At 70.2% G+C, this 57671-nt stretch carries 47 protein-coding genes (2 of these 47 cut by a window edge); 27 read left to right on the top strand and 20 right to left on the bottom strand.

Annotation, left to right across the window (positions count from 1 at the left end):
* From QRX50_RS48820 to QRX50_RS48810, 3 genes are all read right to left on the bottom strand, one after another.
* Window positions 1-176, bottom strand: partial view of an ABC transporter permease gene (locus QRX50_RS48820; RefSeq protein WP_285969836.1) — the 5' portion only. The gene continues 868 nt to the left of window position 1, outside the view; 176 of the gene's 1044 nt are visible here — the first part of the coding sequence; the start codon lies at window positions 174-176; its stop codon lies off the left edge, out of view.
* The gene (locus QRX50_RS48815) at window positions 173-1708 is read right to left on the bottom strand and encodes a sugar ABC transporter ATP-binding protein (protein WP_285969835.1); all 1536 of its coding nucleotides are present in this window, start codon (window positions 1706-1708) and stop codon (window positions 173-175) included. Before QRX50_RS48815 ends, QRX50_RS48820 begins: the two co-directional genes overlap by 4 nt.
* A 74-nt stretch (window positions 1709-1782) precedes the next feature.
* The gene (locus tag QRX50_RS48810; RefSeq protein WP_285969834.1) at window positions 1783-2742 is read right to left on the bottom strand and encodes a substrate-binding domain-containing protein; all 960 of its coding nucleotides are present in this window, start codon (window positions 2740-2742) and stop codon (window positions 1783-1785) included.
* Window positions 2743-3153: 411 nt separating this feature from the next.
* Here QRX50_RS48810 and QRX50_RS48805 point away from each other — a divergent pair, with 411 nt between their 5' ends.
* Complete coding sequence (locus tag QRX50_RS48805) at window positions 3154-4281, top strand: CapA family protein (RefSeq protein WP_285969833.1); 1128 nt, start codon at window positions 3154-3156, stop codon at window positions 4279-4281.
* 71 nt (window positions 4282-4352) lie between these two features.
* Here the strand turns inward: QRX50_RS48805 and QRX50_RS48800 are convergent, their stop codons facing one another.
* The 3 genes from QRX50_RS48800 to QRX50_RS48790 all read right to left on the bottom strand — a co-directional run bounded on the left by QRX50_RS48800 (window position 4353) and on the right by QRX50_RS48790 (window position 8377).
* Complete coding sequence (locus tag QRX50_RS48800; protein WP_285969832.1) at window positions 4353-5375, bottom strand: family 2 encapsulin nanocompartment cargo protein polyprenyl transferase; 1023 nt, start codon at window positions 5373-5375, stop codon at window positions 4353-4355.
* 28 nt (window positions 5376-5403) lie between these two features.
* Window positions 5404-6783 (bottom strand): family 2B encapsulin nanocompartment shell protein, encoded by a 1380-nt coding sequence (locus tag QRX50_RS48795; RefSeq protein WP_285969831.1) that lies wholly within the window; start codon window positions 6781-6783, stop codon window positions 5404-5406.
* 181 nt (window positions 6784-6964) lie between these two features.
* Window positions 6965-8377: a family 2B encapsulin nanocompartment shell protein gene (locus QRX50_RS48790; RefSeq protein ID WP_285969830.1), complete on the bottom strand. Its 1413-nt coding sequence runs from the start codon at window positions 8375-8377 to the stop codon at window positions 6965-6967.
* Window positions 8378-8894: 517 nt separating this feature from the next.
* Between QRX50_RS48790 and QRX50_RS48785 the strand changes: the two genes are divergently transcribed.
* From QRX50_RS48785 to QRX50_RS48770, 4 genes are all read left to right on the top strand, one after another.
* The gene (locus tag QRX50_RS48785; protein WP_285969829.1) at window positions 8895-9656 is read left to right on the top strand and encodes a bestrophin-like domain; all 762 of its coding nucleotides are present in this window, start codon (window positions 8895-8897) and stop codon (window positions 9654-9656) included.
* 5 nt (window positions 9657-9661) lie between these two features.
* Window positions 9662-10885, top strand: a complete 1224-nt coding sequence (locus QRX50_RS48780) for a DUF6923 family protein (RefSeq protein WP_285969828.1) — start codon at window positions 9662-9664, stop codon at window positions 10883-10885.
* 91 nt (window positions 10886-10976) lie between these two features.
* Entirely contained in the window at window positions 10977-11807 is an 831-nt protein-coding gene (locus QRX50_RS48775) for an Ig-like domain-containing protein (RefSeq protein WP_285969827.1), read from the top strand.
* The gene (locus QRX50_RS48770) at window positions 11708-12592 is read left to right on the top strand and encodes an esterase-like activity of phytase family protein (RefSeq protein ID WP_285969826.1); all 885 of its coding nucleotides are present in this window, start codon (window positions 11708-11710) and stop codon (window positions 12590-12592) included. Before QRX50_RS48775 ends, QRX50_RS48770 begins: the two co-directional genes overlap by 100 nt.
* Window positions 12593-12668: 76 nt before the next feature.
* Here the strand turns inward: QRX50_RS48770 and QRX50_RS48765 are convergent, their stop codons facing one another.
* The gene (locus QRX50_RS48765) at window positions 12669-13697 is read right to left on the bottom strand and encodes an autoinducer 2 ABC transporter substrate-binding protein (RefSeq protein WP_285969825.1); all 1029 of its coding nucleotides are present in this window, start codon (window positions 13695-13697) and stop codon (window positions 12669-12671) included.
* Window positions 13698-13870: 173 nt separating this feature from the next.
* Between QRX50_RS48765 and QRX50_RS48760 the strand changes: the two genes are divergently transcribed.
* The 4 genes from QRX50_RS48760 (at window position 13871) to QRX50_RS48745 (ending at window position 16868) form a co-directional block, all read left to right on the top strand.
* Entirely contained in the window at window positions 13871-14320 is a 450-nt protein-coding gene (locus QRX50_RS48760; protein ID WP_285969824.1) for a hypothetical protein, read from the top strand.
* Between the two features lie 59 nt (window positions 14321-14379).
* Entirely contained in the window at window positions 14380-14934 is a 555-nt protein-coding gene (locus QRX50_RS48755; RefSeq protein ID WP_285969823.1) for a DUF305 domain-containing protein, read from the top strand.
* A gap of 40 nt (window positions 14935-14974) precedes the next feature.
* On the top strand, window positions 14975-15433 hold the full coding sequence (locus tag QRX50_RS48750; RefSeq protein ID WP_285969822.1) for a DUF4396 domain-containing protein: 459 nt from the start codon (window positions 14975-14977) through the stop codon (window positions 15431-15433).
* Window positions 15434-15632: 199 nt separating this feature from the next.
* Complete coding sequence (locus QRX50_RS48745) at window positions 15633-16868, top strand: glycoside hydrolase family 88 protein (RefSeq protein ID WP_285969821.1); 1236 nt, start codon at window positions 15633-15635, stop codon at window positions 16866-16868.
* A gap of 76 nt (window positions 16869-16944) precedes the next feature.
* Here QRX50_RS48745 and QRX50_RS48740 read toward each other — a convergent pair whose 3' ends face one another.
* From QRX50_RS48740 to QRX50_RS48730, 3 genes are all read right to left on the bottom strand, one after another.
* Window positions 16945-18348, bottom strand: coding sequence for an FAD-binding oxidoreductase (locus QRX50_RS48740; protein WP_285969820.1), 1404 nt, complete (start codon window positions 18346-18348; stop codon window positions 16945-16947).
* A 54-nt stretch (window positions 18349-18402) separates the two neighbouring features.
* Entirely contained in the window at window positions 18403-19599 is a 1197-nt protein-coding gene (locus QRX50_RS48735; protein WP_285969819.1) for a DUF8814 domain-containing protein, read from the bottom strand.
* A gap of 91 nt (window positions 19600-19690) precedes the next feature.
* A complete protein-coding gene (locus tag QRX50_RS48730) occupies window positions 19691-22693 on the bottom strand; it encodes an AfsR/SARP family transcriptional regulator (RefSeq protein WP_285969818.1) in 3003 nt (1000 codons plus the stop codon).
* A gap of 102 nt (window positions 22694-22795) precedes the next feature.
* Between QRX50_RS48730 and QRX50_RS48725 the strand changes: the two genes are divergently transcribed.
* From QRX50_RS48725 to QRX50_RS48715, 3 genes are all read left to right on the top strand, one after another.
* Window positions 22796-23485: a hypothetical protein gene (locus tag QRX50_RS48725; RefSeq protein ID WP_285969817.1), complete on the top strand. Its 690-nt coding sequence runs from the start codon at window positions 22796-22798 to the stop codon at window positions 23483-23485.
* A 31-nt stretch (window positions 23486-23516) separates the two neighbouring features.
* Window positions 23517-25070, top strand: a complete 1554-nt coding sequence (locus tag QRX50_RS48720) for an alkaline phosphatase D family protein (protein ID WP_285969816.1) — start codon at window positions 23517-23519, stop codon at window positions 25068-25070.
* Window positions 25071-25347: 277 nt separating this feature from the next.
* A complete protein-coding gene (locus QRX50_RS48715) occupies window positions 25348-27327 on the top strand; it encodes a S53 family peptidase (protein WP_285969815.1) in 1980 nt (659 codons plus the stop codon).
* Window positions 27328-27447: 120 nt separating this feature from the next.
* Here the strand turns inward: QRX50_RS48715 and QRX50_RS48710 are convergent, their stop codons facing one another.
* Entirely contained in the window at window positions 27448-28671 is a 1224-nt protein-coding gene (locus tag QRX50_RS48710) for an MFS transporter (protein WP_285969814.1), read from the bottom strand.
* Between the two features lie 310 nt (window positions 28672-28981).
* Between QRX50_RS48710 and QRX50_RS48705 the strand changes: the two genes are divergently transcribed.
* From QRX50_RS48705 to QRX50_RS48675, 7 genes are all read left to right on the top strand, one after another.
* Window positions 28982-30355, top strand: coding sequence for a purine-cytosine permease family protein (locus QRX50_RS48705; RefSeq protein ID WP_285969813.1), 1374 nt, complete (start codon window positions 28982-28984; stop codon window positions 30353-30355).
* Window positions 30356-30398: 43 nt separating this feature from the next.
* A complete protein-coding gene (locus tag QRX50_RS48700; RefSeq protein WP_285969812.1) occupies window positions 30399-31079 on the top strand; it encodes an SDR family NAD(P)-dependent oxidoreductase in 681 nt (226 codons plus the stop codon).
* Window positions 31076-32089: an S-adenosylmethionine:tRNA ribosyltransferase-isomerase gene (locus QRX50_RS48695; protein ID WP_285969811.1), complete on the top strand. Its 1014-nt coding sequence runs from the start codon at window positions 31076-31078 to the stop codon at window positions 32087-32089. The genes QRX50_RS48700 and QRX50_RS48695 overlap by 4 nt, the downstream gene beginning before the upstream one ends.
* A gap of 115 nt (window positions 32090-32204) precedes the next feature.
* Window positions 32205-33263: an ABC transporter substrate-binding protein gene (locus QRX50_RS48690; protein WP_285974760.1), complete on the top strand. Its 1059-nt coding sequence runs from the start codon at window positions 32205-32207 to the stop codon at window positions 33261-33263.
* 37 nt (window positions 33264-33300) lie between these two features.
* Window positions 33301-34092: an ABC transporter ATP-binding protein gene (locus QRX50_RS48685; RefSeq protein WP_285969810.1), complete on the top strand. Its 792-nt coding sequence runs from the start codon at window positions 33301-33303 to the stop codon at window positions 34090-34092.
* Complete coding sequence (locus tag QRX50_RS48680; protein ID WP_220246860.1) at window positions 34079-34960, top strand: ABC transporter permease; 882 nt, start codon at window positions 34079-34081, stop codon at window positions 34958-34960. The genes QRX50_RS48685 and QRX50_RS48680 overlap by 14 nt, the downstream gene beginning before the upstream one ends.
* Before the next feature lie 48 nt (window positions 34961-35008).
* Complete coding sequence (locus QRX50_RS48675) at window positions 35009-36007, top strand: YdcF family protein (protein ID WP_285969809.1); 999 nt, start codon at window positions 35009-35011, stop codon at window positions 36005-36007.
* Window positions 36008-36104: 97 nt separating this feature from the next.
* Here the strand turns inward: QRX50_RS48675 and QRX50_RS48670 are convergent, their stop codons facing one another.
* On the bottom strand, window positions 36105-37847 hold the full coding sequence (locus QRX50_RS48670; protein ID WP_285969808.1) for a DEAD/DEAH box helicase: 1743 nt from the start codon (window positions 37845-37847) through the stop codon (window positions 36105-36107).
* Window positions 37848-38082: 235 nt separating this feature from the next.
* Between QRX50_RS48670 and QRX50_RS48665 the strand changes: the two genes are divergently transcribed.
* Genes QRX50_RS48665 through QRX50_RS48655 form a run of 3 tightly spaced genes read left to right on the top strand, consistent with a single transcriptional unit; the run spans window position 38083 to window position 41157 of the window.
* Window positions 38083-39795: an acyl-CoA dehydrogenase family protein gene (locus QRX50_RS48665; protein WP_285969807.1), complete on the top strand. Its 1713-nt coding sequence runs from the start codon at window positions 38083-38085 to the stop codon at window positions 39793-39795.
* Window positions 39796-39850: 55 nt separating this feature from the next.
* A complete protein-coding gene (locus QRX50_RS48660; protein WP_285969806.1) occupies window positions 39851-40639 on the top strand; it encodes a helix-turn-helix domain-containing protein in 789 nt (262 codons plus the stop codon).
* Window positions 40636-41157 (top strand): GNAT family N-acetyltransferase, encoded by a 522-nt coding sequence (locus tag QRX50_RS48655; protein WP_285969805.1) that lies wholly within the window; start codon window positions 40636-40638, stop codon window positions 41155-41157. The genes QRX50_RS48660 and QRX50_RS48655 overlap by 4 nt, the downstream gene beginning before the upstream one ends.
* Window positions 41158-41252: 95 nt before the next feature.
* On the opposite strand, the gene QRX50_RS48650 is transcribed toward QRX50_RS48655, so the two are convergent.
* A complete protein-coding gene (locus QRX50_RS48650) occupies window positions 41253-43664 on the bottom strand; it encodes a Tex family protein (protein WP_285969804.1) in 2412 nt (803 codons plus the stop codon).
* A 223-nt stretch (window positions 43665-43887) separates the two neighbouring features.
* Between QRX50_RS48650 and QRX50_RS48645 the strand changes: the two genes are divergently transcribed.
* Entirely contained in the window at window positions 43888-45333 is a 1446-nt protein-coding gene (locus QRX50_RS48645) for a chitinase (protein WP_434533394.1), read from the top strand.
* 735 nt (window positions 45334-46068) lie between these two features.
* Here QRX50_RS48645 and QRX50_RS48640 read toward each other — a convergent pair.
* The 3 genes from QRX50_RS48640 to QRX50_RS48630 all read right to left on the bottom strand — a co-directional run bounded on the left by QRX50_RS48640 (window position 46069) and on the right by QRX50_RS48630 (window position 50395).
* Complete coding sequence (locus QRX50_RS48640; protein WP_285974759.1) at window positions 46069-47769, bottom strand: GMC oxidoreductase; 1701 nt, start codon at window positions 47767-47769, stop codon at window positions 46069-46071.
* A complete protein-coding gene (locus QRX50_RS48635; RefSeq protein ID WP_285969802.1) occupies window positions 47769-49226 on the bottom strand; it encodes a flavin-containing monooxygenase in 1458 nt (485 codons plus the stop codon). Before QRX50_RS48635 ends, QRX50_RS48640 begins: the two co-directional genes overlap by 1 nt.
* An 80-nt stretch (window positions 49227-49306) precedes the next feature.
* Window positions 49307-50395, bottom strand: a complete 1089-nt coding sequence (locus QRX50_RS48630; RefSeq protein ID WP_285969801.1) for a winged helix DNA-binding domain-containing protein — start codon at window positions 50393-50395, stop codon at window positions 49307-49309.
* 81 nt (window positions 50396-50476) lie between these two features.
* Between QRX50_RS48630 and QRX50_RS48625 the strand changes: the two genes are divergently transcribed.
* Window positions 50477-51535 carry an AraC family transcriptional regulator gene (locus tag QRX50_RS48625; RefSeq protein WP_285969800.1) on the top strand — a complete coding sequence of 353 codons (1059 nt, stop codon included), beginning with the start codon at window positions 50477-50479 and terminating at the stop codon, window positions 51533-51535.
* Here QRX50_RS48625 and QRX50_RS48620 read toward each other — a convergent pair.
* Window positions 51462-52127, bottom strand: a complete 666-nt coding sequence (locus tag QRX50_RS48620; protein ID WP_285969799.1) for a TetR/AcrR family transcriptional regulator — start codon at window positions 52125-52127, stop codon at window positions 51462-51464. The two genes, QRX50_RS48625 and QRX50_RS48620, sit on opposite strands and share 74 nt — an antisense overlap.
* A 197-nt stretch (window positions 52128-52324) precedes the next feature.
* Here QRX50_RS48620 and QRX50_RS48615 point away from each other — a divergent pair, with 197 nt between their 5' ends.
* Complete coding sequence (locus tag QRX50_RS48615) at window positions 52325-52630, top strand: hypothetical protein (RefSeq protein WP_285969798.1); 306 nt, start codon at window positions 52325-52327, stop codon at window positions 52628-52630.
* Window positions 52631-52788: 158 nt separating this feature from the next.
* On the opposite strand, the gene QRX50_RS48610 is transcribed toward QRX50_RS48615, so the two are convergent.
* The 3 genes from QRX50_RS48610 to paaI are packed head-to-tail and all read right to left on the bottom strand — an operon-like array spanning window position 52789 to window position 55048.
* Complete coding sequence (locus QRX50_RS48610) at window positions 52789-53376, bottom strand: TetR/AcrR family transcriptional regulator (RefSeq protein WP_285969797.1); 588 nt, start codon at window positions 53374-53376, stop codon at window positions 52789-52791.
* A complete protein-coding gene (gene paaK, locus QRX50_RS48605; RefSeq protein WP_285969796.1) occupies window positions 53373-54656 on the bottom strand; it encodes a phenylacetate--CoA ligase PaaK in 1284 nt (427 codons plus the stop codon). Before paaK ends, QRX50_RS48610 begins: the two co-directional genes overlap by 4 nt.
* A complete protein-coding gene (gene paaI / locus QRX50_RS48600) occupies window positions 54653-55048 on the bottom strand; it encodes a hydroxyphenylacetyl-CoA thioesterase PaaI (protein ID WP_285974758.1) in 396 nt (131 codons plus the stop codon). Before paaI ends, paaK begins: the two co-directional genes overlap by 4 nt.
* 243 nt (window positions 55049-55291) lie before the next feature.
* Here paaI and paaZ point away from each other — a divergent pair, with 243 nt between their 5' ends.
* Both paaZ and paaA read left to right on the top strand, forming a co-directional pair.
* On the top strand, window positions 55292-57319 hold the full coding sequence (paaZ, locus tag QRX50_RS48595) for a phenylacetic acid degradation bifunctional protein PaaZ (RefSeq protein ID WP_285969795.1): 2028 nt from the start codon (window positions 55292-55294) through the stop codon (window positions 57317-57319).
* On the top strand, window positions 57316-57671 hold the start of the coding sequence (gene paaA / locus QRX50_RS48590) for a 1,2-phenylacetyl-CoA epoxidase subunit PaaA (protein WP_285969794.1). The gene runs 655 nt beyond the window's last position; the window shows 356 of its 1011 coding nt (coding positions 1-356); the start codon lies at window positions 57316-57318; the stop codon falls past the right edge of the window. The genes paaZ and paaA overlap by 4 nt, the downstream gene beginning before the upstream one ends.

The raw sequence follows: 57671 nt of genomic DNA, 5'->3' as shown, positions 1-57671 counted from the left end.
AAGAAGTTGTCGTTGAGGCTCGACAGCACCACGGTGAGCACCACGAGCGTGATGATCAGGCTGCTGTTCTGCACGCCGATGCCGTTGAGCACCTTGCGCGCGGTGGACACCCGGTGCGGGTCGGGCTGTTCGGTCGGCTGCTCCTGCGCGGGGCTGGGCCGGGTCGGGGTGCTCACGCCCCCACCTCCTGGATGTCTTCGGCGGCCGGCTCCGTCGCCGGGATGGCCAGGGTCAGTACGGCTTCTTCGGTCGCTTCGTCGCGGCTCACCTGGCCCGCGACGTGCCCGGCGCGCATCACGACGATGCGGTCGGCCAGCGACAGGACTTCAGGCAGGTCGGACGAGATCACGAGCAGGGCGATGCCTTCGGCGGCGAGACCGTCGATGATGCGGTAGATCTCGGCCTTCGCGCCGACGTCGACGCCGCGGGTGGGCTCGTCGAGGATCAGCAGTTGCGGACGGCGGGCGAGCCAGCGGGCGAGCACGGCCTTCTGCTGGTTGCCGCCCGAGAGCTTGCGCACCTCCTGCTCCATCGACGGCGTGCGCACCCGCAGCTCGCGGATGTACTCCGCCACGAGCTCGCGCTCTTTCGCCCGCCGGATCACGCGGAACCGGCGCAGGCGGGCGAGCACGGCGATGGAGACGTTGTCGCGCACCGAACGCTGCATCAGCAACGCGTCGGTCTTGCGTTCCTCGGGCGCGAACCCGATGCCCGCCTTCACCGCGTCGCCGGGCGTGCGGGCCTTGAACGGTTTCCCGTCGAGCTCGAGGGTTCCCGAGCGCACGGGCAGATCGCCGACGATCGCGCGCGCCAGCTCGGACCGCCCGGCGCCGACGAGCCCGGCCAGGCACACGACCTCACCGGCGCGGACCTCGAACGAGACGTCGGTGACGTCGTCGGTGGTCACGTGGTCCAGCCGCAGCACGACCTCGCCGGTCTCGGCCGTCTCGCGCCGCTCCAGCGCCGAGAGGTCGCGGCCGATCATCATGCGCACCAGCTGGTTCTCGTCGGACTCCGCCGCCTGCTGCACGCCGACGAGCTTGCCGTCGCGCAGCACGGCCACGCGGTCGGCGAGCTGGAAGATCTCCTTCATGCGGTGCGACACGTAGACCACGGCCACGCCGGAGTCGCGCAACCGGCGGATGAGCCGGAACAGCGCGTCGACCTCGTGCTCCGAGAGCGACGAGGTGGGCTCGTCGAAGGCGATCACGCGCGGCGGGGTGGCCGCGGTGAGCACCCGCAGGATCTCGACGAGCTGGCGCTGCGCGGCCGAGAGCTTGCTGCCGAGCGTGGCCGGGTCGAGCACGCCTTCGAAGCCGTATTCGACGAGCGCTTCGTGCGTGCGCTGGTTGAGCGTGCGGCGGCTGAACACGCGGGCGCGCGAGGGCAGCTCGCCCACGAACACGTTCTCCGCCACCGAAACGTGCGGGATGATCTCCGGTTCCTGGTAGATCACGCGCACGCCCGCGGCCATCGCCGCGCGCGGGTTGTCGAACACCACCGGCTCTCCGTCGACCCGCAGCGTGCCGTCGCTGGGCTCGTGGTCGCCCGAGAGCACGCGCAGCAGCGTCGACTTGCCGGCGCCGTTCTCGCCCATGAGCGCGAGCACCTCGCCGGAGTGGAACTCCAGCGTCACGTCGTCGAGCGCGGTGACGCCGGAGAAGCGCTTGCCGATGCCCTCGGCGATGAGCGCCGTGGAACTGGCCATGGTGAGCCTTCCTCAGCCTTTCTCACAGGGAACCCGGGGGTGTCGCGAGTGGACACCCCCGGGCCGCGGTCGGGTCAGGTGCAGTTGACGCCGGCCGACTTGAAGGTGTCCTTGTTCACCATCTGGGTCTTGGCGATGGTCTCCAGCGGGAGGTCCTTGCCGTTCTTGACCTTGTCGACGAGGACCTGGATCGCGGTGCGGCCCACCTCGGCGCCCGAGATGTAGAGCGAGGACTTGTTGCCGGTGTCCTTGCCCGCGGCCCAGTCCTTGCAGTCGAGGTAGGCGCCGAGGCCCACGCCGACGATGTTGTTCGCGGCGACGCCCGAGTTGGCGAGCGCGGTGACGACACCGGTCTCGTTCTCGTCGTTGCAGCCCCACACGACCCAGTGCTTCACCCCGGGGTTGGAGCTGATCACGGCGCCGGCGCGGTTCTGGGCGTCGACGGGGGAGTTGTCGGTGCCCACGTCGATCACGTCGACCTGCGCGCCGGCGTCCTTCTCGAACGCGGCCTTGGCGCCGTTGACGCGGTCGGTGCAGACGGTGAGGTCCTGCTTGAAGGCGCTGATCACCTTGGTGTCGGCGGCGGACCAGCCGGCGGCCTTGAACAGCTTCGCGGCCTCCTGGCCGACCGAGGTGCCCATCTGCGTGCCGTTGAAGCCGACGAACGGGGCGGCCTTGCCGGTGCCGTCCTTGATCACGTCGTCGGAGGAGATGAGCGGGATGCCGGCGGACTTCGCCTTGTCGATGACCTCCGGGCCGATGGCCTGGTCGGGCACCACGATGGCGACGCCGTTGGCCCCCTGCGCGACCGCGGCGTCGAGCTCGGTGATGGCCTTGTTGGCGTCCTGGCCGAGGTTGACGACCTTGAGGTCGACACCCAGCTCCTTCGCCTTCTCCTGGGCGCCCTGCGCCTGCTCCACGAAGTACTGCTGGTCACCCTGCTTCTGCAGGTAGTACAGCGTGATCTTGCCGTTCTTCGGCGCCTGCTGCGCGGGCGCGGCGGTGTCCTTGCCGGAGGAGCATCCGGCCAACACCGCACCGGCAATCAAACAACAACCAACAACGCTCCAGGTGCGTGACCTGTGCGGGTATGTGGACATCGAGTGCTCCCATGAGGGCCGAGGACGACTGTTGCGTGGGCGTGAACTCCGCGTGACTCGTATTACAAGACACTGGATCGGGTGACGTCAACCACAGGATCTGCCGCAGTTAGCGGATGGATACCTACGGAGAGTGATTTTCCTACTGGTGGTTGGCGGGTAATTATCGTATTTTTTCCCGGTTGACCAGGGTTTGTTGCTCCGCGCTGATCGTGCTGCTGTTTCGATTGCTGGTGGGTGTTCTTGTTGACTTGGGTTCGATTACGGTCCGTCATGGCAGGCGTTGCGTCTTGTCCGGTCGACATGCGGCAGGATGTCGACCGCAGCTGGACAAAGGGGGCGAACATGACGCACATCCGCCGCTCGGTCTTCGGGTGGGCCGGTGCCGTGCTTCTGCTGGCGGGGTGCAGCGGGGCTCCGCAGGCCGCGCTGCCCGCTTCTGCTCCTTCGGCCCCTGGGGTGCCTCCTTCGTCCGCGCCCGCGTCGTTCACGGTCGTGGCCACCGGCGACGTGCTGATCCACCCCGCGCTCACCGACCAGGCGGAGGCCGATGGTGGCGGCCAGATCGACTACCGCCAGATCCTCGCCGGCGTGAAGCCGCTCGTGTCCGGCGCCGATCTGGCCATCTGCCACCTCGAGACGCCGCTCGCGCCCGAGGGCGGGCCGTACACGGGGTACCCGTCGTTCAGTGCGCCGCCGCAGATCGCGGACGCCATCAAGGACACCGGCTACGACACCTGCTCCACGGCTTCGAACCACACGCTGGACAAGGGCGCGGCCGGCATCACGCGGACGTTGGACAAGCTGGACGAGGTGGGTCTCAAGCACACGGGCTCGGCTCGTTCCGCGGCTGAGGCCTCGCGGCCGCTGATCCTCGACGTCCACGGCGTGAAGGTGGCGCAGCTGTCGTTCGCCTTCGGTTTCAACGGCATCAAGGTCCCTGCCGGCAAACCCTGGCTGGCCAACGAAATCGACGCCGACGACATCCTCGCGGCGGCCCACGCCGCCCGCGCGGCCGGTGCGGAGGTCGTGATCGCCAGCCTCCACTGGGGGATCGAGTACCAGCACTCGGTGACGGACGACCAGGCTTCGCTGGCCCGTAAGCTGCTGGCCTCACCCGACATCGACCTGATCGTCGGCCACCACGCCCACGTGGTCCAGCCCTTCGCGAAGGTCGAGGGCAAGTGGGTCGCCTACGGCCTCGGCAACGAAATCGCCCGCCACGACGACCCCCGCGGCTCCACCGAAGAAGGCACGGCCGCGCGCTTCACCTTCACCCGGACGGACGGCCACTGGGCGGTGTCCAAGGCGGAGTACGTCCCGACCCTCATCGACCTCGGCCCGCCGATCCGCCTCCGCGACTTGACCACCGCCCCACCCACCGCGCGCGGCACGGAGGCGCTGGCCGACACGGATGAGGTCGTGCTGTCCAAGGGCGCCGGCGACGACGGCCTGACTCGGCCGGGGAAGTAACGCCGAGCGCACCACAGCGCGCCCGTGCCTCGGGAAAGAGGCACGGGCGCGCTGTGGTCAGGTGCGTGGGGTCAGTGGTCCCGGCGGGTGATGTGGTGGGCCAGCAAGGTCAGCTCCGCCGCCGGGCGGGCGGCCGGGGTGGTGGCGGACAGGGATGCCAGAGCCGAAGCCAGTAACCGCTCGGCCTCCGCAGAACTCCATGAACGCCCACCCGCCGACTCGACCAAAGCCGCCGCCCGGGCCAGCTCCCCGGCCGACAGCGGAGCCTCCTGCCGGTACAACCCGGCCAGCTCCCCGGCCGCCGCGGTCTCCGAGGCCAGAGCCGCCACCACCGGCAGCGACTTCTTCCGGTTCTGCAGATCCGAGTACACCGGCTTCCCCGTCACAGCCGGGTCGCCCCAGATGCCGAGGAGGTCGTCGACGTGCTGGAACGCCAGGCCGAGCGAGCGGCCGAACGCGCCGAGCTGCGAGACGTGCGTGCCGCGGCCGCCGACGACCAGCACACCCAGGGTGCAGGCGGCGCCGAGCAAGGCTCCCGTTTTGCCCTCGGCCATGCGGATGCAGGAAGGCCGGTCGACCGACGCCCGTCGTTCGAAGGCCAGGTCCTCGTTCTGGCCGTGCAACAGATCCAGCACCGCCGTGCTCAGGACGCGAGCAGCGGCGGGACCGTCCGTGGCCAGGACGTCGAAGGCCAACGTCAGCAACGCGTCCCCCGCGAGGATGGCGGGGCTGGTGCCGAACACGGTCCACGCGGTCGCCCGGTGGCGGCGGGTCTCGTCGCCGTCCATGACGTCGTCGTGGAGCAGCGAGAAGTTGTGCACCAGCTCCACCGCCACGGCGGCGGCGATCGCGTCGGCCGGATCGCCGCCGGCCGCCTCGGCGGACAGCAGCACCAAAGCCGGCCGCAGAGCCTTGCCGCTGCGTACGGCCGACTCGGCGCCCGAAGCGTCCCACCAGCCGAAGTGGTAGCCGGCGATGCGGCGCATCGAGTCGGGCAGCCGGTCGACCGCCGCGCGCATCGCCGGCTCCCACAGGTCCCGGCTCCACGCCAGCACCTCCGGCACCGTCCGCGCCCGGGCGTCCACTGTGGTCATACATCCCCTCCGAACGGAAAAACGAAGCTCAGCGCCCGATCTCGACGTCGTCGAGCACTCCCAGCGCGTCCGGCACCAGCACCGCGGCCGAGTGGTACGCGCTGACCAGGTACGACGTCACGGCCCGCTCGCTGATGCCCATGAACCGCACGTTCAGCCCCGGCTGGTACTCGTCCGGCAATGCCGCCGGCCGCAACCCGATCACGCCCGCGTCTTCCTCACCGGTACGCATGATGAGGATCGACGTGGTGCCCTGCGGCGAGATCGGGATCTTGTCGCACGGCAGCAGCGGCACCCCGCGCCACGTCGTGACCCGGCGCCCGTCGAGCACCGCGTTGGCCGGGTAAAGGCCCCGCGCCGTGCACTGGCGCCCGAACGCGGCGATCGCCTTGGGGTGCGCCAGGAAGAACCGCGACTTGCGCCGCCGGCACAGCAGCTCGTCGAGGTCGTCGGGAGTCGGCGGGCCGCTGCGCGTGGTCACGCGCTGGCCGAGGTCCGCGTTGTGCAGCAGCCCGAAGTCCGTGCTGTTGACCAGCTCGTGCTCCTGCCGCTCCCGCAACGCCTCCACGGTCAGCCGCAGCTGCTGCTCGATCTGGTTCATCGGCTGGTTGTAGAGATCGGTCACGCGGTTGTGCGTGTGCAGGATCGTCTGCGCCACTGCGAGCTCGTACTCCCGCGGCGCCGGGTCGTAGTCGACGTAGGTCCCCGGCAGCGCGACCTCACCGTCGTGCCCGGCGGACAGGTCGATGCTCGCCTCGCCGGCCTTGTTGTGCTCGCGCCGCGGGCTTGCCAGCACCTCGGCGATGTGCGCGCGCAGGCTTTCGGCGCGGCCGTTGAGCCGCTCGAACGCCTCCGCCGGCAGGGCCAGCACGATGCAGCGCGTGGCCGCGCGAGCGGTGAACTTCCAGTTTCCCGCCGAGCCGCCCAGCAGCTCGGCGCCGAAGTGGTCGCCGGCGGTGAGCGTGCCGAGGTTCGCCTCCTCGCCGTAGGAACCGGGTGTGGTGCGCGAAACCTTGCCGAACGCCAGCAGTACCACCGAGTCGAGCGGCGAACCCGCCGTCACGATGGTGTCGCCCGGCTCGTACTCGCGCTGCTCGAAGCGCTCGGCCAGCGCGGCCAGCGCGTCGGCGTCGGCGAACCCGCGCAGCAGCGGCAGTTCCGCCAGCTCCGCGGGGATCACCTGCACCCGAGCGCCGGTGTTGAAGAAGCTCACCCGGCCGTCGCCGACGGTGTAGGTCAGCCGGCGGTTCACGCGGTACGAACCGGCCGGCACCTCCACCCACGGCAGCTGCGACAGCAGCCACCGCGGGGTGATGCCGCGCATCTGCGGCAGCGACTTGGTGGTGGTAGCCAGGGCCCGGGCCGCGCGCGTGGAAAGGGAAAGTGGCGGCTCTTCGGTCACGGTCATGCGGTTCCTCGTTTGGTGGGCTCAGCTTCTGCAGGCCGCTGGGACGCGGGCCTGGGCACGATCCGCAGCGCGCTCGTGCCCAGGCCCGTCGGCCCGAGCGCCGACGGGGGCAGCGGCGCCGACCCGGGCCGCACGGGGGCGGCCTCGGGCGGGCGCGGCGGGGTGGCGGGCGCGGCCATGCTCAGTCACCGCGCCCGATCTCGGCGTTCTCCAGCACGGCCAGCGCGTCCGGCACCAGCACGGCGGCGGAGTAGTAGGCGCTGACCAGGTACGACATGATCGCCTGCTCACTGATGCCCATGAACCGCACGTTCAGGCCCGGCTGGTACTCGTCGGGCAGCCCGGTCTGGTGCAAACCGACGACACCCTGCGACTGCTCGCCGGTGCGCAGGAGCAGCACGGAGCTGGTGCGCGTCTCGGTGACCGGGATCTTGTTGCACGGCAACACGGGCACGCCGCGCCACGCCGGCACCTGGTGCCCGCCGAGGTCCACCGCGTCGGGGTACACGCCGCGGCGGCTGCACTCGCGGCCGAACGCCGCGATCGTCTTCGGGTGCGCCAGGAAGACCGCGGGGTCCTTCCACACCAGGGAAAGGAGGTCGTCGAAGTCGTCCGGGGTCGGCGGGCCGGTGCGGGTGGACACGCGCTGGGAGTAGTCCGCGTTGTGCAGCAGGCCGAAGTCGCGGTTGTTGACCAGCTCGTTCTCTTGCCGTTCGCGCAGCGCCTCGACGGTGAGCCGCAGCTGCTGCTCGATCTGGTTCATCGGCTGGTTGTAGAGGTCGGCGACGCGGCTGTGCACGCGCAGCACGGTCTGCGCCACGCTCAGCTCGTACTCGCGCGGCGAGCTGTCGTAGTCCACGAACGTGCCGGGCAGCTGCGGTTCACCGTCGTGACCGGACGCGACGTCGATCACGGCCTCGCCGTGGTCGTTGGCCGGGCCGGCCGAGCAGGCGGCGACGGCGTCGAGGTGCTCGCGCAGCGCGTCGGACCGGTCGAGCACGCCCTGGAACTCGCTGCGGGACAGGGAAAGCACGGTGCACGCGGTCACGGCCTTGGCCGTGTACTCCCAGATCCCGTCGGCGTTGGTGAGCACGGTGTCGCCGAAGTAGTCGCCGTCGGCCAGCGTGCCGAGCACGGTCTGGTCGCCGTACGCGCCGGTGCCGACCTTGCTGATCTTGCCGTGTGCCACCAGGAAGATCTGGTCGGCCTGGTGGCCGAACTCCACCAGCGCGTCGCCGGGGGAGAACTCGTGCTGCACGAACCGGCCGGCCAGTTCGGTGAGCACTTCTTCGTCGTCGAAACCGCGCAGCGCCGGCAGTTCGCCCAGCTCCGGCGGGATCACCCGGACCTCGGCGCCGGTGTTGGTGAACGTGAGGCGGCCGTCGCCCACCGCGTAGCTCAGCCGGCGGTTGACGCGGTACGCGCCGCCCGAGACCTCGACCCACGGCAGCACCTTGAGCAGCCACCGGGTGGTGATGCCCTGCATCTGAGGAACGGACTTGGTCGTCGTGGCGAGCGTGCGGGCCGCGGCCCGGCCCAGGCTCAGTTGCGGTTGTTCCTGATTCGCGGAGTCCACGGGGTCCGTGACGGTCACAGCGAAAACCACCTATCGTCGGATTTCGGGCGTGTGAGAAAGTTTCCAGCACAAATTTGAGTTCGTTATCCTGCTGCAATTCATTCGGGTCGGCGCCGCGGAATCAACATAGCAAGCCGACCTCGCCCGACAATCCCACGATCGGGTAACCGGGTCGGTTCACCTGTTTGCCAGAACGGGTAATCGGACATTCCAGTTGCTGTTGTCGGAGCGCCAGTTTTAGACGATCTTGGTCGACGCCGCGTTCGTCACCCTCGGTCGACCGGACTCACCCGGACGGGAAGTTCGGCTGAAGATCGCCGGTGTACCCCAGGTGAACGAGCATATCCAGAGCAGGTGTTCCAACATTCAACTGCTCCGTTCCAGTGATCATCGGGCGCCTTGCAGGGCCACTCGAATGAACCGATCTGCCGCTTCTTGTCGCCCGGTAATCGGATGACTAACTTGAGCGGGCCGACTTCCGGGAATTCGCCGAACAATGGCGGATCCAGTGGTCTGCGCGTGTGAAAGGGTTCGGATGAACGTCTACCTGACCGGGATCTTCTGGGTGGTCGGAGCGGCTGTTGTCGGCGGCGGTATCGGCTATCTGGTGAGGCGGTTCGGCTGGGATGAAGGTCGTCGTGACAACAACGATGCGGCCGGTCAGGTGTTCACCATTGTCGGCGGTCTCCACGCGGTGCTCGTGGCGTTCGTGCTGATCTCGCTCTTCGACGCCGTGGGGACCGCGCGCGACGGCTCCTACACCGAAGCCGACAGCCTCGTGTCCATGACCTGGGCCGCCGAAGCGCTGCCGGGCGACACCGGCCAACGCGTGCAGCAGCTGGCCACCGCGTACGCCACTACCGTGCAGCACCAGGAATGGCCGCGCCTGGCCGACGGCGGCACGATCCCCGACACCGGCTGGACGCAGCTCGATCAGCTGCGCCGCACCATCGCAGGCGCGCAGGCGAGCAGCGACTGGGAGAACGACCGCAAGACCGAGGCCGCCAACGACCTGTGGCAGGTCTACCAGGCCAGACAGGCGCGCCTCACCGACGCCGCCACGAGCGGTGTCGGGTCGGTGGTGTGGTTCGCGTTGATCCTCGGCAGCCTGATTTCCGTGTTGCTGCCCAACCTCTTCGGCGGCACGCGCATGGCGGCGCACCTGGTGATCGTGTCGACGCTGGCCGGCACGATCGCACTGCTGCTCTACGCGATCTTCCAGCTGCAGAACCCGTTCGCCGGCGGTGCGAGCATCCAACCCGACGCGTTCAGCTCGGCACTGGCGCGACTGGGCTGACCGCGGTGCGCATTCCCCGTTTCCTCCCGGTGGCGGCCGCCGCGGCCGCCGTGTCGGCGCTGCTCGTGGCGTCGGGATGGCTCGCACCACCCGGCCGGACGCGCCCGGCCGCGCCGGCGACGTGCCTGGTTCTCCAGGTGGAGAGCCAGAACTCGCACTCGTCGTCGTTCGTCCGGCTCACGGTGCCGACCGGGCAGCGGCAGTCGCTCGGTAATCCCGGGTACACGATCAACGCGATGGCCTACTCCGCCGCGCAAGGTGTGGTCTACGGCGTGGCCGACGGCCCGGCCTCGGGCCACTTCCACGACGGCGCCCACGCGGTGCGGATCGACGCCTCGGGCCACGTGACCGACCTCGGCGGCGTGTTCCGCGCCGGCGCGCGCCACGGCATCTGGAGCTGGGCGACCGGCTCCACGGGCGGCGCGATGGCCGGCAACTCGTGGTACCTGCTGCACGCCAACAGTCTGTACACAGTGGACGTCGACCCGGCCAGTCCCCACTACCTCGACCTGGTCGCGCACCAGCAGCTGCGGCCCATCGTCCTGTCCGCCGGCGTCGACGACTTCGCCTACAACCCGGCGGACGGCTTGCTCTACGGCGTCTCGGTCACGGCCGCGGGCCACGGCTCGGTGGTCACGATCAACCCGCGCGACGGCCGCGTCGCCACCGTGCCGGGCCTCAAGTTCCCGCTCGCCAGGGCGTACGGCTCGGTCGTGTTCGGACCGGACGGTGCGCTCTACGCGACGGCGAACCGCATCGGCCACCGCAGCGTGACCTACCGCCTGCCACGCGACGGCTCCGGTGGGGCACAGGAGATCAGCACCGGACCCGAGCTCTACACCTCCGACGCGGCCGGGTGCCTCGCCGGGGCGAGCGCGCCTCCGCCGCCGCCCCCACCCCCGCCGCCCCCGCCGCCATCTCCGCCACCGAGTCCCACACCGTCGCAGAAGCCGAGGAACCCTTCGCGGACGGGGGAAACCCCGCCACCACCGGCGCTCGCGGAACAGCCGACAGCGGTGAACCAGCCGCGGGACGAGACCTCGCCCGATCCGATCGTCGCCTCGGCTTCGGTCGCGCCGCCGACGAAGTTCCGTCCCGTCGCGACCCCGCAACCGTCGGTGGCCGACGCCGGTCACCGAGAAGAGAAACAACGCAGGTGGAGCGTCGCCGTACTTGTTCTCGTGATCGGTGGTGGAGCGGCGGCAGCGCATGTGAGACGAGGCCGTTAACGCGGACGTCGCCTGGAAGACGGCGGTTGTCCAACTCCGTTAACCAGACTCCTCCTCCGGCGTCGTGTGGCGCCGGAGGAGGAGAAAACGGATGAAGCGCGTGAGAATCGGGGTCGCCGCGGGGATCCTCGCCCTGCCGCTGCTGGCCACCGGCACGGCGTCGGCGCACGGGGGCGGCGGGCACGCCGCGTTCGCCGCCCGCGACGACCACTACGGGACGCGAGCCGGCCGGTCGCTGCAGGTCCACGGCGACGGCGTGCTCGGCAACGACAGCCACGGTGGCGCGAGTGGCGCCATCGTGCGCCACACCGCGCCGGCGCACGGATCACTGACCGTCGACCCCAGCGGGTCGTTCAGCTACACGCCCGCACCGGGCTTCCACGGGCGCGACACCTTCACGTACTCCGTGTCGGACGCGGTGCAGCTCTACCCGACCTCCCTGCCGCCGCTGGCGACCATCGGCGGCGTGAAGCTCACCGGCGGTGCCTACGGTTCCGCGCTCACGCCGGTGCCCGGCTCGCGTGACGAGTTCTACGGCCTCACCGACCGCGGCCCGAACGTCGACGCGCCGGACGGGTCCAAGGTGGAGCCGCTGCCCGCGTTCGACCCGGCCATCGGCAAGTTCCGCCTCAAGGACGGCAAGGCCGTGCTCGAGAAGCGGATCCCGTTGCGCGCCAAGGACGGCTCGCCGTACAACGGGCAGGTCAGCACGGCCGCCGACACCGGCGAGACGATCGTGGGCCTCGACGGGAAGCCGTTGCCGGCCACTCCCAACGGCTACGACTCCGAGGGTCTCGTCGCCGAAGCGACGGCACGTTCTGGGTGTCCGACGAGTACGGTCCCTTCATCACGCACTTCCGCGCCGATGGCCGCGCGGTCGAGCGGCTCTCGCCGTTCGACGGCTCGCTGCCGAAGGAGCTGAAGTACCGCGTGCCCAACAAGGGCATGGAAGGCCTCGCGCTCACGCCGGACGGCAAGACGCTCGTGGGCATCATGCAGTCGGCGCTGCAGCAGCCGGACCTCACGAAGAAGCCCGGCAACGTGACCACGCTGCGGATCGTCACGGTCGACCTGCGCACGTGCGCGACGCACGAGTACCTGTACCTGCTGCAGGACCCGGACGACACGGGCACGGCCGTCAGCGAGATCACCGCGCTCTCGTCGACGAAGTTCCTCGTGGACGAACGCGACGGCAACTTCGAGCCCGGTGCGTTCAAGAAGATCTACGAGATCGACCTGCGCGACGCGACCGACGTCGGGCCGAAGGCGAAGGTGGCCGGTGCCGTCTACGACTCCGCCAAGGGCGGGCTGCTCGTGGGCGACGCGCAGTCGAGCCTCGACGCCTACGTCGGCAAGGACACCACGGAGGAGGCCACCGCGGACCTCGCCGGGGTGGGCATCAAGCCGGTGGCGAAGAAGCTCTACGTCGACCTCGGCGCGCTGGTGACCGGGTTCGACCCGACCGGCGGGTTCTTCGGCCACGACAAGGTGGAGGGCGTCGCGACCACCGACGGCGGCCGCACCCTCGTGGTCAGCAACGACAACGACTTCGGCATCGACGGCCTCTCGAACACCGCGCCGCCGTACGCGCTCCACGCCAAGACGTTGCCCAACGGTCAGCAGGACGACGGGGAGTACCTGAAAATCGACACGACGAAGCTGCCCGCCCGCGTCACCACGGCGACGGTCACGATCGACGTGCGCTGAGTTTCGCCTTCACCGCAAGCACTGTTTGTCGCAAGCACTGCCCGGCCGGGGCTCCGTTTGACCGGGGTCCCGGCCGTCAGTATTTGAACTGGTCCACGTTGTCCTGGGTGATCAGCAGCGGGTCGCCGAGCAGCATGCTCTTCGAGGGCCGGTCGTACTTCACCGCGGGCAGCTCGAGGCTCACGTTGTTGCTGGGGCCGAAGGGCCGGCCGAGCACGAGCTGCTGCGCGGCCCACGCCGTGAGATAGCCCAGTGATTCGACGTTCCACAGCACCGACATCGAGCAGGAACCGTCGAGCAGGTACGGCTTCATCGTCTGCGGGGTGCCGGTGCCGACGGTGTAGACGCGGCCGATCTTCTGCTGGTCCCGCACCGCTTGGGCGACACCGGGAGCCGACGTGGTGCACTCGCCGATCAGGCCCGCCAGATCGGGATGGCGGTCGAGGACCTGCTTCGCGAGCTCGGTCGCGGTGGTCGTGTCCTCGCCGGCGTAGACGGTCTCCACGAGCTGCGCCTTCGGGTAGCGCTCGGCCGCGTAGGTCTGCTCGACGGAGATCCACGCGTTGAGGTTCGCGGCGCTTCGCCCGCACGAGACGATGGCGAACTTGCCGCTGCCGCCCGTTTTTGCCATGAGCGCGTCGACGAGCGCGGTGCCGACGCCCTCGGGGGAGGCCTGGTTCACGAACACCTCGCGCTGCGATTCCGGCGCGTCGGTGTCGGTGGTGAGCACGTGGACGCCCTTGGCGCGAGCGTCGGCGATCGCGGGCGCGAGGGCCGCGGGGTCGTTGGGCGCCACGGCGATCACGTCGGCGGCCTGCTGGGCCACGAGGTCACGCACGATGGCGGTCTGGGCCGCCGGGTCGACCGTCGCGGGGCCGCGCGTGGTCCACCGCACGCCGAGCCGTTCGGCGGCTTCCAGGCCGCCCGCGTTCATGGCGTCGAAGTACGCGATGCCCGCGACCTTCGGCACGAAGGCGATCCGGACCGGGGCTTCATCGCCGCCGGCCGTCGGCGTCCGTAGTGCGGAGGAACAGCTGCCGAGCCCCACCACCGCGCTGAGCAGCAGCGCGACGCCCAGGAAGAGCGTCTTGGACGGCCCTCGCATCCCCACCATTCCTTCGGTTCACGGTCTGCGTACCGCCGGCGACCTGGAGTGAACGTAAGGGAGCTTGCTCACAGGGGTCAACCGGTCGTGCGCAAAGGGTTACGGAAGTGAGTTCAGCGGTGATCTTGGGAGCACCGGATACCCGTTTGGGGTATGTGGTTATTCTGAGGACGATGACTCGACCGCCCCGCGGGCTCCCGCTTCCGGCCCCGGCGCGCTGGCTGTTGTTTGGCGCGCTGGTCCTCGGCGTGCTCGCGATGCACCACGCCCCGGCGCCGCACGGTGGCGGGACGGGTGCGATGCCGGCGGTGTCCGCCACGCACTCGCCGAGGGACGCGCCGGCAGTGGTTCCAGTGGCGGTGGCTCCGTTGCCGGTGGCTTCGACGTCGGGGAATCCCGTTGCCGCGCCACCTGCGAGCGACGGCGGCCACGCGATGCTGCACCTGTGCCTCGCGGTGCTGCTGGCCGCGGCGGGGCTGTTGCTCGCACTGGCGTGGCTGCGCCGGCGTCGGGAAAGCGCGGTGCCGGGTTCGGTCGAACGCGGGCCCAGCGGGTTTGCCCGGGCGCCGCCGCCACGGACGGGCCGAGAACTCCTCACCACCTCCTGCGTACTGCGGATCTGATCGGGCACGAGCTCCATCGTGTCCGAACTCCGTCGTACCCAGTGAGGAAAGAAAACGTCATGAATCGCAAGTTCCTGGCGGGCATCGCGGCGCCCGCGATCGCCGCCGTGCTCGTCGGCTGCTCGTCGCCGAGCGCGGCCCCGCCCGCCGCTGATCACAACGCCGCGGACGTCACGTTCGCGCAGGACATGGTCCCGCACCACCGTCAGGCCGTGGAGATGTCCGGGCCCGTGCCGCAGCACACCGGCGACCAGCGCGTGATCACGTTGGCGAAGCAGATCCAGCAGGCCCAGCAGCCCGAGATCGACCAGCTCACGGCGTGGCTGAAGGCCTGGGGCGCGCCGGCGCCTTCGACCGGCATGGGTGGCATGACCGGCATGGAACACGGCCAGATGCCCGGTTTGGTCGACACCGCCGGCCTCGACGAGCTGCACGACGCCGCCTACGACCGCAAGTGGCTCGAGCTGATGATCCAGCACCACTCCGGCGCCGTCGCGATGGCGCGCACCGAGCTGGCCCAGGGGAGCAGTGTGGACGCGAAGGCCATGGCCCAGCGGATCGTCGACACCCAGGAGGCCGAGATCACCACGATGAAGTCGCTCCTCGGCGGCTGACCATGGATTCGAGATACCCTAAGGGGGTATAGTGAACGACATGACTGACCACCAGCACGGCGCGTCCTGGTCCACCGCGATCCAGGCGACGCTGCACTGCCTCACCGGCTGTGCCATCGGTGAGGTGCTCGGCGTGGTTCTCGGCACCGCGTTCGGGCTGCACAACGCGGCCACCGTGGTGCTGGCGATCGTGCTCGCGTTCGTCTTCGGCTACGGCCTGACGATGCGCGGAGTCCTGAAGTCGGGCCTGACCTTTTCGGCGGCGTTCAAGGTCGCGCTGGCCGCCGACACCGTGTCGATCGCGGTGATGGAGATCGTCGACAACCTCGTGATCGTCGTGGTCCCGGGAGCGATGGACGCGGGCCTGGCGACGGCGCTGTTCTGGCTGTCGCTGTTGTTCTCGCTCATCGTCGCCTTCGTGATCACGGTGCCGGTGAACAAGTGGATGATCGGCCGCGGCAAGGGGCACGCCGTGGTTCACGCGCACCACCACCACTGAGTGGCCCGGACCGGAGTGAGCACGTGGTTCACTCCGGTCCGGAGTGTGGAATAGCGAGTTCACATCCATGAACAATTCACAACCGTGAAAGCACGCTTTGGTGGGTGTACAAGCACCTGACCTTCGTGTAAAACTCGGGCGGCCTTCTCGTGAGGCATTTCCCACTGGTGTTTCCACGACTGTGAAATGGCGGGCAATCGTGAGCGTTTCCCGGCGTACCCTGCTGACCACCGCGGCCGGTGCCGCCGTGGCGGTGACCGCGACCAGCACCGTCGCGGCAACGGCTGCCGAGCAAGGGGTGTCCGACATCGCGAGCCAGGAGAAGGTGTTCCGCTCAGCGGCAGACTACGCGGTGAAGAAGCTGCGTGCGGTCGCGCCGGGCGTCACCTCGTTTCCCACCGGGACCAAGTTCGAGAAATGGGCCTTTTCGCAGAATGGTGACTGGGTCGGTGGATTCTGGCCCGGCACGCTCTGGATGGCATACCTGCACACCGGTGACGAACAATTCCGCACGCTCGCACTCGCGTCGGCCGACAAACTCGCGCCGCGCCAGAACGACACCAGCACGCACGACCTCGGATTCCTGTTCTACCCGTCGTGGGTCACCGCGTGGCGCATCACCGGCGACGACAAGTGGCGCGCCGGCGCGATCCAGGCGGCCTCGTCGCTGATCACGCGCTACAACGCCAAGGGCCACTTCATCCGGGCCTGGGGTTCGCTGACCGACCCGAAGGACGCGGGCCGGATCATCATGGACACGATCATGAACCTCGACCTGCTCGACTTCGCGACCAAGCAGACAGGCGACAGCCAGTACCTCGACATCGCCACCGAGCACGCGAAGACGGCGCAACGCGTCTTCCTGCGCCCGGACGGCTCCACGCCCCACGTGTTCGACTTCGACCCGGCCACCGGCGCCGAGATCGGGCCGAACACCGTGCAGGGCTACAGCCCGGCTTCGTGCTGGTCGCGTGGGCAGTCTTGGGGCATCTACGGCTTCACCACGATGTACCGTCGCACCGGCGACCGCTCGTTCCTCACCACGGCGCGCCGCCTCGCGGACTTCGCGCTGAAGGTCCTGACCCCGGACAACGTGCCGGTGTGGGACTACACCGCCCCGCAGGCGCCGAACGACATCAAGGACGCCTCCGCCGGGGTCGTGATGGCGTGCGGTCTCATCGACCTCGCCTCGGCCGCGGGCCGGCCCGAGTACCGCGCGACCGGCCTGCGCTTGCTGGAGGCGACTTCCCGCACGTGCCTCACCACGAAGTCGACCCGCGCCGATGCCGTGGTGGCCCGCTGCACCCGCAACCGCCCGGCCGAGGACGGGATCGAGATCTCGTTGCCGTACGCGGACTACTACCTGCTCGAAGGCATCCTGCGCGTGCTGAAGCCCCGCGAGCTCGACAAGGCGATCGACCTGTCCGGGTACTGAGTTCCCGGCCGGGGCCGGTGCCGGCCGCCGTGTCCCCGGGCGGCCGGCACCTTGGCCGGGCCCGACGACGTGTGTCTCAGACGGCCACGGCGGGCCGGATGTTGGCGCCCAGGTGGAAGACGTTGCCGGGGTCGTACTTCGCCTTGATCAGCGCCAGCCGGTCGTACTTCTCGGCGCCGTAGGCCGCTCGCACACGGTTCTCGTCGTACTCGGTCATGAAGTTCACGTAGCCGCTGGCGCTCGACGCGAACGGTGTGAGCGCCGTCCAGAACGCGCGCACCCACTCGCGGTCCGCCTCGAATTCCTGCGGATCGGCCGTGGTCGCCGCGAGATTCACGGCGACCTTCGGCGTGCGCGTGCCGCCGAACGCCGTCGCGTCCTCGGGCACGCCGCAATAGGCCTCGCGCATCAGGAACATCGGCGTGATCGACAGCGGCGACGACTTGCGTGGCAGGTACTCGGCGATCACGTCGAGCACTTCGTCGCTCAGTTCTTCGACGTACAGCCCCTTTTCGTACGCCAGCAGCCCGCGCGGAGCCGCTTCGTCGAGCATCTGCTGCAGCCCGACGTACGGGATCGGCGTGACCAGCTCGAACGCTGCCGGCAGCCCGCGCCGGACCTGCGCGACCACCTCGGCGTGCTGCTCCGACCCCTCGAACCCGGCGATGAGGAGCGCGTAGCCGGGCGCGAAGTGGGCTTCGGGCGGCACGAAGTCCGCCGGCGGCGCGTTGAGGCCGACCAGCATCGCGCCCATCGTCGGCGGCAGTGTCGTGAGGATGTCGCGGATGAAGCGCAGCGCCTCGGGACCCTGCGCGAGCGGCCAGAAGAACAGGCCCAGCTCGACCATCGGGCCGACCGGGTGCGCGCGGAACTCGAACTGTGTCACCACGCCGAAATTGCCGCCCCCGCCGCGCAGGGCCCAGAACAGGTCGGCGTTCTCGTCCGCCGATACGTGCTGCGGCGTGCCGTCGGCTGTGACGACCTCGGCCGAGATCAGGTTGTCGACGCTGAGGCCGTGGCGCGCGGTCAGCCAGCCGACGCCGCCGCCGAGCGTCAGGCCGCCGACGCCGGTGTCGCTGATCGTGCCGCCCGGGACCGCCAGGCCCTCCTGCTGGCCCGCCGCGTCGAGCTCGGCCCACGTGGTGCCGCCACCGCAGCGGAGGGTGCGCGTGTGCGGGTCCACGGTGATCGAGCGCAACGCGCTCAGGTCGATCACCACGCCGTCGTCGCACATCGAGAACCCGCCGTAGCTGTGCCCGCCGCCGCGCACGCTCACCGGCAGCCCGTGCTCGCGGGCGAACGCCAATGCCGTCGCGACGTCGGCGGTGCCGGCGACCTGCGCGATCACGGCCGGGTGCCGGTCGATCTGGCCGTTCCAGACCTTGCGCGCTTCGTCGTAGCGGTCGTCGGCCGGGGTGAAGACGGTCCCCGCGAACCCCCGCCGCAACGGAGTCACGTCCTTGGTGTGGAGTGTGGTCATGCTGCCCCCTCAGGCTTGGCGAATTGTCCAGTATTGGTCGCCTGTCGTCGCAGCTCAAGGGCAGTTCGGCGCGATGGGACCGTCGGCGCCGGTCTTCACGTACGTGTCCGAGACGTAGAGATCCGGGCCCACGCGGTCCCAGATCACGCTGGTGCCGAGGGCGCCGCTCACGAACTCACCGGCCACCGAGCATTCGATCGGCACGCGCGCATACGGCGCGGCGACGCCCTTTATCGCCGCCGACGTGCTGGGGCTTTCGCGCAGGTTCAGCGGCGCGCCGGCCGTGGTGATCACGCCGGCGGGGCCGCCCGTGCCGGTCCAGAGGTAGGTCACGTCCACCCACGAGCTGCCCGTGAGGCCGAGGCCGTCCCAGAAGACGCCGTCGGCGAGATCGATGCCGGCCGGGTTTTTCACCGCGCGCCCGCGGGAGTCCTTGCCACCGTTGAAGCCGTCCTGGAACGCGGCCTGCGCTTCGGGCGTGCCCTGCGGCAGCGTGGGGAAGGTGGCGCGCTGGTCCGACGGGTTCCAGTAGTCGTCGTGGGTGTTCCAGGGGCCGACCTCCCACACGGGCGCGAACTCGCAGCGGGTGGCGTCGGTGCGGCAGACCTTCGCCGTGTACGAGCCGGTTCCCTTGGGGGAAACCGATTTCGTGGAAGGGAACGACACGAAGTGGTCGCTCTTGGCGATCACGTGGCCGTTGGACGTCTTGCCGCCGACGAGGTCTTCGCGCGTCGCGTAGATCCGGTAGGTGAGCGGCTCGCTGACCACCGCGGCGCGTGCGGTGCCGCCCGACGCGGTGAGCGCCACCGAGCGCACGGCCGGTCGCGCGCCGTCGACCGTGCCGGACAGGGAGATCCGGGCCTGGACCACCTGGACGGCGAACGGGAACTCCCGGCCCGCCGGGGTCCACTCCGTCCAGTCGCCGGCGGTGTCGCGGCCACGGACGTCGACCTCCACCGCGGTGCCGGCCGGGACGTCGTCCACCACCCGCGCGGTCACCCGGCCCACCGAGGACCCCAGGCGCCGGGTGGCCGTGATGAGAACCCCGGAACTCCGGGCGGTGACCGGGTTCCACGCGGTGTCGGCCAGCGTCAGGAAACCCGAAACCGAGGACACGTTCATGTCATCACCGTCCACCGTGGACAGATCCACCCGCCACGACCCGGCCGCGGCGGCCGGCGTCACGGGAACCACCGCGAGCACCGCCGCCAGCACCCCGAGCACCCGCCGAACCAGACCTCTTCGGACCATTCCCGCTCCTCCACGACAAAGGGGTCCTGTCGAGACACAATCCTCGTCTCGACAGGACCCCTTGCCGCGCAAGCAAGCCCGCGCGTCCGGGTCAGGCGGACACGATCCGCGGCCCCTCACCCGGAGCCGGCTCCAGCCGCGTTTCCAGCGCCGACTGCTGCGGCCGCGCCGAAAGCTCCCGCCAGATCGCCAGCGCCCGCTCGGAGTACGTGCGCGAGCGTTCCGGCTGGCTGAGCGCCGAATGCAGCTCCCCGAGCAACTGCGACACCTCGGCCTCCGACCGCCGGTCGCCGTTGCGGCGGTGCACGCTCAGCGAGTTGACCAGCAACAGCTGCGCGTGGGCGAAATCGCCGCTGTGCAGGCACAGCTCACCGAGGTTCTGGTTGGCGTACCCCACGCAGTGATCGTCACCCAGGTCGGTGAACACGGCGATCGCGCGCGTCACGAACTCGCGCGCGGGCCCGAGGTTGCCCTCGTGCTGGTGCAGCAGCCCGAGCCGTTGCAAGGCGTGGGCCTCGCGGTGCCGGTCGCCGATCGCGGCGGCCAGCTCGAGCGCGTCGGTGAACCACCGCTTGGCCGGCGCGTAGCACTTCTGCGCCATCCACACCGCGCCCACGGCGATGCGGATCACCGCCTCGCCGTGCCGGTCGGCGGCTTCGGCGAACAGCTTCGACGCTTCGTGGCAGCGTTCCAGCGCGAGGTCGTTGTCGCCCTGGATGCGCACGATCGTGCCGAGCCCGGCGAGCGCGACGCCGGTGCCCTGCGCGTCGCCGACCCGTTCGTACAGCTCCCGCGCCGCGTCGAACGCCACGAATGCTTCGGCGTAGCTGTCCTGGTACAGGTGGATCTGCCCCAGGTTGCGCTGCACGATCGCCTCGCCGCGCACGGCTCCCGCGCGCCGGGCCGCCGTCAGCGCCACCTCGTGGGTGGCGTGCCAGTCGTCCTGGTGCCCGCGCAGGTCGAAGTACGGCGTGAACGCGGCCGTGAGCTGCCACGCCAGGTCGTCGAACCCGAGCTGCGCGGCCAGCGTCACCGCGGCGACGCCGGAGTGGCGCTCCGCGGCGAACCACGCGGCCGGGTCGGCCAGGAGCTGCTCCGTCCCGTCCGGCAGCTTCGGGTACGGCACGGCGTGGTCGCGGTACTGGCCGAAGAAGTGGATCGGCATCCGCTCCGCCGCCGCGACGGCCAGCGCGAGGTAACCCTCGAGCACCCGTCGCGCTGCGCGGCGCGTCTTCTCCAGCGCGTCCCGCTCGGCCAGCTCCGCCGCGTAGACGCGGAGCAGGTCGTGGAGCCGGTACCGCGGCTGGCCCGTGGCGTCGGACGCGACGAGCTCCACCAGGTGGGCGTCGACGAGCACGTCGAGCACGTCGTCGGCCGACGACCGGCCCAGCGCGGCCGCGACCACCCAAGCGGGGAACTGGATCGGTCCCAGCGCACCCAGCCGGCGGAACGCCGCTGCCGCCGACATCGGCAGGAGGTCGTAGCTCAGCGTCACGCTGGCACGCACGGCGAGGTCGCCGACGCGCAGCTCGTCGAGCCGGCGCCGCTCGTCGTGCAGACGGTCGGCGAGGATCCGCAGCGACCAGCTGGGCCGGTTGGTGAGCTTCGCCCCGGCCACGCGGATCGCGAGTGGCAGGTACCCGCACTGGCGCAGGATCGCGGCGGCGTTGTCGGGCTCCGCCGCCACGCGCTCGGCGCCGACGATGCCCTCCAGCAGTCGCGCGGCCTCCGGCTCGGGCAGGAGCCCGACGTCGACCGCCACCGCGCCGTCGAGGTCGGGCAGCCGCACGCGGCTCGTCACGAGGACCGCGCACGCGCCCGTGCCCGGCAGCAGCGGACGCACCTGCGCGGCGCTGCCCGCGTCGTCAAGGACCACGCACATGCGTTTGCCGGCCAGGCGCGAGCGCAGCAGCGCCGAGCGTTCCGGCAGATCACGCGGCAGGCCCGCGTCGGGAATGCCGAGCGCGCGCAACAGCTCCGCGAGCACACCCATCGGCGCCCGCGGCGACGACGACGTGCCCGCGAGGTCCACGTGGAGCTGCCCGTCTCCGAACGCGTCGCGCACCGCGTGGGCCACCCGGACCGCGATCGCGGACTTGCCGACGCCGGGCGCGCCCGAGAGCACCACCACCGTCGGCCGGCGCGTCTCGCCGTGTTCGCGCAGGCGCCTGACCAGCTGGTCGACCACGTCCTCGCGGCCCGTGAAGTCCGGCAGGTCGAGCGGGAGCTGGCAGATCGGCAGCTCCGGTTGCGCTCGCGGCCGCAGCGCCGCGAGCTCGGCCGGCAGCTCGGGCACCGCGGCGGGCGGCACGAGCGTGGCCCGCAGCTCCCGCAGCCGGGGCCCGGGTTTCGCCCCGAGCTCCTCTTCCAGCGTGTGCTCGGCCAGCTCGTAGGCCGCCACGGCCTCGGCGATCCGGCCGCCGTCGCGCAGCGCCGTCACGAGCTGCTGCCACAGCTCCTCCCGCAACGGGTGTTCGGTCACGAGGCCGCGCAACTCGGCGATGGCCTCACCGTGGCGCCCCAGCGCGAGGCGGGCCTGCAGCCGCTGCTCCTGCACGGACAGGCGCAGCTCGGCCAGCCGCGCGATCGCCGCGCCCCACCCGTGGTCGTGCGGCAGACCCTCGAGTACTTCGCCGCGCCAAAGCGCGTCGGCTTTGTCGAGCAACGCGAGCGCCGCTTCCGCGTCACCGCGTTCGAACGCTTTCCGCGCTTCGGCAGCGTGGTTGGCGAACAACACATGATCGAGCTCTTCGTCTGCGGCCGAGAGCAGATATCCCGACGCGCGGCTGCTGATGCGGTCACCCAGCTCGGGTGCCGTTTCCGCGAGCCGCCTACGGAGGGAGTGGACGTAGGTGCGGATGTTGGCTGCCGCGGAGCGAGGTGCGGTACCCGGCCAGAGGATTTCGACCAGCACTTCGGTGGACACCACGACATTCGGCTGCAAAGCCAGCGCGGCCAGCAGCAACCTCGGCTTCGGCCCGCCCAGTGGGACGGTCCGGCCTTCAGCAATGACCTCCAACGGTCCGAGAATTCGGAACGCCAGTGAAGTCAACAATTTACCCGCCTGAGCGGCAAGGTCCCCATGATCGGGCATGCTAGGAGCGTCTGCGCGGGTTAGCTAGATCCATTCGGAGGCTCGCGTCCCCTATATTGCGAATTGTACGGGTCGTGTACAAGGCTTCGACACGCTACGGCCATGAAGCGTTCGAAGCTCCGGCGCCTGGCCGGATTCGGGATTGTCCTGGCGGCGATCGGCGGATTCACGCTGTCGGCGGCGGTACCCGCGTCGGCGGTGTCGGCGGTGTCGGCAGTGTCGGCAGTGTCGGCGACGGTGCCCGGCAAGGTCCAGACCGCGGGTGATCCGCTCAACGTCCGCCGCGCGGCCAACGCCGCCGCCACCGCCGTCAAGACGGTGGCCAACGGCGCGACCGTCAACATCGAGTGCCAGACCACCGGTAGTTCCGTCGCCGGCCCGCTCGGCACCACCACGATCTGGGACTACGTGCCCGCGCTCGGCGGCTACGTGTCCGACGGCTACGTGCAGACCGGCTCCGACGGCCGCGTCGCACCCGACTGCGGCACCGGTACCGGCAGCGCCCAGTGCGCCGCGTCCTGCGCCGCCGAGGGCGTGTTCCGCTCGTCCGACGCGCACTTCGTCGCTTACGACACCGACGCCGACGGCAGTTCCGGCGTCGTGCAGTACTGGCTCGCCGACGGCTCCGGCCCGTACTACGTCTGGGCTTCCGGCGGAAACGGCACGTCGGTGGACAAGGCCGCGCCCGTCGCGAAGGGCAAGTGGGTCTTCTACAAGGTCTGCACAGGCCACAACACCTCGCCACCGACGTTCGCCGGTTGCAGCGCCGGCCTCACCGACTTCGCGGCCTGAAAACCCCTACTCCCCGAAAGGAACCCCTGACATGGGCCAGGTGAACCGGCGCTCGGTGCTGCTGGGCGGACTCGCCGCCGTGACCGCGGCCGCGGCGACGACCGCGCTGCCTTCGTGGGCCAACGCGCGCACCGCCGTCGCCGCCCCGGCGATCCACGACCCGTTCCAGCTCGGCATCGCCTCGGGCGACCCGTTGCCCGACAGCGTGGTGCTGTGGACGCGGCTCGCGCCCGCGCCGCTCAACGCCGACGGGTTCGGCGGCATGCCGGACGCGACGTACGCGGTGGACTGGGAGATCGCGAACGACGAGGCGTTCTCCTCGATCGTGCAAAGCGGTTCGGTGAACGCGGTGCGCGCGTCGGCGCACAGCGTGCACATCGAGCCGACGGGCCTCGAGCCGGCGCGCGAGTACTTCTACCGCTTCAAGTCCGCCGGGTACATCTCGCCGGTCGGGCGTACCCGAACGGCGCCTGCCGCGGGTGCGGCCGTGAACCAGCTGAAGTACTGCTTCACCTCCTGCCAGCACTGGGAGGAAGGCTGGTACCACTCGTACAAGGGCGTGGTGCGCGACGATCCGGACCTCGTGCTGTTCCTCGGCGACTACATCTACGAAAAGCCGTCCGGGCGCAAGAAGGCCGAGCTCAACCCGCGGCGGCTCGCGGTGCCGTCGGACACCACGACTTTGGCTCTGTACCGGGCCCGGCACGGTCAGCACAAGACCGATGTGGACCTCCAGGCCGCGCACGCGCTGGCGCCGTGGCTGGTCGTGTTCGACGACCACGAGGTGATGAACAACTGGAACTCCACCACGAGCCCGGCTTCGGCCGCCCGCAAGGGTTACGGGTTCCAGGCGTTCTACGAGCACATGCCGATCCGGTCCACGGCCAAGCCCAACGGGGCGTCGATCCAGCTGTACCGCCAGTTCCTGTGGGGCAATCTCGCGCGCTTCCACATGATGGACACGCGCCAGTTCCGCAGCGCGCAGGTCTCCGGTACGGCGTGCGGCCCGTACCGCGACACCTCGCACACGATCACCGGCACGGCACAGGAACAGTGGCTGCTCAAGGCGTTCGAGACGCACCCGGCGACGTGGGACTTCCTGGGCCAGCAGGTGTTCTTCGCCCAGCGCGACGGTGACGGCAAGTCGACGACGTGCGAGAACCCCGACTCGTGGGACGGCTACCAGGCTTCGCGCGATCGCATCACGCAAGGCTGGATCGACCGCGGGGTACCCAACCCGGTGGTGCTCACCGGCGACGTCCACCGGCACTGGGCGGCCGACCTGCGCAAGGACTACTTCGACCACACCGACCCGATCGTCGGCTCGGAGCTGGTGACCACCTCGGTCACGTCCAACAGCGACGACGCCGCGCCGCCGTCGGCCGCGTGGCTCGCGAACAACCCGCACATCAAGTACTGCAAGGGAGAACGCGGCTACGTGCGCGTGACCGCGACGCCGGCGCAGATGCTGGCCGACTTCGTGGTGGTGTCGGACACGAGCGTGAACGACCCGGCGAAGCTGGTGATCAAAACGGACAAGAGCTTCGTGGTCGGTGCCGGTTCGAAGGGACTGCAGGCCGGGTGAGCAACCGACGGAAGTAGGTGGTGCTTCCCCAGCCGGCGTGCTCCGCGATACCGCGATGCGGAACTTTCGAATCGGACTTCTGTTCCATTAGGCGACATTCCACTCGGGACAGTGCGGACGAACCGGACTTCCTCCTTGTGTATCAACGAAGATCGAGTGCGGCTTCGAGATAACGGTTCCGCACCGGCGGGCCGGACGCTTCCCCGGCGGCCGGTGCGGACCTAGTCTCGGGCCGGACGCCTGCGGCCTGGGGCCGCGATTCACGAGGGAGTTGCCTGTGCGAAGAAGTCTCACCGTGTTCCTTTCGCTGGCGATGGCGGGTGGCCTCGCGGCCGCCACGCCGGGGCTGGCGTCTGCGGCATCGGCCCCGGGCCGGGCCGACATCCCCGCGTCGCACCCGCTCTGGGCGAACCCCGGGGCCAAGGTCGCGAACACCGCGCCGGCGTCCAAGCTGGACTTCCGCGTGTACCTGAACCTGCGTGACGAGGCCGGCGCCGAAGCCGTGGCGGCGGGCGTGTCCGACCCGCACTCCAAGAGCTACCGGCAGTACCTGTCGCCGCAGCAGGTGCGTGACCGCTTCACCGCATCGGACCAGACCGTGTCCGCGGTGAAGAACTGGCTGTCCGGTGCCGGGTTCCAGATCGGCGACGTGCCGTCGAACCGCGCGTACGTGGAGGCCGCCGGGACGGCGGACCAGGTGCAGAAGGCGTTCGACGTCACGCTCGGCAAGTACGCCGTGAAGGGCCAGACGCTGCGCGCGGCGGACAAGAACCTGTCCGTGCCGGCAACGCTTGCCACGTCCGTGCTGGGTGTCGTCGGCGTCGACCAGGCGACCAGCCTGCTCAAGCCGGACCACACTTCGGGTGCCGACACCGCTTCCGCCAAGTCCTCGGGGCCGGCCACCGCGCCTCCGGGTGCCGGTTTCCGCAACTCCGGCCCGTGCAGCGACTACTACGGCCAGAAGACCGACACGGTCGACCCGGCGTACAACGGCAAGCAGCTGCCGTACGCGCCGTGTGGCTACAAGCCGGCGCAGCTGCGTTCGGCCTACGGCCTCGACCAGGCGGCCAAGCTGGGCGCCGACGGCCACGGCACCACGATCGCGATCGTGGACGCCTTCGCGTCGCCGACCATCTACGCCGACGCGTCGACCTACGCCCAGCGCAACGACCCGGCACACCCGCTGACGAAGGCGCAGTTCAGCCAGCACGTCTTCCCGGTGAACCCGGCCGACGAGGGCCCGGACCAGTGCGACGCCTCGGGCTGGTACGGCGAGGAGACGCTCGACGTGGAAGCCGCCCACGGCCTCGCGCCGGGTGCGAACATCCTGTACGTCGGTGGTTCCGACTGCGAGGACCTCTCGCTCGACACCGCGCTGAACTACGTGATCGCCGGCCACAAGGCCGACATCGTGTCGAACTCCTACGGCGACACCGGCGAGGACCTGCCGGCCGACGAGATCAAGGCGTTCAACCAGATCGCCGTGCAGGCCGCGCTCGAGGGCATCGGCGTGTACTTCTCTTCCGGCGACAACGGTGACGAGGCCGCGCGCCTGGGCACGCCTTCACCGGACTTCGCGGCTTCGTCGCCGTGGGTCACCGCCGTCGGCGGCACCTCGCTGGCGGTCGACAAGTCCGGCAAGCGGACCTTCGAGACCGGCTGGGAAACCGGCAAGTCCACGCTCACCGCGGGCGCCTACACCCCGTCCTTCCCGGGTGCCTTCAACGGCGGCGCGGGCGGCGGCACCAGCCGCGTGTTCCCGCAGCCGGCGTACCAGAAGGGCATCGTGCCGGACGCGCTGTCCACGAAGAACCAGACGGGCAAGGCCAAGGGCCGCGTCGTCCCGGACATCTCCGCGGTGGCCGACCCCAACACCGGCATGCTCGTGGGCCAGACCCAGACGTTCCCCGACGGCGCCTACTACGACCAGTACCGCATCGGCGGCACCAGCCTGGCGTCCCCGGTCTTCGCCGGCGTCATGGCCGTGGCCGACAGCCTGGATCACTTCCACCACGGCTTCATCAACCCGGCGCTGTATCAGCTCACGTCCCGCAGCGGCACGATCTACGACGTGAAACACGTGGACGCCGCCGTGCAGCGCGTGGACTTCGCCAACAGCGTCGACGCGTCGGGCGGTCTCCTGACCTCCGCTCGCACGTTCGACTACCCCAACCTGACGATCCACACCACCAAGGGCTACGACGACGTCACCGGCCTGGGCTCGCCGAACGGCTTGCCGTTCCTGTTGCTCGTGTGATCCGCCACTGAGGGTCGGTGCAGGCCCCCTTCTTGCCACTGCGGCAGGGAGGGGGCCTGCGTCGTTCCCGGGCATCTGCTCGTCGCCGACATGTGGTGAAGCCGGAGTCCGGCCGCCTGATCAAGACCCGGCGGGGGCCTCCGCCGGCGTGTGCCGCATCTTCCGCACCGCCGGTGACAACAGCGGTACCAAGGCCGCCGTCGCGAGGAGCACGCCGCCGCCGGTGGCGACGGGGCCCGCCCCGAAGGCGGAGGCCAGGGGGCCGGCGGAGAGCTGGCCGAGGGGGATGCCGAGGTAGGAGCCGAAGTCGTCGTAGGCGGCCACGCGGGAGAGGAGGTGGTCCGGGACGTTCTCCTGCATCGTGGTGGTCCAGGCGATGTTCGCGACGCCACCGCCCAGCCCGGCGAGCAGGGCGGCGCCGGCGAGCAGCGGAAACCCCGGCTGTGTCCCGAGCACGACCAGCGGCGCCGCCGACAGCGCGGCGCACACCTGACCCAGTGTGAGGAGCCGCTTGGCGGCGATCTTGTACATCACCGCGCCGGTCACGAGCACGCCTGCCGCGCGCACGCTGAGCACCACTCCCCACGGCGCTTCACCGATCGTGCCGCGCGCGATGGTCGGGCCGAGCACCTGCCACACGCCCGTCTGCGCGATGTTGACCACCGTGAACGCGGCGACGATCTGCCACAGCCACGGCACGCGCCGGACGTACGACCAGCCTTCCCGCACGCCCCGCAGCATCCCGGGCGCGTTGTGCGCAACGCGCGGCGGCAGCTTCAAGGCGCTGAAGATCACGCCCGCCACCAGGAACGACGCCCCGTCGGCCGCCAGCGCCCATCCGCCGTTCGCCGCCGCCACCAGCACCCCGGACACCGCCGGGCCGGCGATCTTGCACACGTTGCGCGCGGACTCCAGCACCGAGTTCGCCTGCCGCAGCTCCGCGCGTCCGACGAGCTGCGGCACGATCCCGCGCAACGCCGGCGTGGTGAAGGCCGTGAGCACCCCGTTGAGGAACTCGGTGCCCACGAGGACCGGTAACGAGTAGTTGCCCGTGAGCAGCACCCCCGCCGCCCCCAGCTGCGTGATCCCGCTCCCGAAGTGCGCGACCCGCACCACCGTAGCCCGCGGAAACCGGTCCGCCACGGACCCGCCCACCAGCACCAGCCCGATCAGCGGCACCATGTGCGCGGCCATCACCACGCCCAGGCCACCCGCGCCGCCCGTGCTGTCCAGCACCGCGAACGCCAGCGCCACCGGCGCCATCGCACTGCCCATCAACGACACCGCCCGGGCGGTGAAGAACGCGGCGAACCGCCGCTCACGCAGCGGCGCGGGAACCCCCATCCGGCGATCTTCCCAGGGGAGCGGCGGGTGGTGAAGGGATTTACGCCTGTTGGTCCACAAAGGACTGGATTCGTCAGGGCTCCGGGGGAGACCTCCGCTGGGTGGTGGCGTCGGCGCGGTCGAACTGTTCGAGCGGATCGCGGTTTCCGGGACGGTGGTCGAGGTCACCGACAACCTGGGCAACTCGATTACTTGCGATCTCGAAGACCCGAACTTCTCCTAGCCGAGGAGACCTTCGTCGCGGAAGCTTCCCCCGGCCCCCGTCAGCGGCAATCATGGCACCCGGCAAAACGGGAGAAAGGCCGAGCACATGAGCGGGATCGACGCGGACGTCTTCGGAGGACGCATGCCGTCCGGCGCGGGCGACTTCGCCATCGAGACGCACGGCATCACGCCCGTGCCGGAGGCGAACCGGTTCGGCCGGCCGTGGCGGCTCGCGAGTGTGTGGTTCGCGCCGAACCTGACCATGACCGCCGTGTTCACGGGCACACTCGGGTCGACGCTGGGGCTGGGCTTCACGACCGGGTTCATCGTCGCGCTCGTCGGTACGATCCTCGGCTCGCTGCCGCCGGCCTACCTGTCCACGTGGGGCCCGAAGACCGGCGCGGGGCAGCTGCCGCTCGCGCGGTTGCCGTTCGGCAAGACCGTGGTGCTGCCCGGGCTCGTGCAGTGGCTCGGGAGCATTGCCTGGGACGCGCTGGTCGGATTGTTCGGCGGCGAGGCGCTGGCCGAGCTCACCGGGCTCCCGTTCTGGCTCGCCGTAGTCCTCGTGCTGGTGCTGCAATGCCTGCTCGGCGTGTTCGGCTACGCCGTGATCCACCGCGTGCAGGCCGTGATGAGCGCGGTGCTCGTGGTCGCGTTCGTGGCGCTCGCGGTCAAAGTCGTGCTGGACCACCCGATCACGTTCACGAACGAGGCGACCGGCGGTGATTTCGCGGGCGCCGTCGTGCTGTTCTCCACGATCACGCTCAGCCTCGCCATCTCGTGGGCGCCCTACGCCGCCGACTTCAGCCGCTACCTGCCCGTGGACACAAAGCCGGCTCGGGTCTTCTGGTTCACGCTGCTGGGGCTCGTCGCGTCGTACGCGCTGGGCGAGGGCATCGGCCTCGCGCTCGGCTCGGCGCTGGGCGACCAGACCGCGGCCGGCGTCTCCCAGCTGGTGGGTGGCGGAGCGGTCGGCGGACTGGCGCTGCTGGTGATCGCGCTGGCCGCGGTGTCGTCCAACGCCATGAACGACTACAGCGGCTCGCTCGCCCTCCAGACCGTGGGCGTGCGGCTGCGCCGCCCGGTGTCCGCGGTCGTGGTGACAGTGCTGGCGTTCGTGCTCATCCTCTGGATGCACAGCGGTGACCTGTCGGCGAAGTTCGAGAACGTGCTGCTGTTCGTGAGCTACTGGATCCCGCCGTTCCTGGGTGTCGTGGTGCCCGACTGGTTGCGCCGCACCAAGGGCGGCCGCAGGTTCGAAATCAGCGCTGAGCTGGGGAAACCCACCCGGTCGTGGGCCGCATTGGTGGCGTTCCTCGTGGGCTTCGCGGCGGCGGTGCCGTTCATGAACACCACCGTCTACACCGGACCCGTCGCCGCTGCCCTGCACGGCGCGGACCTGGCGTACTACGCGGGGTTCGTGGTTTCGCTGGTGGCGTACTTGCTCCTGCGCGCCGGAAAGAAGGTTGACCTCCAGTAAAGTAGAGGTCGCACGCTGGCTGGTACCTACTCCAGGAGGAACCATGCCAGTCGCCGTCATCACCGGCGCGTCAGCCGGTCTCGGGCGGGCCCTCGCCGGGGCCCTCGTCCGTCGCGAGTGGACAGTGCTGGGCACGGCGCGGGGTGAAGCGGCGTTGCGGGCCACGGCCGAAGAGCTCGGCTTCACCGCCGTGCCCGGCGACGTCACGGACCCCGCGCACCGCGCCGCCCTCGCCGAGGCCGCCGGGCCCCGGCTCGACCTGCTCGTGAACAACGCCAGCACTCTCGGTGTCAGCCCGCTGCCGCCGCTGGCCGACTACCCGCTCGAAGCGCTCGAAGCCGTCTACCGCACCAACGTATTCGCGCCCCTCGCACTCACTCGAACGCTGCTGCCCGCGCTGAAAACCGCGAACGGCATCCTCGTCGACATCAGCTCCGACGCCGCTGTCGAACCCTACGAGGGCTGGGGCGCCTACGGCTCCGCCAAAGCCGCGCTCGACCACGCCACCGCCGTGCTCGGCGTCGAGAACCCGGAGCTCGCCGTCTACGCCGTCGACCCCGGTGACCTGCGCACAGCCATGCACCAGCTCGCCTTCCCCGGCGAGGACATCTCCGACCGGCCGCTGCCCGAGACGGCCGTGCCCGCGTTCCTGCGCCTGTTCGACGAACGCCCGCCCAGCGGCCGCTACCGCGCCGCCGACCTGGCCGCGGCGGTGCGCTCGTGACCACGCGCTTCTTCTTGCCGGACGACCTGCTCGCCACCGCGCCACCCGAAGCACGCGGCCTCGCCCGCGACGAGGTCCGCCTGCTCACCGCCGGCCCGGACGGCGTCCACCACGCCACGTTCCGCGAGGTCGGCGACCACCTCCGGCCCGGTGACCTGCTCGTCGTCAACACCTCGGGGACACTCCCGGCGGCCGTCGACGCGGTGCGCGGCGACCACGTCGTCGGCGTCCACTTCTCCACGGAGATCGACGACGGCACCTGGGTCGTCGAACTCCGTGCCCCCGGCGGCCCGCTGCTCGACGGCCACGAAGGCGAGCACCTCACCCTGCCCGCCGGCGCCGCGCTCACCCTGCTCGCCCCGCACGTCGCCGGGCAGCGGCGGCTCTGGCGCGCCCGCATCGACGTCGAAGGTGGCGTCGCCCGGTACCTGGCGCTCGTGGGACGCCCCATCCGCTACGGCTACGTTCCGCGCGCCTGGCCGCTCACCGACTACCAGACCGTGTTCGCCCTCGACCCCGGCAGCGCGGAAATGCCCAGCGCCGCCCGTCCGTTCACGCCGGAACTGGTGACGCAACTGGTCTCCCGCGGCGTGCTCTTCGCGCCGATCCTCCTGCACACCGGCGTTTCGTCGCCGGAAGCGGGGGAGCCGCCGTACGCCGAGCGCTTCCACATCCCCGCCACCACGGCCTCGCTGGTCAATTGGGTGCGCACGCAGGGTGGCCGGGTCGTCGCCGTGGGGACCACCGCGGTGCGCGCGCTGGAGTCGGCCGTCACCGACGGGGCCGTCACCGCCGCGTCGGGCTGGACGTCGCTGGTGCTGGGCCCGGACCACCCGGCGCAGGTCGTCGACGGGCTCGTCACCGGCCTGCACACTCCGGAGGCCTCGCACCTGCTCCTGCTCGAGGCCGTCGTCGGCCCCGACCTGGTGCAGCGCGCCTACGACGCGGCCGTCGAACGGAGGTACCTCTGGCACGAGTTCGGCGACGTGTCGCTGCTGCTGAGCAAGTAACGGCACCCGTGTCAAGGGGATCTCAGCAGAATTCCCGCCATGCGGATGTCCATGCGCCCGGGTGAGTGACCGTGCGAACCTCGCCGGGACCCGTCGCCACTGGAAGGGCCCACCCGTGCGCAAGCTCCCGAGAACCCGCCTCTTCGCCGCCGCGCTCGTCGCGCTGACTGCGGTGGGTGCGCTCGCGGGCTGTTCGCGCGCGGATCGCCCCGAGACAGCGGCCGCAAACGTCGGCGCGGCCACGGAGGTGCGCCTCGGCTACTTCCCGAACGTCACCCACGCGCCGGCGCTGATCGGCGTCGACAAGGGTTTCTTCACCCAGCAGCTGGGCAAGACGAAGCTCACCACGCAGACGTTCAACGCCGGCCCCGACGAGGTCAACGCGCTGCTCGGCAACTCGCTCGACATGGCGTTCATCGGCTCGGGCCCGGCCATCACGGCGTTCAGCAAGTCCGAAGGCGCCATCCAGCTGGTCTCCGGCGCGGTTTCCGGTGGCGCGCAGCTCGTGGTGAAGCCGGGCATCACCAGCATCGACCAGCTCAAGGGCAAGACGATCACCACGCCGCAGCTGGGCAACACCCAGGACGTCGCGCTCAAGAAGTTCCTCGCCGGCAAGCAGCTCAGCGGCCAGGTCACCGTGACCACGATGGACAACCCGAAGACGCTCGACGCCTTCCGGAAGGGCGACGTCGACGGCGGCTGGCTGCCCGAGCCGTGGTCCTCGCGGCTGGTGCTCGACGCCGGCGCGAAGGTGCTCGTCGACGAGAAGTCGCTGTGGCCCGACGGCCGGTTCCCGACCACCGTCGTGATCGTGCGCAGCGAGTTCCTGCAGCAGCACCCCGACACCGTGCGCGCGGTGCTGAAGGGTGAGCTGGCCGCCATCGACTGGGCCAAGGCCAACCCCGCCGACGCCAAGACTGTCGTCAACGGGGCGCTCAAGAAGCTCGCCGGCAGCTCGCTGAGCCCGGCCGTGCTGGACCGCGCGTTTTCCGGCATCGAGCTGACCACGGACCCGATCCCCGAGCAGTTCCCGCAGCTGGCGCAGGACTCCGTCACCGCGGGGGTCGCGAAGTCCGCCGTGGCGCTCAAGGGGTTCGCCGACTTCGGCCCGCTCAACCAGGTTTTGCAGGAAGCGAAGCAGCCCTCCGTCGAAGCTCCCGCCCTGGCCAAGTGACTGCGTCCGAAGTAATTCAGGAAAGAGGCAGCGCGCGATGACGATCACTCTCCCCAGCGGACGGACCGAGTTCACCGGCACGGCCGCGGTGCGGCTCGATGGCGTCGGCAAGGCGTTCGGCCCCGCCGGGCGCGCCGTGGTGGCGCTCGACGGCGTGGACCTGGCGGTGGCGCCGGGCGAGTTCGTGTGCCTGCTCGGTGCGTCCGGCTGTGGCAAGAGCACGCTGCTGAACCTCGTGGCCGGCCTCGACGCGCCGTCGGCGGGGGAGATCACGCTCAACACGTCACGCCCCGCGGTCATGTTCCAGGAGGCCGCGCTGATGCCGTGGCTCACGGCCGCGCGCAACGTCGAGCTCCCGCTGCGGCTGGCCGGCTTCGGCCGCACCGAGCGCCGCCGCAAGGCCGCCGAGCTGCTGGACCTGGTGCGCCTGAGCGGTGTGGGCGGGAAGCGCCCGCACGAGCTGTCCGGCGGCATGCGCCAGCGGGTCGCGCTGGCCCGCGCGCTCGCCGCCACCCACCGCGTCGGCGGCGATGCCGAGCAGGCGTTGCTGCTGATGGACGAGCCGTTCGCTGCGCTCGACGCCATCACCCGCGACGTGCTGCAGGGCGAGCTGCTGCGCGTGTGGGGGAGCACGGGCACGTCGGTGCTGTTCGTGACCCACGACGTGCGTGAGGCCGTCCGGCTGGGTCAGCGCGTGGTGCTGCTGTCGTCGCGTCCCGGCCGCGTGGTGCGCGAGTGGACCGACGTGCCGCTGGCCGACACCGAGGAGCTGACCGAGGAAATCACCGGCCACCTGCGAAAGGTGATCAGCACCCATGCCGCAGCCTGACGGACCCGTCGACGAGCTGGACGCCGTCGGTTCCGGCCTCGACGCGCTCGACGCCCCGGTGGGGGAGCGTCGCCCGTCGTTCTGGCGCCGGTTCGCGTGGGGTTTCCTGCCGCCGGTGGTGGCGCTCGTGCTGCTCGTGGTGGTGTGGCAGATCCTGTGGGCCGCCGCGTTCTGGCCGGAGGCGCAGCTGCCCGCGCCGCTGGCCGTGTGGAACGAGTTCTGGGACCGCCTCACCGACGGCGAGGTGTTCGGCTTCATCTGGACGTCGCTGCACCGCGCCGCGCTCGGCTTCGCCGCCGGGGTGGTGATCGGGACGCCGCTGGGGCTGCTCGTCGCCAAGGTCCGCGTGGTGCGCGCCGCGATCGGGCCGCTGCTCACCGGGCTGCAGAGCCTGCCGTCGGTGGCCTGGGTGCCGGCCGCCATCCTGTGGTTCGGCATCAACGACGCGGCGATCTACTTCGTCGTGCTGCTCGGTTCGGTGCCCTCGATCGCCAACGGCCTCGTGTCCGGCATCGACCAGATCCCGCCCATCCTGCCGCGCGTCGGCCAGGTCATGGGCGCGCGCCGCCTGGCCGCCGCCCGCCACATCCTGCTGCCGGCCGCGTTGCCCGGCTTCCTCGCCGGGCTGAAGCAGGGCTGGGCGTTCTCGTGGCGTTCGCTGATGGCCGCGGAGCTCATCGCGCTGTCGCCACAGCTCGGCATCGGCCTTGGCGCGTACTTGAACCAGGGCTCGTCGCTCAACGCGATCGAGAAGGTGATCGCGGCGATCTTCCTGATCCTGCTCGTCGGGATCGGGATCGAGCTGCTGGTGTTCCGGCCGCTGGAGCGCGCTGTGCTGCGGGCGCGCGGGCTCACGTCCTCGCTCTGACGGGGTTGCCCCAACGCGTTCTCACGGCACCCACCATGATGTTCGATCATGGCCCCCGCGATCCTGGCGCTGCTCGCCGATCTGATCTTCCTCGTGCGGTTCCTGCGCGAGCCTCGGCGGTTCGGCAACGCGGTGTGGTTCGCGATCGCCGTGGTGCTGACCGGGTTGTGGCTCTTCAGCCTCACGGCGGGGCTGGTGTGGCTGCAGACGGTGGTGCTGATCGGCGTCGGGGTGGTGGCGGTGGTCGCCGCGCTGGTGCTGCCGTGGGCGCTGGTCGCCAACGGCGCCGTGATGTGGCGCCGCGAGGGGCACCGGCCGGCCAACCTGCTGTCGCTGCTCGCGGGGCTGGCGATCCTGGCGGTCTACGTCTTCACGGTGGGTGCGGTGGCGTTCACGCGGGCGGCGCCGTGGCTGATCGTGGTGGCTTTGTCGGCGCTGCTGCTCTCGGCGTACCTGGCGTTCGTGTTCACGGCGCTGCTCATGTACTCCGTGCTCTACAGCCGGCTGAACCGCCGCGCCCGCGCCGCCGCGATCATCGTGCTGGGGTCCGGTTTGCTGGGCGACCGCGTGCCGCCGCTGCTGGCCAGCCGGCTCGACCGCGGGGTCCAGTGCTACCAGCGCTCACCTGAGGCCGTCGTGGTCGTGTCCGGTGGTCAGGGCAGCGACGAGCTCACCTCGGAAGCCGCGGCGATGGCGGCGTACCTGGAAAACGCCGGTGTGCCCCGGGATTCGGTGCTGCTGGAGGACAAGGCCACGACGACCGACGAGAACCTGCGCTTCAGCGTGGCGCTGCTGCGCGCGCGGGGGACTTCCGGCCGGATCCTCGCGGTGACGAACAACTACCACGTCTTCCGCACGGCCATCCTGGCTCGCCGCCTGCGGCTGCGGCTGGACGTGATCGGGGCTCGGACCGCTTCGTACTTCGTGCCGAGCGCTTTTCTGCGTGAGTTCGTGGCTTTGCTGGTGCAGTACAAGAAGACGAACATCGCCGCGTTCGTGGTGCTGGTCGGGTTCCCGCCGGCGTTCGCCCTGCTCGGCCAGCTCTGACACGCTTCGCTGAACGCCGCATCGGGGTGGTCGACGGGGGCGGAAACGAAGACCGGCCCGCGGGCGGGGAGCCTGCGGGCCGGTCTGAAGTGGACGGTCAGCGCCCGGTGCGGCGAGCTCCCGCGCGGGTGCCCGCCGAGAACGCAGCGGCGCCACGGCTGGAGCCGGAGGCCGAGCCGGCGCGGCTGGGCTGCTGGGAACGGGCGCCCGACTGGCCGGAGCCACCGCGACGCGGTTCGCCCTGGGTGCGGGCGGCAGCAGCGCCACCGCGACCGCCGCCGGTGCGGCCCGCTGCGGCGCCACCGCGGCCGGCGTTCGCGCGCCCGGCACCACCGCGGCCTCCGGCGGAACGACCGCCGCCGTCGGCGACGGCTTCCCGCGAAGCGCCACCGCGACCACGGCCACCACCCTCGCCGAACGACTCACGAGCAGCACCGCCACGACCGCGACCTTCACCGAACGAGTCCCGGCCGGCGCCACCACGGCTGCCGCGGCTCGAACCACCGCGCCCGGCCGATTCGCCGCGGCGCGACTGAGCGTTGGCGCGAGCGCCCTGCCCACCGCGGTTCTCCGGAGCCGGGCCGCCGCGACGGCCACTTCGCACGGAAGCGTCGCCGCCGGAAGCGGTGACCTTCTTGGGGCGGTTGTCGACGATCGGGCGGCGCGGCGAGGCGTCGAAGGCGCGCTCGCCGGGGGCGAGCTCGGCCAGCAGCGGGTGGCCCGGGCCGATCTGCGTGGTCGTGGGCTTGATGCCGGCCTTGCGGGTGAGGTCCCGGACATCGGCGATCTGGTCGTCGGTCATCAGCGTCACGACGGTGCCCGACGCGCCGGCGCGCGCGGTGCGGCCCGAGCGGTGCAGGTAGGCCTTGTGCTCCACGGGCGGGTCGGCGTGGATGACGAGGGTGACGTCGTCCACGTGGATGCCGCGGGCGGCGATGTCGGTGGCGACGAGCGTCTTCGCCGCGCCGGAGGAGAACGCCTCCAGGTTGCGCGTGCGCGCGTTCTGGCCGAGGTTGCCGTGCAGCTCGACGGCGGGCACGCCGCTGGCCACGAGCTTGCGCGTGAGGCTCTTCGCGCGGTGCTTGGTGCGCGTGAACACGAGCGTGCGGCCGGGGGCGGCTGTGAGGTCGACGAGCACCGGCAGGCGGTGGGTCTCCTCGAGGTGCAGCACGTGGTGCGTCATGGTCGACACCGGCGACTGGGCCGAGTCGACACTGTGCGTGACCGGATCGTGCATGAAGCGCTTGACCAGCACGTCGACGCCGCCGTCGAGGGTCGCGGAGAAGAGCAGCCGCTGGCCGCGCTCGGGCGTCTGGTCCATGATGCGCCGCACCTCGGGCAGGAAGCCCAGGTCGGCCATGTGGTCGGCCTCGTCGAGCACGGTGATCTCGATCTGGTCGAGCTTCACCTCGCCGGAGCGCATGTGGTCGGCCAGGCGGCCGGGACAGGCGACGACGATGTCCACGCCGTCGCGCAGGCGCGTGATCTGCGGAGACGCGCTCACGCCGCCGAAGATCGTGGTGGTCTTGAGGCCCAGCACCTTGCCCAGCGGGGCGATGGTGGCCTCGATCTGGGTAGCGAGCTCGCGCGTCGGCGCGAGGATCAGCGCGCGCGGGCGGCCGGGGCGCCGGCGCGTGGGGCCGGCGGCGAGGCGGGCCAGCACGGGCAGCGCGAAGCCGTAGGTCTTGCCGGAGCCCGTGCGGCCGCGGCCGAGCACGTCGCGGCCCGCGAGCGTGTGCGGCAGCGTGGCTTCCTGGATCGGGAACGGCGAGGTGACGCCCTGGGCCGCCAGCGCGTCCACCAGGGACTTGGGCAGGCCGAGTTCAGTGAAAGTGGTCATAAGTGCGTACGGGCGCTCGAAACGCCCCGGTTCTCCATACGTGAGAAGGGTTGTCCTGCCCGGCGCAGACCTCGGGGGGCCGCGGCGCGTGGTAGTCGACAACAACACGCGATCCGAGGCAGAACTGAGCGGACCGCAAGATCAGTATAGCCGAACGTGCACGCAGGGCCGAGTGAGTTTGCCCGCACTCATCCCCGCTTGCTAAGTTACTCGTCGGTAATCACGGAGGAGAGCCATGCCGCTGCTCAACCCGCGGGCCTACGACCCGCAGTCGTTCGACCCGGAGACCCGGCGCCTGCTGCTGGCCACGATCGAGTGGTTCGAGTCACGCGGCAAGCGCAAGCTCACCGAGGACTACCACAACCGCACCTTCTACTCGGACTTCATCGAGTTCGCCGGCCAGGAAGGCCTCTTCGCCACCTTCCTCACGCCCGCCGCGGCCGCCAACGGCGCGCCGGACAGGCGCTGGGACACCAGCCGCGTGGCCGCGCTGTCGGAAATTCTCGGCTTCTACGGCCTCAACTACTGGTACCCCTGGCAGGTCACCATCCTCGGGCTCGGCCCGGTGTGGCAGAGCGGCAACGAGGTCGCGCGCAAGCGGGCGGCCGACGCGCTGGCCGCGGGCGGCGTCGGCGCGTTCGGACTGTCCGAAAAGGATCACGGAGCCGACATCTACTCGTCCGACCTCGTGCTCACCCCCGACGGCGACGGCGGCTACCGCGCCAACGGCTCGAAGTACTACATCGGCAACGGCAACGTCGCCCGCACGGTGTCGGTCTTCGGCCGCATCGACGGCGTCGAGGGCCCGGACCAGTACGTGTTCTTCTACGCCGACGCCACGCACCCGAACTACCACGTGGTGAAGAACATCGTGCCCTCGCAGATGTTCGTCGCCGAGTTCCGCCTCGAGGACTACCCGGTGCACGCCGAGGACCTCCTGCACGTCGGCGCGGAGGCCTTCAGCGCCGCGCTGAACACCGTGAACATCGGCAAGTTCAACCTGTGTTTCGGCGGCATCGGCATGGCCACGCACTCGCTGTACGAGGCCATCACCCACGCCCACAACCGAATCCTCTACGGCAAGCCCGTCACCGACTTCCCGCACGTGCGGCGCGAGTTCGTGGAGGCCTACGCGCGGCTGGCCGGCATGAAGCTGTTCGCCGACCGCGCCGTGGACTACTTCCGCTCGGCCGGCCCGGATGACCGCCGCTACCTGCTGTTCAACCCCATTACGAAGATGAAGGTGACCACGGAGGCCCAGAGGGTGATCGGCCTGGTCGCCGACGTCGTGGCGGCGAAGGGCTTCGAGGCCGACACCTACCTCGCCATGGCCAAGAACGACATCGACGGCCTGCCCAAGCTGGAGGGCACCGTAGCGGTGAACCTCGCGCTGATCGCGAAGTTCATGCCCGCGTACCTCTTCGCGCCCCAGGACTACGCCCCGGTGCCGACCCGCGACGACGCCGCGGACGACGAGTTCCTCTTCCGCCAGGGCCCGGCGCGCGGCCTGTCGAAGGTGCGCTTCCACGACTGGAAAACGGCCTACGGCAAGGCGTCGCACCTCCCGAACGTGGCGCTCTTCCGCGAGCAGGCCGACCACCTCGTGCGCCTGCTCACCGAAGCCGCACCCGACGAGGCGCAGCAGGCCGACCTGGACTTCGGGCTGGCGCTGACGGAGCTGTTCACCCTCGTCGTCTACGGCCAGCTGATCCTGGAGCAAGCCGACCTCACGGGCGAGCCCGACGACGTCGTGGACCAGCTTTTCGCCGTGCTGGTCCAGGACTTCAGCGCCGCCGCCGTGGACCTCAACGGCAAGGCGAGCTCCACGGACAAGCAGCAGGAACTGGCGCTGGCGGTCCTGCGCAAGCCCGTCGTGGACGCCGACCGCTTCGCTCGCGTGTGGACAGTGGTGCGCGACCTTTCGGGGGCGTACGAGATGAACGCCTAGGGCCCGATGTCCGCACGGACAACGAAGGACTTTCGCGCCGGACAAAGGGGAGACGTTGTTCGAGTCCATCACGCTCGGCGGCAGGAAGACCGAACTCGGTGCGCAACTGGTTCAGCGCCCGTACCCGGGTGCGCCCGAGGGCGACGCCGACGATCTGCGGCGATCCGTGCAAGGCAACCTCGACTACGTCCCGCGGTCCCTGCACGAGGACCGGTTCGCCGACGTTTCGGCGCCCCGGACGACCGGTGCGCTCCGAGCCGGGAAAGGGGTGCCGCTGTCGGTGGTCATGGCGGCGTTCCGCGTGCTGTTCAGCCAGATCTGGCACAGCCTCGTGCTGCAGGCCCGGACGCAGGAACACGTGTCCGATCAGGCGCTGGTGGACGCGGCCTCCGATCTGTGGTCCGCACACGACCCCTTCGCCGAGGAGATGGCCGCCGAGCACAGCAAGGTCCTCCTCGAAACCCTGGCCGCGTGGCGGGACAGCGGGGAATCGGCCTCGGGCGCCGCGGCGGTTCTGTTCTGCCACCCCAACACGGTCCGCCATCGGCTGCGGCGGATCGAGGCCGCCACCGGTCGCCCCCTGAGTGACCCGAAGGGCAACCGCGGAGATCCTGTTGGCGCTCGAGGCCGCGTTGCTGGGAATCGCGCAGTGACGAACGCTTCGCGAGGAGAGACGAACGCTTCGCGAGGAGAGACGAACGCTTCGCGAAGAGATCTCCGCCCGCCCGCGGTCGTCCCGCACGCGGTGATCACCGGGACGAGAACAGCGCCGGACCGGTCCTGGGCCCACCGGTCCGCGAACCCAGGCTGGGCTTGTCCGCGCGGCTACGGTGGCGCGCCGTGATCGCACCCAGCCTCGAAGCCGAGACCATCAAGACTCCGCGACTGGACCTGCTGCCGCTGCTCGTCGAGCACGCCGAGGAGATGGCACGGGTGCTGGCCGATCCGGCGCTGCACACCTTCATCGGCGGCACCCCGGACACTCCGGAGGCCCTGCGTTCGCGCTACGAGCGGCTGACTGCCGGCTCTCCCGACCCGGCCGTGACCTGGCTGAACTGGGTGATCCGGCTTCGCGGCGAGGACTGTCTGACGGGCACCGTCCAGGCGACCGTGAACTCCGCCGGAGCCGAGATCGCCTGGGTGGTGGGGACGCCGTGGCAGGGCAGCGGCATAGCCACCGAGGCGACCCGAGGGCTCGTCGCCTGGCTCGATCGCCACGCCGTGCGAACCGTCATCGCCCACATCCACCCCGAACACCGGTCCTCCACGGCCGTCGCCGCTGCCGCCGGGCTCACTCGCACCGACGAAGGGCACGACGGCGAGATCCGGTGGCGCCGGAGCAGGGTGACTTCACCGGCTTGACCATCCGGCCCTGACAGCGGTGCTGCACAGCGGAAAACGGGCCGCCGTCGCACAGTGTCCGCTGTGCGACGGCGGCCCGTTTCGCCTGCCGAGACCTACTTGCCGAACCCGGCGCGCCGCAGGGCGTCGGCCATCGCGCCGCTGCCGCCGGAGTCGCCACCGCCGGAGTTGCCGCCACGACCGCCACCGCCACCGCCGCGGTTGCCCTGCTGGCCACGCCGCTGGCCGCCGCCAGCGCCCTGGCCGCCACCGCCGCCGCCCTGGCCGCGGTCACGACCGCCGCCGCCACCGCGACGGTCCTGCGACGAAGCACCCGGCTCGTCGTCCAGGCGCAGCGTCAGCGAGATCCGCTTGCGCGGCACGTCGACGTCGAGGACCTTCACCTTCACGATGTCGCCGGGCTTCACGACGTCGCGCGGGTCCTTCACGAAGTTCTTCGACAGCGCCGACACGTGGGCCAGGCCGTCCTGGTGCACACCGACGTCGATGAACGCGCCGAACGCGGCCACGTTCGTGACCACGCCCTCCAGAGTCATGCCCGGCTTCAGGTCACCGATCTTGTCGACGCCCTCGGCGAAGGTCGCCGTCTTGAACGCCGGACGCGGGTCGCGGCCGGGCTTCTCCAGCTCGGTCAGGATGTCCGTGACGGTCGGGAGCCCGAAGGTCTCGTCCACGAACTCCGTCGGCTTGAGCGCCTGCAGCGTGCGCGCGTTGCCGATCAGCTCGCGGATGCCCGAGCCGGTGCGGTCCAGGATCCGCCGCACGACCGGGTAAGCCTCGGGGTGCACCGAGGACGCGTCGAGCGGGTCGTCGCCGTCCGGGATGCGCAGGAAGCCGGCGCACTGCTCGAACGCCTTGGGCCCGAGCCGCGCGACCTCCTTCAGGGCCGTGCGCGACTTGAACGGACCGTTGGTGTCGCGGTGGGCGACGATGTTCTCCGCGAGCCCGGTGGTGATGCCCGAAACGCGCGTGAGCAGGGGAGCGGACGCGGTGTTCACGTCCACGCCCACCGCGTTCACACAGTCCTCCACCACCGCGTCGAGCGAGCGCGACAGCGACACCTCGGACAGGTCGTGCTGGTACTGCCCGACACCGATCGACTTCGGGTCGATCTTCACCAGCTCGGCCAGCGGGTCCTGCAGCCGCCGCGCGATCGAGACGGCGCCGCGCAGCGACACGTCCATGCCCGGCAGCTCCTGCGACGCGAACGCCGACGCCGAGTACACGGACGCGCCCGCCTCGCTGACCACGGCCTTCGTGAGCTTCAGCTCCGGGTGCTTCTTGATGAGCTCCTGCGCGAGCTTGTCGGTCTCGCGCGACGCGGTGCCGTTGCCGATCGAGATCAGGTCCACGTGGTGCTTCGCCGACAGCACCGCGAGCTCGGCGATCGACTGGTCCCACTTGTTCGCCGGCTGGTGCGGGTAGATCACGTGCGTGTCCACGACCTTGCCGGTCGCGTCGACCACGGCCACCTTCACACCGGTGCGGAAGCCCGGGTCGAGGCCCATCGTCGCGCGCGTGCCGGCCGGGGCGGCCAGCAGGAGGTCGCGCAGGTTCGCCGCGAACACGCGCACGGCGTCGTCCTCGGCCGACTGGCGCAGCCGCATCCGCAGGTCGATGCCCAGGTGCAGCAGGATCTTGGTGCGCCACGCCCAGCGCACGGTGTCGCCGAGCCACTTGTCGGCCGCGCGGCCCTGCTGGGTGACGCCGAACTTCTGCGCGATCCGCATCTCGTACTCGGTCGGGCCGACGCGCGGCTCGTCGTCCTCGGCCCGGGGTTCCTCGGCCTCCATCGACAGGTCGAGGATTTCCTCCTTCTCGCCGCGCAGCATCGCGAGGATGCGGTGCGAGGGGAGCTTCGTGTACGGCTCGGAGAACTGGAAGTAGTCGGCGAACTTCGCGCCTTCCTCCTCCTTGCCCGCGCGGACCTTCGACGCGATGTGCCCCTCGGTCCACATCTTCTCGCGCAGCTCGCCGATCAGGTCGGCGTCTTCCGCGAAGCGCTCCACGAGGATCGAGCGGGCGCCGTCGAGCGCGGCCTGCGCGTCGGCCACGCCCTTGTCGGCGTCGACGAACACCGCGGCCGCGGCCTGCGGGTCGGTGTTCGGGTCGTTCATGAGGCCGTCGGCCAGCGGCTCGAGGCCGGCCTCACGGGCGATCTGCGCCTTCGTCCGCCGCTTCGGCTTGTACGGCAGGTAGATGTCTTCCAGGCGCGACTTCGTGTCCGCGGCCATGATCTGGGCCTCGAGCGCCTCGTCGAGCTTGCCCTGCGTGCGGATCGACTCCAGCACGGCGACGCGCCGCTCGTCGAGTTCCCGCAGGTAGCGCAGCCGTTCCTCGAGGGTGCGCAGCTGCGCGTCGTCGAGCATCCCGGTGACTTCCTTGCGGTACCGGGCGATGAACGGCACGGTCGACCCGCCGTCGAGGAGATCGACAGCGGCCTTGACCTGACCTTCGCGCACCCCCAGCTCTTCGGCGATCCGTTCCTCGACCGACTGCACGCTCACAACCAGGCTCCTGCTCCGTCTCGGCGTTCCGTGCCGAGCATTCTGCCGCCCGGTGCGGTGCGACTTTCGTATGGCCCCGTCGAAGCGACGCCCGAACGGTTCCTTGACACCGAGATTGGTCTAGTCCACTTTGTGGTGACCTGCCTCACTCTTTCGTGGAGGTCTCGCTGTGTTCTCCAAACGGTCCCCACAACCTCGCCCGTCCCGCGGACCCAAACTCGCGATCGGCGCGCTGATCGCCACCGTGGCCGCGTGCCTCGGTGTCACCTTCGCCATCGGTGGCAGCGCCTCGGCGGCCAACATCCTCGCCAACCCCGGCTTCGAAAGCGGCAGCCTCTCCGGCTGGACCTGCGGTGGTTCGGCCTCCGTGGTGTCCAGTGGCGCGCACGGCGGGAGCAAGGCGCTCAGCGCCGCGCCTTCGCCGTCCGACACCGCCCAGTGCTCGCAGCAGGTGACGGTGAAGGCGAACACCGCCTACAAGCTGTCGGCCTGGGTGCAGGGCAGCTACGTCTACCTGGGCGTGTCCGGCACCGGCGGTGCCGACACCAGCACGTGGACGCCCGGCACGAGCGGCTGGAGCCAGCTCTCGGTCGCCTTCACCACCGGCGCGTCCACGAGCATCACCGTCTACCTGCACGGCTGGTACGGGCAGCCGGCCTACCTGGCCGACGACGTGAACCTCGACGGCCCGGGCACCGCGCCGCCGACGACCCCGACCACGCCGACCACCCCGTCGACGACCCCGACGACCCCCACCACGTCGCAGCCGCCGGTCACCGGTGACCTGGCCAAACACGTACTCACGGGCTACTGGCAGAACTTCTACAACGGCGCCAAGGCCCTGCGGCTGGCCGACGTGCCCACGCGGTACAACATCATCGCCGTGGCCTTCGCCGACGCCACCGGCTCGCCGGGCGCTGTGAACTTCACGCTCGACCCCGGCCTGTCGTCGCAGCTCGGCGGCTACACCGACGCCCAGTTCCGCGCCGACATCAAGACCGTGCAGGCGCGCGGCCAGAAGGTGATCATCTCGGTCGGCGGCCAGAACGGCACGATCAACGTCAGCGACTCGTCGTCGGCGAACAACTTCGCCAACTCCGTGAAGTCGCTGATCTCGACCTACGGCTTCGACGGCGTGGACATCGACCTCGAGAACGGCATCAACGTCACCTACATGGGCCAGGCGCTGCGCAGCATCCACAACGGTGGCGGCTCGATCATCACGATGGCGCCGCAGACGATCGACATGCAGTCCACGCAGGGCGGCTACTTCCAGCTCGCGCTGGGGATCAAGGACATCCTCACGGTCGTCAACATGCAGTACTACAACTCGGGGACCATGCTCGGCTGCAACGGCCAGGTCTACGCCCAGGGCACCGTCGACTTCCTGACGGCGCTCGCGTGCATCCAGCTGCAGGGCGGTCTGCGGGCCGATCAGGTGGCCCTCGGCCTGCCCGCTTCCGGCCCGGCGGGCGCCGGCTCCCAGCCCCCGTCGAACGTGGTGTCGGCACTCAACTGCCTCGCCCGCGGCACGAGCTGCGCCGGCTTCAAACCCTCGGCCACGTACCCGGCGATCCGCGGTGCCATGACCTGGTCGATCAACTGGGACGCGTCCGCCGGGTACGCGTTCGCGAACACCGTGGGAGCCGCGCTCGCGAATCTGCCTTAGGGGGCGCTCCGGACAAGACCTTGGAAGGACTCCCGCGACGGCAGGGAGGGCGTCGTCGCGGGAGCTCCTTTCAAGACACCCCCAGTGCACGTGCTCAGAGGGGGGTGAGCGCGTGCGACGTGGCAAGCGTGCCTGGTGGTGGTTGGTGGATGTGTTGAGGAATTGTTGAATCCGCTGGTCAGGAGGTCTTTGGTAAGGGTGTGGCTCGGTGCGCGAGGTGTACCAGTGCCGCGATACGGAGTCACTCTGAACTTCGGCCGAACGGGTTGATTCCGCGGGGATGTTCGATCAGCACCTCGAATAGAGACTTGCGTGGTGACAAGATCGAACTGTCTCGTGGTCACGGAGAGGAATCGCCGCCTTGCCGAAAGCACACTGCAATTACTGTTGCCTGCGCATCACGCTGACGAAACAGGGCCTGTTGCCGGTGCATTACACCGGTGTCGCGGCAGGACTTTTCTCTGGCGGTGCTCAAAAAACCTGCTCCGCTTCGGGGACGACTCGTCATCGACTCACGGTCTACAAATGCGATCGTCCTTTGAGTGGTCAGAGTTGCCCGAGTTGTGGCAGGAAGCGCATGACCCTGAACAAGAACGGCAAGTTCCCAGCCCACAAAGCTCCCGACGGCTCGCGCTGTTCGATGTCGGACGCCAACAGTCCACGCCGCTGAGGGCAGGTTCCCGCATTCAACCGGACTGTCGAACAGTGGGCAATCTGCTGGTCACGGCCCGATGATCACTGCCCGATCCGGATATTGACAATCGGCAGATGCAGCACGCCGGGAGCCGTCGACGGTACGGCCGGCTTCCGGGGCGCCACGGGCGTGATGCGGCGGTAGGCCGCGCCCAGCGCAGGGCGTGGATCCGCCTCGCCCTTGTTCGGCCACAACGCCATGGCGCGTTCGGCCTGGGCGGTGATCGTCAGCGACGGGTTCACGCCCAGGTTGGCCGAGATCGTCGAGCCGTCGACGATGTGGAGGCCGGGGTGGCCGTAGACGCGCTGGTAGGGGTCGACGACGCCGGTGTCGGGGGAGTCGCCGATGGCGCAGCCGCCGATGAAGTGGCCGGTGATCGGCGTGTTGGCGAGGTCGGTCCACGCGCCCTGGGGGAGGCCGCCGATCTTCGCGGCGACGCGTCGGGTCACCTCGTGGCCGGCGGGGATCCAGTCGGGGCTCGGCTCGCCGGTGCCTTGACGAGTGGTCATGCGGCGGCCGAACAGGCCGCGTTTCGTGTACGTGGTCACGGAGTTGTCGAGCGTCTGCATCACGAGCAGGCCGATCATGCGTTCCGACCAGTGCCGCGGGTTGTGCAGGCGCGGCAGCTGGCGCCAGCGCCTCGCCAGTTCTCGAAGACCCAGCGCCCAGCGGCGTTTGCCGGGTTCGGCGTCGACGAGGACGGTGGCCATGAGGCCCATGACGTTGCTGCCCTTGCCGTAGCGCACGGGCTCGACGTGGGTGACCGCGTCCGGGTGGATCGACGACGTGATGGCGACGCCGCGCGTGTAGTCGGTGTCCTTGCGCAGCGAGCGCGCGGCGAGCACGGCCTCGGAGTTGGTGCGCGCCAGCAAGCCGAGGCGCGGTGACAAGCCCGGGAGCGTGCCGTTGTCGCGCAGCTGGTGCAGGAGGCGTTGCGTGCCCAGCGCCGCAGCCGAGAAGACGACATCGCGCGCGGTGAAGGTGCGCCGGCCGCGCCGGACCCAGCGGCCGGTGCGTTCGGTGTCCACCGCGTAGCCGCCGTCGACCGGGCGCACGGAGACCACCGTCGCCAACGGGTGGACCTCGGCGCCCGCCTGTTCGGCGAGGTAGAGGTAGTTCTTCACGGTCGTGTTCTTCGCGCCGACGCGGCAGCCGGTCATGCACTCGCCGCAGTGCGTGCAGCCGCGGCGCGCGGGGCCGGCGCCGCCGAAGAACGGGTCGGGCGACTCCGCACCCGGGCGCGAGCCGAAGTACACGCCGACGGGCGTGCGGCGGTAGGTGTGGCCGATGCCCATGTCGTCGGCGACCTCGCGCAGCACCTCGTCGGCCGGCGTCGTGAGCGGGTTCTCGACGACGCCCAGCATGCGTTTGGCCTGGTCGTAGTAGGGCGCCAGCTCGTCCTTCCAGTCCGTGATGTGCGCCCACTGCTGGTCCTGGTAGAACGCGTCCGGCGGCTCGTACAGCGTGTTCGCGTAGACCAGCGAACCACCGCCGACGCCGGTGCCGCTCATCACGAAGGTGTTCTTCAGCAGCGTGAGGCGCTGGATGCCGTACAGGCCGAGTTTCGGGGCCCACAGGTACTTCCGCAGGCGCCACGACGTCTTGGCGAACTCGTCGTCGGCGAAGCGGCGCCCGGCTTCCAGCACGCCGACGCGGTAGCCCTTCTCCGTGAGCCGCAACGCCGTGACACTGCCGCCGAAACCGGAGCCGATCACGAGGACGTCGTAGTCGGTGTTCAAGATCAGCCCACCACCCTGAAGTCGGCCGGGTCCAGCACCCGGGTCCTGCGGTCGTACTCGGTCACCAGGCCGGGCCAGTTGGTGCTCACACGCCCGTCGGCCTGGCGGTACCAGCTCGTGCACGCGCTCCACACGCTGTGGCCCAGCCGCTGCTGCACCTCGCGGTCGTAGCGTTCCTCCACCTCGGGCCGCACGTCCAAATAGGACACACCCGGCCGTGCGAGCTGTTCCACGGCCTGGCGGATGTAGCGCGCTTGCCGCTCGATCATGTAGATGATGGAGCCGGCGCCGAGGTTGGTGTTGGGGCCGTAGACGCAGAACAGGTTGGGGAAGCCGGGCATTGTCATGCCCAGGTACGCGCGAGCGCCGCCGCGCCACGCGTCGTCGAGGCTGCGCCCGTCGAGGCCCAGCACCTTCATCGAGCCGAGGAAGTCGGTGGCGTTGAAGCCGGTGCCGTACACGATCACGTCGGCTTCGTGCTCCACACCGCCTTCCGTGCGAACGCCGCGGGGCGTGATCTCGCGGATCCGGCCGGTCTCGACCTCGACGTTCGGCTGCGCGAGCGCGGGCAGGTAGTCGTTGGTGAACAGGATCCGCTTGCAGCCCAACGGGTACTTCGGCGTCAGCTTCCGCCGTAGCGAGGGATCCTTGATGTACTTGCGTCGCAGCTGCGAGGTCCGCAGCTCGAACGCCTTCGCCAGCACGGGGTGGCGCGTCATCGCGTACGTCGCATACTCGGCGAGCAGGAAGATCCGCAGGCGGCCGAGCAGCTGCGTCGCCGGGAGGCGTTCGAACAGGCGCTTTTGCCAGCGCGCGTACCGCGTGTCGTTCTTGGCCATGATGTACGGCGCCGTGCGCTGGAAGATCGTGAGCTTGCCGACGCGTTTCTGCAGCTCGGGCACGAACTGGATCGCGCTCGCCCCGGTACCGATCACGGCGACGCGCTTGCCCGCGAGGTCCGCCTCGTGGTTCCACTGCGCCGAATGGAACGCGACGCCCTCGAAGCTGTCGCGCCCCGCGATGTCGGGCAGCACCGGCCGCGACAGCTGCCCGACGGCCGGCACGAACACGTCGGCCTCGAACGTCTCGCCGCCCGCCGTCTCGACGCGCCAGCGGCCCTCGTCGAACGTCGCGGCCGTCACCTCCTGGCCGTAGCGGATGTGGGGGCCGAGGTCGTGGTCGGCCACCACGCGCTTGAGGTACGCGTGGATGTCCGGCTGCATCGAGAACCGCTTGGGCCAGTGGGGATTGGGCGCGTAGGAGAACGAGTACAGCGGCGACGGGATGTCGCACGCCGCGCCAGGGTAGGTGTTCTCGCGCCACACCCCGCCGGGCTCGTCCGCGCGCTCGAGGATCGTGAAGTCGTGGAAGCCGGCGCGCTTCAACTCGATCGCCGTGCCGACCCCGCCGAACCCGGTGCCCACGATCAGCACCGACGGCGTCCTTGCCGTGTCACCCATCGTCAGCAAGTTACCGACGCGTCCGCCGAGGTGGAAGGACACGAACGGTCAGAGAATCGAGAATTCCGGCCAGGCCTGGATCACATCGGCAGCAGCTGCACGTCGTGGTGCAGGCCCGGTTCCGCCCAGGCCAGCAGCCGCCTGCCGGAGCTCTCCAGCGCGGCCGCGTCGCGCTTCGGCAGCCGTTCGTACGGCGTGAGCACGAGCGTCGCCGCCTCGCGGGTGGTCTTGACCTCCCAGGCGCCCTTCACGAAGCCGCCGACCAGCAGCGTGCCCTTGACCAGACCGTTCTGCGAGATCACGCGCTTGCGGTGCTCGTCGCAGATCACGCGCGTGCGGTCGGCGTAGGACAACAGCGGCTGGTCGAACGGCGCGAGCAACCGCTGCGGCGCCGGCACGTTCTCGTCGGGCAGCGTGGCGTCCGGCAGGTCGTAGAGCGCGCGACCGGCGTGGTCGACGTACTGGCGCAAGTCCATCCCGTCGACGACCTCGCCGAGCTTCGTGAGACCCGACCACGCTTGCACGTCGGCCACCGTTGCCGGACCGAAGGCCGCGAGATAGCGCCGCACCAGCTGCTCGACCGACGCTACGGCGTCGACGCCCGCCAGCCAGTGGTCCGCGAGCTGGTACGTCGGCTGCCCGGCCTGGCCCCACACGCCGCGCGGCGGGATCTGCACCAGCGGCAGGAGGCAGCGCGCCAGGTGCGTCAACGCGTCGCTCTCGCGGTCCGGCCACTTCTCGGCGAGCGCGGCGCCCAGCTGCGCGCTCGTGTGCGGGCGCTGTGCGAGCAGTTCGCGGGTCACGGCAGCCACTTCGCCGTGGTCGAGGCCGGCCACGCGGGCCGCGTGCAGTGTGTTCGTCCGGAGGTCGCGGTCCATCACCGGCTGCACGAGCGGGCGCCAGGCTAGTGCGTCGGCCGCCGTCACGAGGTGCACGGTGCCGCGCATGAGCACGATCCGCGCCACGCTGCGGTCGAGGAGCAGCTTCGCCAGGTCGTGCGGTTTGAAGCCGTGCAGCCGCGCCCACAGCGCGTAGTACGGCGGGAACGGCGCCTGCGCCTGCAATCCCGCGAGGTGCTCGACGGCCGCCAGCGCCGGCATCGTCGCCCGGCGCAGGAGCAGTTGCCGCTCCAGTGTCGCGCGATTGAGGGCACGCAGACTCAGCTTCATGCGCCCGAGCGTAATGGGCATTGCGGACAGAACACGTCCTCAACGAGCACGGCCGGCCTGACCTGATCCATAATTCCGGCCATGGCAGAGCTGGCAGCCCCCGCGGTCCGCGACTGGGACTTTCCCCGCGGCACCGCCAGTGTGCTGCTCATGCTCGGGTTCGCCGAGGACCACGGCGTGCCCGCCGGAACGCTGCTGCCCGGCACCCCGCGTGAGGCGCTGACCGGTCCGGACCGTCAGGTCGACGCGCGGCAGGAGCTGGCCGTGGTGCGAGCCGTCGCCACGCACATCGGCGGTGGTGACGACATCGCGCTCGAACTCGGCCGCCGCTACCGCGTGACGACGTTCGGCATCTTCGGGTTCGCCTGCATCAGCAGCCCGACGATGCGCGACGCGATGCTGTTCGCGTTGCGCTACCTGGACTTGAGCTTCACCTTTTGCATCCCCCACGTGGAGCTCGACGTGGGGGATACCGGCGGGATCAGCCTCGTGCTCGACGATTCACGCGTACCCGCCGACGTCGCCCGTTTCCTCGTGCTGCGCGACCTCGCCGCGATCCACACCGTGATGCGCGACCTGCTGCCGGGGATTTCCCCGCGGGGCCTGGAGTTCCGGCATTCGGCACCGGCGTCGACGAAGTCCTATGTGGACACCTTCGGCGTCGAGCCAGGGTTCGGCGCCGAACGCCACCGCGCGAGCTTCGACCCCGCGTTCCTCACCATGCCGTTGCCCCAGGCCAACGAGCAGACCGTGGCCCTGTGCGCGGCCCAGTGCGAAGCTCTCGTGGCCCGCCGTCGCGAACGGTCCGGCATCTCCCAGCTCGTGCGTGAACGCCTCGTGCGCCTCGGCGGCGTTGACGCCGGCATGGACGAGATCGCGCGCCAGCTCACCGTCAGCCCGCGCACGCTGCGCCGCCGACTCACCGACGCCGGCACGGGCTACCGCCAGCTCGTGGACGAGGTCCGCCAGACGCTCGCCGAGGAAATGCTCGACACCGGCGCGTTGTCCGTCGAAGATGTCGCACTGCGCCTGGGTTACGCCGAGGCGTCGAGCTTCATCTACGCGTTCAAACGGTGGACGGGGACGACTCCGGCGGCCTACGCGCGCCGTTCCGCTCCGCGAGCACGGCCGGGTAGGTGACCTCGATCAGGCCCATGATCGATTCCACGAGGAAGGTCCGCAGCTCGGCGCGGTTGAGCGTGCCGCGGATCAGCCATTCGCGAGACGCCGCGCGCAACATCCCGCCGTACGACCGGATCATCGCGCGCAGCTCTTCGCGGCCCTCGGTGACGTCGGTCATCAGGGCCCCGGCCAGCACGCGGTCGGCCGCGATGTCGTCGGCCTCCAGCATGATCCGCTCGATCTCGGGGTCACGGCCGGCGGACTCCGGGCCGATCGCGGTGAGCCACGCGTCGCGGTTGCGATCGACCACGTCGATCCAGCGCTCGATGCCGACCTCCAGCCGGCGCCGCACGGGGCCTTCGGGCAGCGACTCGACCACGGGCGCGGGCACGATCATCATCTGCCGCACGACTTCGAGGTAGAGCTCGCGCTTGCCGCCGAAGTAGTGGTTGATCAGGGGCCTCGCCACCCCCGCGGCCGCGGCGATGTCCGAAGTGGACACTGACGCGTAGCTGCCGGCCCCGAACAGGCGCCGCGCCACCGCGAGGATCTCGGCCCTACGCTCGGCCGGTTCCAGCCGGCGCCGCGTGGGCCGGGTTCCGGTGCTCATCTTATCAGCCTTCTCGTCCTCCGTCGTGCTGTCAACAAGTTGTTTACTGAACGTAAAGACCGTGGCCCGCTGGTGTGCGTGACGGTATTTGTACTCCTCGACTGGGCCGTTATTGAACCGGAACAACCGGCCGGTAACTTCGCCGCCCGCTCGGACGACGGATCGAACGGGGGATGGGCGCTGTGGGGTAGGAGCAGATGAGCGATGTGGAGGGTGACCCGGCCCGGCCCGCCGGGCGCTGGGTCAGCGTGCGCTTGCAGCACCGCCAGGTGCGCGTGGACGAATCCTGCTGCGCGGGCGAGTGTCCCGGCGAGTGCGCGGCGGATCTGTCCTACGACGGCATCGTCATCAGCAACTACGCCCAGGGCGCGCTCGTCAGCGAGCGCTGGATCCCGCTGGGCGCCGAACCGAGCGAAGAGGACGACGAGGTCCTGATCGAGCAACTGCGTGCCGCCATGCTCTGGCAGGCGCGCCGGCCGCCGAAAACCACGACGGGGGAGTGAATCGCCGCCGGGTGGGACTTTCCGGCGGTGAGTGTCACGTTACTAGTCCGGCCAAAGCAGGCCGACCCCCACACGGCACGTAACCGTTGCTACGAAGCCATTCGGCCGTGACTGTGGTCGGATTGGTAACAATCGGCACGGTAGGACGGTCGTGGGTTTCACGCCCGCAGGCCGTCGAACGCCATCTTGCACACCGCGTCCGCCAGCTCCGCACCCGAGGAACCCCGGCGCGGCCGGTACCACTCGATCAGCGAGTTCACCGTGCCGAACAGCAGCCGCGCGGCCACGGCGGGGTCGATGTCCGGCCGCACGTCACCCTCGGCTTCGGCCTGCTTGACCAGATCCGTCACCAGCCGGTCGAATTCGCGCCGGCGGGCCAGCGCCGAACGCTCCACCTTGGTGTTGCCACGCACGCGAAGCAGCAGCGTGACGAACGGCAGCCGGTCGGCCAGCACCAGCACACTGCCGCGCACGAGGTGCTCCAGCCGATCGATCGCGCGCCCGTCGAGCTGCTCCGTGGACGCCGCGACCTCGAACAGCCCGTCGAGCGCCCGGTCCACCGAAAGCCGCAGCAGCTCTTCCTTGCTGGGCACGTGGTGGTAGATCGCCGACTTCGTGATGCCCAGCTTGCGCGAGAGGTCTTCCATGCTGGTGCCGTCGTAGCCGCGCTCGTTGAACAGCTTCACCGCGACCTGCAGCAGTGATTCCAGGTCGTACCCGGGCCGCCCCCGCCGGGCCGTCGTCACGTCTTGTCCCGCTCGTCGATCACGCGACGCATCTTGCCAACCGAACGTTCCAAGGTGTCCGGCTCCACCACCTCGACGCCGACGGTCACCCCCACGCCGTCCTTCACGCCCGCGATCAACACCGCCGCGGCAGCCGTCCGCGCGTCGGTCGTGGCGTCGTGGCGCGCCTCGACCCGCACGGTCAGGTGGTCCAGCCGGCCCCGCGTCGAACGCACCAGCTGGAAGTGCGGACTCAACGCGTCGACCCGCAGCACGATCTCCTCGATCTGCGTCGGGAAGACGTTGACGCCCCGCAGGATGATGAGGTCGTCGCTGCGCCCGGTCACCTTCTCCATGCGCCGGAACGCCGGCCGCGCCGTGCCCGGCATCAGTCGCGTGAGGTCGCGCGTGCGGTATCGGATGATCGGCAGCGCCTGCTTCGTCAGCGACGTGAACAGCAGCTCACCTTGCGCGCCCGACGGCAGCACCTCTTCGCTGAACGGGTCGATCACCTCGGGGAAGAAGTGGTCCTCCCAGATGTGCAGGCCGTCCTTGGTCTCCACGCACTCCTGCGCGACACCCGGCCCCATCACCTCGGACAGGCCGTAGATGTCCACGGCGTCGAGCGCGAAGCGTTCCTCGATCTCCGCGCGCATCTGCTCGGTCCACGGCTCGGCGCCGAAAATGCCGACCTTGAGCGAGCTGGCCCGTGGGTCCACGCCCTGGCGTTCGAACTCGTCGAGCAGCGTGAGCATGTACGAGGGCGTGACCATGATGATCTCGGGCTGGAAGTCGGTGATCAGCTGCACCTGGCGCGCGGTCATGCCGCCTGAGGCCGGGATCACGGTGCAGCCGAGCTTTTCCGCGCCGTAGTGCGCGCCGAGCCCGCCGGTGAACAGGCCGTAGCCATACGCCACGTGCACCTTGTGCCCCGGGCGCCCGCCGGCCGCGCGGATCGAGCGCGCCATCACGGTCGCCCACGTGTCGATGTCCTGCTCGGTGTAACCGACGACGGTCGGCTTGCCGGTGGTGCCGCTGGACGCGTGGATGCGGCGCACCTGGTCCTGCGGCACGGCGAACATTCCGAACGGGTAGTTGTCGCGCAGGTCCGCCTTCGTGGTAAACGGGAACTTCGCGAGGTCGGCCAGTTCCTTGCAGTCGTCCGGGTGCACGCCCGTCTCGTCGAACTTCTTGGTGTAGAAGTGGACGTTGGCGTACGCGTGCCGCAGTGTCCATTGCAGACGTTCCAGCTGGAGGGCGGCGAGCTCGTCGGCGCTCAGCTTTTCAGCAGTGTCTTTCATCGGTTTTCCCGGCTCTTCTCGATGACGCGGCTGCGGCCGCGGAACTCGGCGACGACCTCGGGCCCGGCGGGGGTGTCCCGGTGCACGGTGACGTCGTAGATGCCGTTGCGGCCGTAGCGGGTGCGCTCGGTGGCCGTGGCGGTGAGGTGGTCGCCGAGGCGGCCGGCCGCGACGAAGGAGATCTCGGCGCCGGAGGCGACGGTGACCGGTCCGTGGGTGTTGCACGCGAGGGCGAACGCGGTGTCGGCGAGCAGGAACAGGTAGCCGCCGTGGGCGATGTCGTGGCCGTTGACCATCGACTCCGTCACCTTCATGGTGGCGACTGCGCGCCCGTCGGCGGCCTCCACGAGCTCGATGCCCAGGCCCTTCGACGCCTCGTCGGTGTCGAACATGGCGTGGGCCGCGTTGCGCGCCGTCACGTCGGGCGACCTCCCCGTGAGTAACTGAGCTGTGTCCAACTGACCGAATGGCCGGTAATCCAGGCCTGCGGTTAGTAAAGATGCGCCGCAGCTTCGCTGTCAAGCACCAGGACTTCCGATCAGGCGCAGGAGCGGCTACGATGGAATTACTGAACGTCCGGTTGGTAATTCCGGGTTGGCACATCACAAGACGACACGGCGAGAGGGTCGGGCCCCATGGTTTTGCTCCGCAGCTACGTCTCCGGCGGCTGGCACACGGCGACGGACGAGGGAGCGCCGCTGCACGACGCGGCGACCGGCGAGGAGGTCGCCCGCGTCTCGTCGACCGGCGTCGACTTCGCGGGCGCGCTCGACTATGGCCGCCGCGTGGGCGGCCCCGCCCTGCGTGAGCTCACGTTCCACCAGCGTGCGGCCCTGCTCAAGGCTCTGGCGTCCCACCTGCGCGAGCACCGCGAGGAGCTCTACGCGGTGTCGGCGCGCACCGGCGCCACACTGGGCGACTCGAAGTTCGACGTCGACGGCGGCATCGGCGTGCTGTTCAGCTACGCGTCGAAGGGCAAGCGCGAGCTGCCCAACGACACCGTGTACATCGACGGCGCGGTCGAGCCGCTGAGCAAGGGCGGCACCTTCGTCGCGCAGCACGTCGCCGTGCCGCTGCACGGGGTCGCGATCCAGATCAACGCGTTCAACTTCCCGGTGTGGGGGCCGCTGGAGAAGTTCGCGCCCGCGTTCCTCGCCGGCGTGCCGAGCCTGATCAAGCCCGCGAGCCAGACGGCCTACCTCACCGCGAAGCTCGTCGAGCTGATCATCGAGTCCGGCCTCCTGCCCGAGGGTTCACTGCAGTTCATCGCCGGCAGCGTCGGCGACCTGCTCGACCACGTGACCGCGCAGGACCTGGTGTCGTTCACCGGTTCCGCGTCCACCGCGCAGAAGCTGCGCGCGCACCCCGCGGTCGTGCGCAACTCCGTGCGCTTCAACGCGGAGGCCGACTCGCTGAACTGCTCGATCCTCGCGCCCGACGCGCGGCCGAGCACACCGGAGTTCGACCTGTTCGTGAAGCAGCTGGTCACGGAGATGACCGTGAAGGCGGGCCAGAAGTGCACCGCGATCCGCCGCGCGTTCGTGCCGGAGGAGATGCTCGACGACGTCGCCGAGGCCGCGAGTGCGCGCCTGGCGAAGGTCGTGGTCGGCAACCCGGCCGCCGAGGGCGTGCGCATGGGCGCGCTGGCCAGCCTGGAGCAGCGCGAAGAGGTCCGCCGTTCGCTCAAGGCCCTGCTCGACGCCGGCAGTGTCGTCTACGGCGACCCGGAGCACGTCGACGTGGTCGGCGCCGACGAGTCGACCGGTGCGTTCCTGTCGCCGGTGCTGCTCAAGGCCGACCCGCAGCGTTCGGAGCCGCACGAGGTCGAGGCGTTCGGCCCGGTGTCCACGCTGATGCCCTACACCTCGATCGAGCAGGTCATCGAGTTCGCGGCGCGCGGCGGCGGCAGCCTCGCCGGGTCGATCGTGACCGGCGACCCGGAGTTCGCGCGGACGATCGTGCTGGGCGTCGCGCCGTACCACGGCCGGCTGCTCGTGCTCGACGCCGACGACGCGAAGGAGTCGACGGGCCACGGCTCGCCGATGCCGCAGCTCGTGCACGGTGGTCCGGGTCGCGCCGGCGGTGGCGAGGAGATGGGCGGCATCCGCGGCGTGCTGCACCACATGCAGCGCACGGCCGTGCAGGCCAGCCCGAAGGTGCTCAGCACCGTCACCGGGCGGTGGATCGAGGGCGCGCCGCGCGTGGAGGGCGAGCACCCGTTCCGCAAGTCGCTGGCCGAGCTGCGCGTGGGCGATTCCGTGGTGGCCGGCCCGCGGACGGTGACCCGCGCCGACATCGACCACTTCGCCGAGTTCACCGGCGACACCTTCTACGCCCACACCGACGAGGCCGCCGCGGCCGCGAACCCGCTGTTCGGCGGGATCGTCGCCCACGGCTACCTGGTCGTGTCGTTCGCCGCCGGCCTGTTCGTCTCACCGGAGCCGGGCCCGGTGCTCGCCAACTACGGCCTGGAGAACCTGCGGTTCCTCACGCCGGTCAAGGAAGGCGACGCGCTCACCGTGACACTGACCGCCAAGCAGATCACCCCGCGCATCGACCAGGAGTACGGCGAGGTCCGCTGGGACGCCGACGTCGTGAACCAGACCGGCGATTCCGTGGCGAAGTACGACGTGCTCACGCTCGTTTCGAAGGAGCAGCCGTGACCGCAACTCTCCCCGAGTCCGACCTTGAAGCCCACTTCGAGCACACCATCGAGCGCGACCAGCGCATCGAGCCACGCGACTGGGTGCCCGAGGGCTACCGCAAGACGATGATCCGCCAGATCGCGCAGCACGCGCACTCGGAGATCATCGGCATGCAGCCCGAGGGCAACTGGATCACGCGCGCGCCTTCGTTGCGCCGCAAGGCGATCCTGCTCGCGAAGGTGCAGGACGAGGCCGGCCACGGGCTCTACCTGTACTCGGCCGCGGCCACGCTGGGCGCGGACCGCGCGGATCTCACCGACAAGCTGATCAGCGGCCGGCAGAAGTACTCGTCGATCTTCAACTACCCGAC

It is taken from the genome of Amycolatopsis sp. 2-15 (genome assembly GCF_030285625.1).
Taxonomy (GTDB): Bacteria; Actinomycetota; Actinomycetes; order Mycobacteriales; family Pseudonocardiaceae; genus Amycolatopsis; species Amycolatopsis carbonis.
Note: the sequence above shows the minus strand (reverse complement) of the source record. Positions and strands in the feature narration are given on the sequence as shown.

Excerpts from the sequence above, each read along its gene's own strand:
- QRX50_RS48815 (WP_285969835.1), bottom strand. The coding sequence starts at position 1,708 with ATGGCCAGTTCCACGGCGCTCATCGCCGAGGGCATCGGCAAGCGCTTC.
- QRX50_RS48805 (WP_285969833.1), top strand. The coding sequence starts at position 3,154 with ATGACGCACATCCGCCGCTCGGTCTTCGGGTGGGCCGGTGCCGTGCTT.
- QRX50_RS48800 (WP_285969832.1), bottom strand. The coding sequence starts at position 5,375 with ATGACCACAGTGGACGCCCGGGCGCGGACGGTGCCGGAGGTGCTGGCG.
- QRX50_RS48795 (WP_285969831.1), bottom strand. The coding sequence starts at position 6,783 with ATGACCGTGACCGAAGAGCCGCCACTTTCCCTTTCCACGCGCGCGGCC.
- QRX50_RS48785 (WP_285969829.1), top strand. The coding sequence starts at position 8,895 with ATGAACGTCTACCTGACCGGGATCTTCTGGGTGGTCGGAGCGGCTGTT.
- QRX50_RS48775 (WP_285969827.1), top strand. The coding sequence starts at position 10,977 with ATGAAGCGCGTGAGAATCGGGGTCGCCGCGGGGATCCTCGCCCTGCCG.
- QRX50_RS48765 (WP_285969825.1), bottom strand. The coding sequence starts at position 13,697 with ATGCGAGGGCCGTCCAAGACGCTCTTCCTGGGCGTCGCGCTGCTGCTC.
- QRX50_RS48760 (WP_285969824.1), top strand. The coding sequence starts at position 13,871 with ATGACTCGACCGCCCCGCGGGCTCCCGCTTCCGGCCCCGGCGCGCTGG.
- QRX50_RS48755 (WP_285969823.1), top strand. The coding sequence starts at position 14,380 with ATGAATCGCAAGTTCCTGGCGGGCATCGCGGCGCCCGCGATCGCCGCC.
- QRX50_RS48750 (WP_285969822.1), top strand. The coding sequence starts at position 14,975 with ATGACTGACCACCAGCACGGCGCGTCCTGGTCCACCGCGATCCAGGCG.
- QRX50_RS48740 (WP_285969820.1), bottom strand. The coding sequence starts at position 18,348 with ATGACCACACTCCACACCAAGGACGTGACTCCGTTGCGGCGGGGGTTC.
- QRX50_RS48735 (WP_285969819.1), bottom strand. The coding sequence starts at position 19,599 with ATGGTCCGAAGAGGTCTGGTTCGGCGGGTGCTCGGGGTGCTGGCGGCG.
- QRX50_RS48730 (WP_285969818.1), bottom strand. The coding sequence starts at position 22,693 with ATGCCCGATCATGGGGACCTTGCCGCTCAGGCGGGTAAATTGTTGACT.
- QRX50_RS48725 (WP_285969817.1), top strand. The coding sequence starts at position 22,796 with ATGAAGCGTTCGAAGCTCCGGCGCCTGGCCGGATTCGGGATTGTCCTG.
- QRX50_RS48720 (WP_285969816.1), top strand. The coding sequence starts at position 23,517 with ATGGGCCAGGTGAACCGGCGCTCGGTGCTGCTGGGCGGACTCGCCGCC.
- QRX50_RS48710 (WP_285969814.1), bottom strand. The coding sequence starts at position 28,671 with ATGGGGGTTCCCGCGCCGCTGCGTGAGCGGCGGTTCGCCGCGTTCTTC.
- QRX50_RS48705 (WP_285969813.1), top strand. The coding sequence starts at position 28,982 with ATGAGCGGGATCGACGCGGACGTCTTCGGAGGACGCATGCCGTCCGGC.
- QRX50_RS48700 (WP_285969812.1), top strand. The coding sequence starts at position 30,399 with ATGCCAGTCGCCGTCATCACCGGCGCGTCAGCCGGTCTCGGGCGGGCC.
- QRX50_RS48685 (WP_285969810.1), top strand. The coding sequence starts at position 33,301 with ATGACGATCACTCTCCCCAGCGGACGGACCGAGTTCACCGGCACGGCC.
- QRX50_RS48680 (WP_220246860.1), top strand. The coding sequence starts at position 34,079 with ATGCCGCAGCCTGACGGACCCGTCGACGAGCTGGACGCCGTCGGTTCC.
- QRX50_RS48675 (WP_285969809.1), top strand. The coding sequence starts at position 35,009 with ATGGCCCCCGCGATCCTGGCGCTGCTCGCCGATCTGATCTTCCTCGTG.
- QRX50_RS48670 (WP_285969808.1), bottom strand. The coding sequence starts at position 37,847 with ATGACCACTTTCACTGAACTCGGCCTGCCCAAGTCCCTGGTGGACGCG.
- QRX50_RS48665 (WP_285969807.1), top strand. The coding sequence starts at position 38,083 with ATGCCGCTGCTCAACCCGCGGGCCTACGACCCGCAGTCGTTCGACCCG.
- QRX50_RS48635 (WP_285969802.1), bottom strand. The coding sequence starts at position 49,226 with ATGGGTGACACGGCAAGGACGCCGTCGGTGCTGATCGTGGGCACCGGG.
- QRX50_RS48630 (WP_285969801.1), bottom strand. The coding sequence starts at position 50,395 with ATGAAGCTGAGTCTGCGTGCCCTCAATCGCGCGACACTGGAGCGGCAA.
- QRX50_RS48625 (WP_285969800.1), top strand. The coding sequence starts at position 50,477 with ATGGCAGAGCTGGCAGCCCCCGCGGTCCGCGACTGGGACTTTCCCCGC.
- QRX50_RS48620 (WP_285969799.1), bottom strand. The coding sequence starts at position 52,127 with ATGAGCACCGGAACCCGGCCCACGCGGCGCCGGCTGGAACCGGCCGAG.
- QRX50_RS48615 (WP_285969798.1), top strand. The coding sequence starts at position 52,325 with ATGAGCGATGTGGAGGGTGACCCGGCCCGGCCCGCCGGGCGCTGGGTC.
- paaK (WP_285969796.1), bottom strand. The coding sequence starts at position 54,656 with ATGAAAGACACTGCTGAAAAGCTGAGCGCCGACGAGCTCGCCGCCCTC.
- paaI (WP_285974758.1), bottom strand. The coding sequence starts at position 55,048 with ATGTTCGACACCGACGAGGCGTCGAAGGGCCTGGGCATCGAGCTCGTG.
- paaZ (WP_285969795.1), top strand. The coding sequence starts at position 55,292 with ATGGTTTTGCTCCGCAGCTACGTCTCCGGCGGCTGGCACACGGCGACG.